The sequence below is a fragment of the Xanthomonas sp. MUS 060 genome (assembly GCF_000963215.1).
GTDB lineage: Bacteria > Pseudomonadota > Gammaproteobacteria > Xanthomonadales > Xanthomonadaceae > Xanthomonas_A.
The window spans coordinates 57672-102701 of record NZ_JZIM01000010.1 but is presented as its reverse complement, the minus strand read 5'-3'; the positions used below and the strand labels follow the sequence as shown (position 1 = coordinate 102701).

The window sequence follows — 45030 nt, the reverse complement described above, 5'->3', positions numbered from 1 at the left end:
GTAGCGCCGCGGATGCGAGAACAGATTGGCCGTGCCCCACAGCAGCTTGATGCCGGTGTCGGCCTGGCGCTGCTTGGCGATGCCGACCATGTGCTGGATGCGAGAACAGATTGGCCGTGCCCCACAGCAGCTTGATGCCGGTGTCGGCCTGGCGCTGCTTGGCGATGCCGACCATGTGCTGCAGGCAGATTCTTTTCGTACTGGCCGATGGCCTCCGCGTCCGGGGCCAGATCCACGTCGTGGAAGCAGTAATACGGCACACCGAGTTTGGTGAAAAACTCGAACGCCGCATCGGCCTTGGCCTCGGCCCGCGCCAGCGCGTCGCTGCCAGCGTCCCACGGATAGGCGCGCGTGCCCGGACCGAACGGATCGGCGCCGTTACCGCAGAAACTATGCCAATACGCCACCGCAAAACGCAGGTGCGCGGCCATGGACTTGCCGCCAATCTGCTTGTCGGCGTCGTACACCTTGAACGAACGCCAGCGGGTTGTCCGAGGCCTTGCCTTCGAACGGAATGCGGCCGATGCCCGGAAAATATTCCTTGGCGCCGAGGTAGACGGAGTGGCTCATGAGAAACGGATTCCTGTCGAGTGGGAGAACGATGGTCGGCACGGCGTCATCGGTGTGCGGACCGTTGCCATGTCGATTGGCGCAGGCGCGTACGTGGCAGGCGCACGCAATGCCGCCGTTGCGTCGCGCAGATGCAGCGGCGGCAGACATTGGGTATGGACCACGCGCAGCGTTCGCGCTGCGCGGTAGCGGCACGACCGCAGACGTGCCAGCGTGACCAACGATGTTAGCGCTATCATGGACGGAGTGGGCCAGCGGGTTGTCCGAGGCCTTGCCTTCGAACGGAATGCGGCCGATGCCCGGAAAATATTCCTTGGCGCCGAGGTAGACGGAGTGGCTCATGAGAAACGGATTCCTGTCGAGTGGGAGAACGATGGTCGGCACGGCGTCATCGGTGTGCGGACCGTTGCCATGTCGATTGGCGCAGGCGCGTACGTGGCAGGCGCACGCAATGCCGCCGTTGCGTCGCGCAGATGCAGCGGCGGCAGACATTGGGTATGGACCACGCGCAGCGTTCGCGCTGCGCGGTAGCGGCACGACCGCAGACGTGCCAGCGTGACCAACGATGTTAGCGCTATCATGGACGGAGTGGAAAAAGCGCCACTGCCGAAGAAAACCGACGCATGCATTGGATGCGGTTCGCAAGCCGGGACGCGCGAACTTTACCCAGCCTGCGAGCGAAACGCTTGCTGCGATGCGCCATCGCAAGACACAGCGTGCAATGTCCTGACGCGGCAGCGCATTCGGCACCAGCGCATCCACGCCGATGCGACGACTACAATGCACCGTCATGTCTTCTTCCCTGCCCTTGCCGCAGCGTCTTGCCGATCCCGCCTCGCCCACGCGTTCCCCATCCTCGGTGTTGGGGAAGCGCCTGTGCCGGCAGGTGGGTCAGGCCATTGCCGACTTCGGCATGATTGCCGCTGGCGACAAAGTGATGGTGTGCCTGTCCGGCGGCAAGGACAGCTACACGTTGCTGGAGATCTTGTTGCAATTGCAGCGCAAGGCGCCGGTGCCGTTCGAACTGGTGGCGGTGAACCTGGACCAGAAACAGCCCGGCTTTCCCGCCGACGTGCTGCCCGACTATCTGCGCAAGCGCGGCGTGGCTTGGCATGTGATCGAGCAGGATACCTATTCGGTGGTTACCCGGGTGGTGCCGGAGGGCAAAACCCTGTGCTCGCTCTGTTCGCGACTGCGTCGTGGCGCGCTATACCGCTACGCCGCCGAACACGGCATCAGCAAGATCGCCTTGGGCCACCACTGCGACGACATCGTCGCGACGTTTTTCATGAACCTGTTCTTCCACGCCAAACTCGCGGCGATGGCGCCGCTGCTGCGCAGCGACGACGGCCAGCACGTGGTGATCCGGCCGCTGGCTTACGTGCGCGAGCACGATATCGCCGCCTATGCGCAGGCACAAAATTTCCCGCTGATTCCCTGCACCTTGTGCGGCAGCCAGGAGACCCTGCAACGGCGCCAGGTCGGGCTGATGTTGCAACAGTGGGATCGCGAGCACCCGGGACGGGTGGAGCAAATCGCGCGGGCCATGGGTAACGTGCAGCCATCGCAACTGGCCGACCGCGCATTGTTCGATTTCGCCGCGCTCGGCGGCGGCGCGCCTGCAACCGCCTGGGCAGACGAGAGTCCAGCCTGAACGCGCTTCGCTGAACCGTTCGATGCGGTAAGCGGGCCGACGCGATGCGACAATGTCGCCTATCGCCGCGCGCAATGGCGCCGGATCGTTCCGTTTCCTTCTGCTGGATGCTCGATGTTCTTTCGCAATCTGACGCTGTTCCGCTTCCCTACGACGCTGGACTTTTCCGAGGTCGATACGCACCTGCCGGAGGCCCGGCTCAAATCGGTTGGCCCGCTGGAAATGAGTTCGCGTGGTTTCATCTCCCCGTTCGGTCGCGATGAGCAGGAAGCGCTGTCGCACCGCATCGCCGATTTTCTCTGGCTCACCGTGGGCGGGGAGGACAAGATCCTGCCCGGTTCGGTGGTCAACGACCTGCTCGCGCGCAAGGTCGCCGAAATCGAGGAAAAGGAAGGGCGCCGGCCTGGCGGTCGCGCACGCAAACGCTTGAAAGATGACCTGATCCACGAACTGCTGCCGCGCGCCTTCGTCAAATCCTCGCGCACCGACGCGATGCTGGATCTGCAGCACGGCTACGTCGCCGTGGACACCTCCAGCCGCAAGAGCGCAGAAACCGTGATGTCGGAGATCCGTGGCTTGCTCGGCAGCTTTCCGGCGCTGCCATTGAATGCCGAGGTGGCCCCGCGCGCGATCCTCACCGGCTGGATCGCCGGCGAGCCGTTGCCGGAAGGATTGAGTCTGGGCGAAGAGTGCGAGATGAAGGACCCCATCGAAGGCGGCGCGGTGGTCAAGTGCCAGCATCAGGAACTGCGCTGCGACGAGATCGACAAACACCTGGAAGCTGGCAAACAGGTCACCAAGCTGGCGCTGGTGCTGGACGACCACGTGTCCTTCGTTCTCGGCGACGATCTGGTGATCCGCAAGCTGAAGTTCCTCGACGGGGCGCTCGACCAGCTTGAGCATGCCGATCACGATGGCGTGCGCGCCGAACTGGATGCGCATTTCGCACTGATGAGCGGTGAAGTGCGACGGCTGTTCCTGCTGCTGGAAGAGGCGTTGAAGCTGAGCAAGGCCGAGACCTGAAATCAAGCGGCGTCACGATGCACCAGATCGTGCCGTTGTCACGATGTGTTGGTGATCGGAGAGTTATCCTGTCCGCATGCCTACTTTTCTCCGTCGCTTGCTCGCCCCGCCGCCTGCGGCGGTCGAACGCGACCTCGTCCGTCTGCGATTGGACGAGCGCGAGATCGAGGTACTGCGCGTGCGCGATCCGCGCGCTCGGCGGATCAAACTCAGCGTGGACGAACGCGGCGCGCGGTTGACCTTACCGCTGCGCGCCAGTCTGGTCGCCGGCGAACGTTTTCTGCTCGAACACCGACAGTGGCTGGATACGCAACTGGCGCGCTACCGTGACGAGGACAGCACGCCTGGTTTGCAACGCGGCGTTCCTGGTTGGCTGCCGTTGCGCGGCGAGCGCCTACCCTTGCGTTGGAGCGAGGGCCGTTACGCGCGCTTGCAAGTCGATGCCCAGGGCGCGCAATTGCAGATCCCGGCACGCGCCAGCGACGCGGTGATTGCACGCACGCTGCGCGAATTCTACGAAGCGCAGGCGCGCGTCGATTTGGGTCGCTGGCTGCCGATGTACTTGCCATCGCTACCGCGCGCGCCAGCGCGGATCCGGCTCAAGGTGATGTCCTCGCAGTGGGGCTCGCTGGCCCCGGACGGCGCCATGGCACTGGACTTGGCTCTGGTGCTGGGTCGCTCATCGGCGTTCGAGTACGTGCTGGTCCACGAGTTGTGCCATCTGCTGCAGGCCAATCACTCGCCGGCATTCTGGCGCGAAGTGGAGGCGCGGTTCCCGGACTGGAAAGCCGAGCGCAGTTACTTCCACACACATGGGCGCTGCCTGAAGGCGCAGTTGCGGCGCTTGCTGGGTTAGCGCCTGCGCTGCACAGGTCCAAGGTACATGCGTCGCTCGTCAGTGGCACGGTGGCGTCCTCGTATGGAGATGCCGACGCTTCGCCTCAGCGCTGCGCAGACAGCACTCCATCCAGCGCCCCGCAGGCCGCCTCTCCCCGCCTGCGGTAAAAACCCGGTGCGATCTCCCGCGTCAGCGAGCCGTGACGGTCCTGGGTGGGAGTGCTACGCCGGCATGTCGGACGCCGGGATCGCGCCGCGAACGACGTGACGGATCGCCTCTACGCCTGTTGACCGCAGGCGTGCGCGCGACTTAAAAGAAAAATAGTGCCGGATATAAATTTCACCTCCGATGCGCGGAGGCAGACATGCGCTGCGGATGACCCTTGCGGATAATCCTCTGCACGCACGGCGTTAATTCATAGAAACGCGTGCAGCAACGCGGCTATCGCCGCGGGTTGTTCCATGTGCAGATGATGGGTGCCGGGCAGCGTATGCACGCGGCCATCGCGTAGCTGTGCCGCCCGTTGCAGGCGCACTGCCTCGGGCAGCATGGCCTGTGCGGGATCGGCGAACACCACCAGCGTCGGGCAGTCGATGCCGGTCAGCAAGGCGAGTACTTGCGATTCGGTCTGGCGTATCGGGGTGGACTGGGTCAGCCGGCGATCGCTGCGCCAGACATAGCCGCCATCCACCTCGCGCACTCCGCGCTCCACCAGGAGCCGCGCTGCGGGTTCGCTGAGTTGGTTGGCCCGCATGCGCGCACGCACGGGGGCGGCCAGATCGGGAAACACCCGCAACGGCGTCGCATTGAGCTGGCGGCCCTTGGCCACACTGTCGCGCAAGCGCTGCACAGCGCCGGCTTCGCTTTCGGACAGACCGCCGAGCATCTCGATCGCCACCAGCTTCTCGATCCGCTGCGGCATCGCCGCAGCCAGCAGGCTCGCGATTGCCGCGCCCATCGAGTGGCCGATCAGCACGAAACGCTCCCAACCCAGCGCATCGGCAGCGTCCATGACGGGATGCAGGCTGCTGAACAACAGGTACTCGCTTCCCTCCGGCAACGCGGCGCTATAGCCGTGTCCGGGCAGGTCCAGCATGACCAGATCCAGTTGCGGCAGATGCGCGCTCAGTGGCACGAAGCTGGCGGCATTGTCCAACCAACCGTGCAAGGCCAGCACTTTCAGTCCCTGCGGATCGCCGCTGCGCAAGCCGGCGAGCATGCCCACTCGCGATGGACAGGTAAAGGCGCGCGGACTCATGCGGCGCGAATGGCGAGCTGCGCTAGGGCGTGGGCGTGGGCCGCCGTGTCGTTGAGACAGGGGATGTAACGCACCTGCATGCCGCGCTCGGCACAGGTTTCGACGAAACCCATCGCCACCTCCTCCAGGGTTTCAAGGCAGTCGGTGGCGAAGCCTGGGCAGAGCACGTCCACGCGTTGCATGCCTTGCTCTGCCAGTTCCCACAGGCGCGGTTCGGCATAGGGTCGCAGCCAGCGTTCGGCGCCGAAGCGCGACTGATAACCGAGTTGCCACTGGCTGGCGTCCAGGCCCAGGGCCGTGGCAATCGCCTGGGCGCTGGCCTGGCAGCGTTGCGGATACGGGTCGCCGTTGTTGGCCACCCGTTGCGGCAAGCCGTGGAAGGAAAAGAACAGCATCTCGCCACGGCCATGCTGCGCCCAGTGCGCACGCACGCTAGCGGCTACCGCCTCGACCCAGGCCGGATCGGTCGGGTAGTCCTCGATCAAGTGCACCGGCAACTGCGGATTGCGCGCCTTCCAGGCCTCCACCACGTCCTCGATCGAAGCGGTGGTGGTGGTCGAATATTGCGGATACAGCGGCAGCACCACGATCCGGCGCACGCCGCCATCGCGTAGCGCGTCCAGCGTCGGTGCCAGCGCAGGTGTGCCGTAGCGCATCGCCCAGGCCACCTTGTGGTCGGGCAATGCGCGTTGCATGCCTTCGGCCAGACGCCGCGTGTACACCGCCAGCGGCGATCCGTCCGGCAGCCAGACCTGCGCGTATTTTTCAGCCGATTTCGGCGAACGCCGTGGCAGGATGATCCAGTGCAGCAGCGGCCACCAGAACAGGCGCGGAATCGCCACCACGCGCTTGTCGCCGAGAAATTCGGCCAGATAACGGGCGACCGCAGGTGCCGTGGGCGCCTCGGGCGTACCTAGGTTCACCACCAGGATGGCGGTCTCGGGTGCGTTGGACATGGGCGCATTGTGGCAGAGACTCGGCGCCGCAGTCTGACGCGTTGTCCATGGCAGTGATGGGTGCGGCATCGGTGAGTCGCGGCATCGCTCATAGCCGATTCATCGGGCGATGAGTAAGTTCGGGAAGCCGCAGTATCTGAGCTGCGGATCGATCTTGGAGCCCACCCCCAATGCCCCGCCTGCCGCGCCTCGCCCTGTTGCTGAGTACCCTGCTGTTCGCCGGCCACGCCATGGCCGGTCCCGAAGAGGACGAGCGCGCCCGCAACGCCTTGCGCGTGCTGAGCGAGATTCAGAAGATCCCGGAGCAAGCCATTCCCGACAGGTTGCTCGACGAGGGCCGTGCCATCGTGGTCATTCCGGACACGCTCAAGGTCGGCATGGTGTTCGGTGGACGTCGCGGCCACGGCTTGATGTCGGTCAAGCGTCCCGATGGCACTTGGTCCAATCCGGTGTTCGTCAAGCTGACCGGCGGCAGCATCGGGCTACAGATTGGCGTGCAGTCCTCCGATGTGGTGCTGGTGTTCCGTAACGACCGCAGCCTGGACAACATCGTCAATGGCAAGTTCACCCTGGGCGCCGATGCCGGGGTCGCCGCCGGTCCGGTCGGGCGCAATGCCGCTGCGGCCACCGACGGCGAGCTCAAGGCCGAGATCTGGTCGTGGTCGCGCGCGCGCGGGCTGTTCGCCGGCGTCGCCCTGGACGGTGCCGACTTGCAGATCGACGATGCCGCCGATCTCAACGCCTACGGCAGCAACAGCACCCCACGGATGATCTTCGAAGGCCGTACCGCCAGCCGGCCGTCCAACGATATCGTGGCATTCCGCGACAAGCTGGAAGAATCCACCTACGCCGCACGGCAAACCCGTCGCAACAACAAAGATGGCGACGATAGCGACACAGCCCCGGCGTCCGCCGCCGCACCTGCGCCGACGCCGGCCAGACAGGCCGCAGCGGAATCGGCGGTCGGATCGCACACCACTGACAACACCAGCACGGCGCCGTTGCAAGCACCGTCGCAAGCACCGCAGAAGCAAGGCTTCCAGCCCGTGTCCGACGGCGAGGTCCGCACAGAGCCACTCAACGGCAGCCACTGATTTCGGCGTCGCCGCTCGCGGCTGGGGCACCTGCCTGACGCCTGTTCAGGGGCATGCGCAGCGTGTGCGCTAAATAACGCACCCACGTCCGGTGCGTTATCCTGCGGGTTCCTCAACGACTTTTTTGCGAGCGGATCATGGGCAGTTTTAGCATCTGGCACTGGCTGGTCGTGCTGGTGATCGTGCTGGTGATATTCGGCACCAAGCGGCTGACCGGTGGCGCCAAGGACTTGGGTAACGCGGTCAAGGAGTTCAAGAAAGGCATGCGCGAGGACGACGACAAACCCGCCGGCCAGCTCGCCGACGCCTCGCGCGGCAGTGAATCGTCGCGCCAGACCCAGGCCGAGCACGACCGCGACGCGCGCTGACAGGACGGCGTGGCGTGTTCGATATCGGATTCAGCGAACTGCTGGTAATCGCAGTGGTGGCGTTGGTGGTACTCGGCCCGGAGCGCTTGCCCAAGGCGGCGCGTTTTGCGGGGTTGTGGGTGCGTCGTGCCCGCGCGCAATGGGACTCGGTGAAGCAAGAGCTGGAGCGCGAACTGGAAGCGGAGGAACTCAAGCGCAGCCTGCGCGACGTGCAAGCTTCGCTGCGCCAGGCCGAGACCCAGCTGCGCGACAGTGGTCAGCAATTGCAACGCGAAACCGACGCCCTGCGCCACGAGATCGATCCGACCACACCGGCCGTCTCCACCGAGACCGTGGAAACGGCCTCGGCCTCGGGGCCGCCGCTTGCTGCCAGCCCCGCGCTGCCGTCAACGCCGACCGCCACAGCCGAGCCAATTGCCGAGGTGTTTGCATCGTCGGCAACGCAGGACCCCACCGCCGCGCACTCACCGACCGCAGACACCTCGCCGTCGGCTCCGGTCCAGCCTCCTTCCGCTGACCCGACAGCACCGCGATGAACCCCGAAGCCGAGAGCAGCCTGATCGAACATCTGATCGAACTGCGTGCGCGCCTGATGCGTGCGCTGATCGGTCTGGGCGTGGTGGTGGTGGCCTTGCTACCGTTCTCCAAGCGTATCTACACCTGGCTGGCCGCGCCGATGCTGGCGCAGTTGCCGGTCGGACAGAGCGTGATTGCCACGCATCCAGCCGGCGCGGTCATTGCACCGCTCAAATTGGCGTTCTTTTTGGGCGTCTTCATCGCCGTGCCCTGGCTGCTGTACCAAGCCTGGGCCTTCGTTGCCCCCGGCTTGTACCAGCGCGAGAAGCGCCTGGCGTTGCCACTGCTGGCATCGGCGGTGCTGCTGTTCTATCTCGGCTGCGCGTTCGCCTACTTTCTGGTGTTGCCGGCGGTGTTTCACTTCTTGACCACGTTCAAGCCGGACGTGATCCAACTCACTCCGGACGCCGGGTCTTATCTGGATTTCGTCCTGGCGATTTTCTTCGCCTTCGGCGCCAGCTTCGAGTTGCCGGTCGCGCTGGTGATCCTGGCTCTACTCGGTTGGGTAACACCGCAGCAACTGCGCGAGGGCCGTGGTTACGCGGTGGTGGGCATCTTCGTGTTGGCGGCCGTGTTGACCCCGCCAGACGTGGTCTCGCAATTGATGCTGGCCATTCCGATGTGTCTGCTTTACGAGTTGGGCATCATCGCCGCCAGCGCAGTGACCAAGAATCCGTCGGAAATGCAAATCCGCGACTAAGCAGTAGCTCACAAGCCGACTGCGTCGCCGCCGGACAGGCACGGGCAGTGTTCGGAATCCTCACACCTGTCCATTGCGGTTTCTGCGCGCTGTCCACGTCTGCCCGATGATCGCGACTTGCGAGGTTTTCTACAGCGTAGCTGAGAAATTTCAGCCAAGCGGTTCTGCCCAGGTGCCGCAACGGCCGGTCTCAAGCGACAAACACGTTGGACGGCGGCTGCGGCACTGTCGTTGCGGGATGATCGGGATGCCTGAACATCTGCTTCCACGCCGCGTACACCATGCCGGCCAGCGTCGGCATCACCAGAGCCATGAGTAACACCTGTGTGATCAGGGTCGCGACCATGGCGCCGACGATGGCCTGGAGCACCAGCATCACCAGTGCCAGCACGAAGTACAGCGCAAAGGTGGCGATGAAGGCCAGCAGGCAGAACACCAACATCGCCGGCACGTTGTGCAGGCAGGCGCGCAGGCTGTAGCGCATCGCGGTCAGGCCGTTGCGGCCATCGAACATCACCTGCGGCGCGAACAGGAACAGCGTCAGCATGACCATCACGAAACCGACCGCCACCAGCAGCAACCACAGCAGGATGCGCATCGCCGGCAGGGTTTGCACCAGTTGCTCCACCTGTGCGGGATCTGGTTGCGCATTCGACTGGCTGAGCTCGTTGAGCTTGTTCATCACCGTGGCCATCTGCTCCCATCCGCTCGGCCCCACCACCACCATGGCAAGGATGCCCAGCGCCAGGACGACGACCAATTGCGGCAACAACGCCACCAGCAAATGCGGCGCGCGCCCCGCGTGCAGGCCTTGTAGCAGGTGCGCCGGTTGCGGGCTGCGGCCCTGGTCCACCTCGCGCGCGGCCCATACCAGCCCACCGAACAGCAGCGGTCCGGCCAGGCCAAGCAGCAGTTGCGCCAGCATGCCGAGGGTCGGGTGGAGATTCCCCATGAACACGGCGATCATCATGGCCAATCCCCAGATTGCGCCCAGCCGACCCAGCGCCCATGGCGCCCGCCGCAGGAGCGACATCCCGCTCAATAGCCATTCCGCGCCGGCCGAAGCCGGCAGCTTGCGAATTTCGATCATTGCCAATCCGAAGTGGGGGACGCCGTACAGCGCGGCGAAGATGCAGATTATCGTGGTTTTGCCTGGTCGTCGTCGTCAAGACTGACCACGCGCGTGCTGAACGAAGCGTCGTAGCAGCTTGCGCGCCAACGGCGCGGCGCTGACCTCGCGGGCGATGGTACGGGCGCAGCGTCCCGCACGGCGTAGACAGTCGGCCCGCGCCTGCACGTAGCCACGCATATGGTGGGTGGCGAACTCCGGATGAAACTGTACGCCCCAGGTCGCCTCGCCCCAGCGTAGCGCCTGGCACTGGTCCTGCGCCGAATGCGCCAGCACGCTGGCGCCGGGCGGTGCGCGCAGTACAGTCTGCAGATGGGTGGCGTGCACAGGGAAATGTTCCGGCAGACCGTAGAACAACGGGTCGGCGGCGGCCTGGGGAGATAACGCGATCTGCACCGTGCCCGATTCGCGTCCGGCCGGGTTGTAAGCCACCTCCCCGCCCAGCGCGTGTGCCAGCAACTGGTGGCCGTAACAGATGCCCAGCAGCGGCATTCCCGCGTGGGCGGCTTCGCGCAGCCAGTCGGCGGAACGCTCGCTCCAGTCGGCACGATCGGTGACGAACGCGGCCGACCCGGTGATGATGGCTCCGACGAAATCGCGGCGATCCGGCAGCGCCGCCCCTGCGGCGACATTGGCGACCACGATATCGCGCTCGGCCAGACCGGCGGCGACGCGGATCCAGTGTGGAAAGCGACCGTAGCGCCGCATCGTGGGCACTGGCTCGCCAGTTTCGAGGATCAGGAACGGCACAGCGGACATACGCAGCAAGGCAACGACATGGATCGATTCTAAATGGCCGCGAGGCCATTTTTTCAAGTCCGGCCGGCGTCGACGGCATCAGCATATAACGTGGGTAAACCCAGCACTTCGCTTGGCCTCCCTGGACTGGTTACACTCGGCGTTCATGTGCAGTCAGGCATCGCAGGGATCTTCGGCATGCTGAAACTCTTGAAATCGCTGATGCTGGCTGGGTTTTTGATCGCCTCCGGCAGCTGCGTTGCGGTCACCCCGGTCAAGCCCACCACCCTCACCGTGCTCAGTTCCGGCGGCATCATGGGGGCGGTGCGCGCGATCGCGCCGCGCTACGAACAGGCAACCGGGGTGAAGCTGCGCATCGAGGCGGCGCCATCGATGGGCGATACGCCGCAAGCCATCCCCAAACGGCTCGCCCGCCATGAGCCGGCGGACGTGCTGTTGATGGTCGGTTCGGCGCTCGACATGCTGGTCGCCACGGGCCAGGCGCGCAAGGCCAGTCGGGTGGATTTGGGCAAATCCTATATCGCCATGGCGGTCAAAGAGGGTGCGGCCAAGCCGGATATCTCCAGCATGGACGCTTTCCGCAAGACCCTGCTGGACAGCACGTCGGTGGCGTATTCGGACAGTGCCAGTGGCGTTTACCTGGCGCATGAATTGTTCCCGCGCCAGTGGCGTTTACCTGGCGCATGAATTGTTCCCGCGGATGCGGCTCGGCGAGAGCTTCGTCGTCAAGGCGCGGATGATTCCCGCCGAGCCGGTGGGCGCTGTGGTCGCGCGCGGTCAGGCGCAACTCGGCTTCCAGCAACTGAGTGAACTCAAGCCGGTGCCGGGCATCACCATCGTCGGCTTGATTCCCCAGCAGGCGCAGAAGATGACGCTGTATTCCGGTGCCGTCGCCACATCCAGCACGCAACCGGAGGCAGCCCAGGCGCTGCTGGATTACATGGCGTCCAAGGCCGCTGCCAAGGCCATCGAGGACAGCGGTCTCACGCCCCTCGTCACCCAGGAATAGCGGCGATCAACACCATGGCGCTGTCGCCGGACCGGCCCAGGCGGTGCTCGGAATCCTCGAACTGCGGGCTCACTCGCGCGGTGGCAATACCGATAGCACTTCTTCCAGGGTGGTCAGGCCGGCGGCCACCTTTTCCAGGCCCGCGCGGCGCAGGGTGCGCACGCCTTCGGCCTGTGCGGTACGGCTGAAGCCGGCCAAGTCCATGTCGGCGCGGATCAGGCTGCGCAGACGCGGCCCGATCGGCAGCAGTTCGTACAGACCGACCCGGCCCAGGTAGCCGGTGCGGCGACATTCCAGGCAGCCGACCGGCGCATAGGTCTGCATCTGCTCGGGCAAGGCCTCGCCCGGCTCGCGCAGCGCGTCCCATTCGTGTGCTTCCAGCGTGTGCGGGCGCTTGCAGTGGTTGCACAGCGTGCGTACCAGACGCTGCGCCAGCACGCCGTTGAGGGTGGAAGCGACCAGATAATGCGGCACGCCCAGGTCGAGCAGGCGGGTGATCGCCGAGGGTGCATCGTTGGTATGCAGGGTGGAGAGCACCAAGTGTCCGGTCAGCGAGGCCTGCACCGCCATCTGCGCGGTTTCCAGGTCGCGGATCTCGCCGATCATGATGATGTCCGGGTCCTGCCGCAGCAGGGTGCGCACGCCACTGGCGAAGTCCAGGTCGATATTGGGCTGCACCTGCATCTGGTTGAACTCGGGCGCGATCATCTCGATCGGGTCTTCCACGCTGCACACGTTCACGTCCGCCGTGGCCAGGCGCTTGAGCGTGGAGTACAGCGTGGTGGTCTTGCCCGAACCGGTCGGGCCAGTGACCAGCACAATGCCGTGCGGACGCTCCACCAGCGCGTTCCAGCCGGCCGCTTCCTGAGGACTGAAACCGAGCTGGTCCACGCTCTTGAACGCCGCGTCCGGGTCGAAGATGCGCATCACGCACTTCTCGCCGAATGCGGTGGGCATGGTCGACAGGCGCATTTCGGTCTCGCGCCCACCGGGCGAGCGGGTCTTGATGCGCCCGTCCTGCGGGCGTCGGCGCTCGGCCAGGTCCATGCGCCCGAGTACCTTGATCCGGCTGACGATGGCGTTCATCACCGCCGGCGGCACTTCCAGCACCTTGTGCAGCACGCCGTCGATGCGAAAGCGCATGCGTCCGGCCTCGCGCCGCGGCTCCAAGTGGATGTCGCTGGCGCGCTGTTCGTAGGCGTACTGCAACAGCCAATCGACGATGTGCACGATGTGGTGATCGTCGGCGTTGACGTCGCCGCCACGGCCCAGTTCCACCAGTTGTTCGAAGCTGGGCAGGCTGCTGCTCTGTTCGCCACGGCCGTCCTTGGCTCCGCGCACCGAGCGGGTCACGCCGAAGAACTCCATCGTGTAGCGATGCAGATCCAGCGGATTGACCACCGCGATCTCGATACGGCGCCGCGCCAGGTGTTGCAGATCGCCGAGCCAGTCCAGTGCCAGCGGTTCGCTGGTCGCCACCAGTAAGCGTTCCGGTTCCAGCGCCAGCGGCAGAATGCGGTGGCGACGCGCGTAGGCATGCGAGACGACCGCAGTCACTGCGGCCACGTCCACGCGGGTCGGGTCGATGCGCAGATAGCGCAGGCCGCAGCGCTGGGCCAACCATTCGGTCAAGCGTTCCAGGCTCAGTTCGCTGCCCGGCGGCTGGATCGCGGGCAATTTGAGGTTGGACAGCAGCACCAGGGGATGCACATCGCTGACCGTGCGCGCGGTCTGCGCCGAGAACTGCATGCGGCCGCGTTCTTCCGGCGCGACCAAGCCGTCGGCGAGCAAGGCGGCGGCCACACGCTCGACGGTCAACCGACCCGGTGGCAACGACACCGGGCTGGATGCGGGCAAGCCGAGCGGCGGCGCGGCGGATCGCGAATCCATGGTCGTGCTCCGGTGCGCGGAAGTGTCCGCGAGTCGGTCGCTATACTAGCGCACCCCTCAACCGGCCCCCCGCTCGATGTCCGTTTCCCGGTCCGTTCCGATCACGTTCCAGGGTTTGATCCAGACCCTCAACCAGTTCTGGGCGCAGCACGGCTGCGTGCTGATCCAACCGTTGGACTTGGAAGTGGGTGCCGGCACGTTCCATCCGGCCACGTTCCTGCGCGCACTCGGTCCCGAGCCGTGGAACGCGGCCTATGTGCAGCCGAGCCGCCGTCCCACCGATGGCCGCTACGGGGAGAATCCGAACCGCTTGCAGCGCTACTACCAGTACCAGGTCGCGATGAAGCCCAACCCGGACAACATCCAGCAGTTGTACCTGGAGTCGTTGCGCGCGCTGGGCATCGATCCACTGGTACACGATCTGCGTTTTGTCGAGGACAACTGGGAATCGCCCACGCTCGGCGCCTGGGGCCTGGGCTGGGAAGTCTGGCTCAATGGCATGGAAGTCACCCAGTTCACCTACTTCCAACAGGCCGGTGGCCTGGAGTGCAAACCCGTGCTGGGCGAGATCACCTACGGTCTTGAACGGTTGTGCATGTACCTGCAGAACTGCGACAACGTGTACGACTTGATCTGGACCTACGGCCCCGACGGCACGCCAGTCACCTACGGCGACGTCTACCACCAGAACGAGGTGGAGCAGAGCGCGTACAACTTCGAGCACGCCGACGTTGCCGAATTGTTCCACCGTTTCGACGCCTGCGAGCGCGAAGCGCAGACGCTGGTTGAAGTGGGACTGCCATTGCCGGCTTACGAACAGGTCACCAAGGCCAGTCATGCGTTCAACCTGCTGGATGCGCGCCGGGCGATCTCGGTCACCGAGCGCCAGCGCTACATCCTGCGCGTGCGTGCGCTGGCGCAAGCGGTGGCCAAAGCCTACTACGCGCAACGCGAGAAGCTCGGTTTCCCCGGCGTAAAGCGCTAGTCCCGTGGGCGCGTGCCTGCCGGACGTTTCTTTGCGCTACCGCTTGTTTGGCGATGGCGGCTGGCGATCCATGGCGAAGACCGCGATGCGCGCGGTACGCCGAACGACACAATCGATTGGGCGCGGCGCACGGCCGACGCCTCGGAAGGACGTGATATGAGCATGCATCCCCTGCTGATCGAACTGGGTACCGAAGAACTGCCAGTCAAGGCATTGCCGGGCTTGGCCCAGGCCTTGTTCGATGGCGTGATCGCCGGGCTGGACAAGCGCGGCATCGCGGTGGAGCGCGGCGACGCCAAGCCGCTGTCCACCCCGCGCCGGCTGGCCGTGCTGCTGCCCGGCGTGGCCGCCGAACAGCCCGAGCAGCGCGCGGAAGTGCTCGGGCCTTATCTCAACATCGCCCTGGATGCCGACGGCCAGCCGACCAAGGCTCTGGAAGGTTTTGCCGCCAAGGCCGGGATCGCCTGGACCGCGTTGGAACGTACCCGCGACGCCAAGGGCGAGCGCTTTGTGCACCGCGCGGTGCATCCCGGCGCGCGCACCGCGACCCTGCTGCCGGACATCCTGCGCGAGGCAATCGCCGCGATGCCCATCCCCAAGCCGATGCGTTGGGGCGATCACGACTATGGTTTCGCACGGCCGGTGCAGTGGTTGGTGCTGTTGTTCGGCAACGCGGTGGTGCCCGCGCACTTGCTCGGCGTGCAGGCGGACCGGCACAGCCGTGGCCATCGCTTCCTGCACGATGCGCCGGTGACGCTGGCGCAGCCGGGCGACTACGTGGCCGCGTTGCAGGCGGCGCAGGTGCTGGTGGACCCGGACGTGCGCCGCGCGCGCATCGTCGCCGAGGTCGAGCAGGCCGCGCGTCAGGCTGGTGGCCGTGCGCGCATCGCCGAGGACAATCTGGCGCAGGTGGTGAATCTCGTGGAATGGCCGTCGGCGGTGCTGTGCCGTTTCGAGCCGGCGTTCCTGGCGGTGCCGCAGGAAGCGCTGATCGAAACCATGGAAAGCAACCAGAAGTTCTTCCCGGTGCTGGATGCCGACGGCAAGCTCACCGAACATTTCATCGGTATCGCCAACATCGTCTCGCGCGACGTCGCCGAAGTCGCCAAGGGCTACGAGCGGGTGATCCGCCCGCGCTTCGCCGACGCCAAGTTCTTCTTCGACGAAGACCTCAAGCAAGGTCTGCAGGCGATGGCGGCGGGTCTGGCCGGCGTGACCTATCAGGCCAAGCTCGGCAGCCTTGCCGACAAGGTGCGGCGCGTGGCCGCACTGGCCGAGGCGATTGCCGCGCAAGTGGGTGCCGATCCGGCGCAGGCGCGCCGCGCCGCCGAACTGAGCAAGAACGACCTGCAATCGCGCATGGTCAACGAATTCCCCGAACTGCAAGGCATTGCCGGTCGTTATTACGCCATCGCCGCTGGTGAGCCGCGTGAGATTGCGCTGGCCATCGACGAAGCCTACCAACCGCGTTTCGCTGGCGACGATATTGCCCTGTCGCCGTTGGGTAAGGTACTCGCCATCGCCGAACGCCTGGACACGCTGGCCGGTGGGTTTGCCGCGGGGTTGAAGCCCACCGGCAACAAGGATCCGTTCGCGCTGCGGCGCAATGCGCTGGGTTTGGCGCGGACGGTGATTGAGAGTGGGTTGGATCTCAACCTACCCAGGCTCCTCGATCAAGCGTTGGATGCGGTTGCGTTTGCAAAAACCCAACAAAAAGATAAGCAGGCTGAGCATGCCGCCGCAACGGCACGTGCTTCAGGCGTACAGGCCCAGGCGATCCCGAACGTCGGTGGCACCAAACTTGCCGAGCTTGAGGAGCTGTACGACTTCATCCTCGACCGTCTGCGCGGCTATTACGCCGACAAGGGCGTGCCGGCGACGCATTTCAACGCGGTCGCCGAACTGAAGGTCGCCTCGCTGTACGACCTCGACCGCCGCATCGACGCTATCGGCACTTTCGCCGCGCTGCCGGAAGCCGACGCCTTGGCCGCCGCGAACAAGCGCATTCGCAATATTCTGCGCAAGGCCGAGGACGCGATTCCCGTGCAGGTCGATGCAGCGCTGCTGCGCGAGCCGGCCGAGCGCGCGCTGGCTGAAGCAGTGGAAGTGGCAATCGCCGAGACCGACGGCGCTCTGCGTCAGCGCGATTACGTCAGCGTGTTGAATGTGCTGGCGCGGCTGCGGCCGCAAGTGGACGCGTTCTTCGATGGCGTGATGGTCAACGCCGACGACCCGGCGCTGCGCGGTAACCGCTTGGCGCTGCTCAAGCGCTTGAGCGAGCGCCTGGGCAGCGTCGCGGCAATCGAACATCTGTCCTCGGCCAACTGAGCCGGCATCGTCCCGTTTTCCGCCATCGGCAAACGCGGAGGCCAACGCGCATCGCCAGTCGCATGGCTAGCGTGATGTGGCACGCGCGGACCTTCTCTAGGCAGCGCCGACCGGATTGGTCAGCGCCTGCCTACTGGCACTGGATTGCCGATTATTTCGACTCCGCCTCGTTGTCGCCGTAGAACACCAGGCCCAGGCGAATGCGCTCGCGGCCTTGTTCGCGGCGATGGCGATTGGTGTCGCGCAAGGAATAGACGCAGCCGCAGTATTCCTGCTGGTAGAAGCGCTCGCGCTTGCTGATCTCGATCATCCGCGCGGAACCGCCGTGCTTGCGCCAGTTGTAGTCCCAGTAAGTCAGCCCATCGTAAGGCGCGGCGGCGCGGATGCCGCTGTCGGTGATCTGCTGCATGTTCTTCCAGCGCGAAATCCCCAGCGAACTGGTGATGACCGGGAAGCCATGTTCGTGCGCATACAACGCCGTGCGCTCGAAGCGCATGTCGAAACACATCGTGCAACGGATGCCACGCTCGGGCTCGTTCTCCATGCCTTTGGCGCGCGCGAACCAGTTATCGGTGTCGTAATCGGCGTCGATGAACGGCACGCCGTGTTGTTCGGCAAAGCGGATGTTCTCCTGCTTGCGCAGTTCGTATTCCTTGGCCGGATGGATATTGGGGTTGTAGAAGAACACCGTGTAATCGATACCCGATTCGACGAACGCTTCCATCAACTCGCCCGAGCACGGCGCGCAACACGAATGCAGCAGCAGGCGGTCGCCGCCACCAGGCAAGACAAGTTGTTCGCGTTTGGTACTCATAGGCGCTTCCTGATCGGCTTCACGACGCTGGAGACATCCAGGCCGCCATCGCCCTGGCGGCGGTTCATTTTGAAGGGCGAAGGGCCAGTTTACCAAACACGGCCGTCATCCCGATGATGGCTGCGGTTTCCGCCGTCAGACCAGCATCTTCACATCGGGCCGCGACTGCGGATGCGCAATGTCGGCTAGCCGATGACGCCCGTTGAATCCAGTCGTGCGATTGACCCAAAATTAACTCTGATCCCGTTGTTATTGGGACCAAGATACCCCGACCACACGGCGCGGTGACACCCTGATTGAGCGGGAAGCCAGTCCCTGACAACAAAGCCACCGCAAGAGTGGGGTCATCCTGGCCGGCGATCTATTTCCTTGTGCGACGCGACTCTCAGGAAAACTGCGACTGATCCAACGAGGTGAAAGGTAGCCTGGTACATCTTGCCACCTGAGGTCACATCAATTTTGTATATCTTCGGCTTGAAGCCGGAAAGATCATGCAGTCGCAATCGACTTGCTGTGGGATGCGTGCGAAGCGTCGAAATCCTCTCGCGGAAAGCAGCCTTCACCTCGTCAGGGAGACCGGCGAAGTCTCTCTGAAAGGATTCCTTTCCAAGTTGGACTCCTGTGATTTTTAGCATCACAGGTTTTCGAGAAATGTCCTTATTTCGTCTGCGCTAGAAAGCACAGGCCCGGCATCCTGGTTATCACGCAGCGTATTGTGATGGAGCAAGGCCATTCTGTAGTCCTCGACCGCGTCGTGAAGATCGCACAGCGCCTCGATGGCTGCGCGATACGCATCATGCACGCCGTCATCCGCTCTCAACTGCCGATCACGTTCCGCAGCCCTCAATCCGGCCTTGAGGTTCTTGGAATAGCCAATTAGCTCATCGCTGACGCGATTGATGTATGCCAAGATCTTTTCTTCGGGCACAACGCTGTCCACGCTGTCGAGCCACTTCAGCATGTCGCGGAACGTGTCTTTGACGAACTGAAAGACCTTGCGCTTATGCTCAAGCGCTGAGCAGGCCTGAGCGATATCGCGAAGGAGACCCAAGTCGCGAACCTGGGCAGCAGCCAACTGGCTGAAAGCGAGTTGCTCTGCTGCAGTGCTGCTGAAGACATGGCTGGCAGCGCACTTCATTGCTTGTTCCCTGATCTCCAATGGGTGGGGAGTCTACATCAACTTACATTGATAGTTGACAACGCGAGCGCGATGCGATTCATCGTCTACGAACAGTTGACCCAACTCTGGATCGCTTGATCTTGGGACACCAAAGACATCGGCCGAGTTCCCCATTTCTTGAAGCATCAATGGTTTGCGCTTGCGCTGGCGGCTGGCCCGGATGATTTGCGGGTGGTGCCCAACCAAGCTGGTTCCGGTCATATGTCATTGATCCTTATGCACAAGTTGGTGGTGCCGGGTAGGGATATCCTTACGTCACGACGCGGTGATCCTGGATTAAGCTGGGGAGCCGTCTACGCGATCCTATGCTGCCGGACACAGCGCCATGATGGCCGCTCAACCGGCGTGGCGCTTGAGCAGCGTCGATGGTAAAAAGATGTCAGAGTGATTTACAGCGAAATTAACTCTGACACCATTGTTCCTCCCTTGTTCGCCGCCAGACCAGCATCTTCACATTGGATAGCGACTCCGGATGCGCGATTTAGCTAGCCAATGACCCGGGTTGAATCCAGTCGTGCGATGGCCTCATCCACCACGTTGGCAAATGGCGCATCCACATTCACCGCGATCACGTCTGTCTCGTCAACCGGGGACTCCAGTGCGTCGATCTGGCTCTGCAACAGGGTCGGCGGCATGAAGTGGCCGCTGCGTGCGGCCAGACGTGCGGCGATCACGTCCATGGCGGCGTGCAGAAACACCAGGCGCATCGGCACCCCGCTGTCGCGTAGCTGTTGACGGTGCGCGCGGCGCAAGCCGGAGAAAGCCAGCACGATGCCGTCGCCGGCCGCGTTGGACTGGCGCAGCCGCGTCGTCAACGCCGCGACCCAAGGCGCACGCTGCGTGTCGCTGAGCGGAATCCCACGGGCCATCTGCGCCTTGGCTTCGGCGCTATGCACGTCGTCGGCATCCAAGAACGTCATCCGGTAGTGTGCGGCCAGTGCCTGCGCGACGCTGGTCTTGCCGCTGCCCGCCACGCCCATCACGACGATGGCGGCGGCCGGTGGTGGCGGAGGCGATGTCGGGTCCATCACGTGTCGTTATACCTGGGGATGTCTTTGCTATGCCGTATGCGTTGGCGTTGGCGGCGCGTGCAAGCTGGTGTAGCGTCGTGCCGCTGTCGCGTATGGCGGTAATTACCGCGTGCCGCCGCATCATCGCATGTCCGCCCATCCAGGATCGCCGATGTCCCTCTCATCGCAACGCACCGACGCTCCGCTGCGCTGGTCCGAGACACTCGGTTACGGCATCGGCGACATGGGGTTCAATCTGTACTGGGCCACCATGTCCGCATTCCTGCTGATCTTCTACACCGACACCATGGGCCTGCCGGCCGCCGCGGTAGGCACGATGCTGTTGGTGACCAAGCTGGCGGACGCGGTGTGCGATCCGTTGATGGGCGCGATCGCCGACCGCACCCGCACCCGCTGGGGCAAGTTCCGCCCCTATCTGCTGTTCGCGGCGTTGCCGATGGCCGGCAGTGCGGTACTGGCCTATACCACGCCAGCGCTGGATACCGGCGGTCGCCTGCTCTGGGCCTACGTCACCTTTGCGCTGATGATGTTGATGTACACCGTGCTCAGCATTCCGTATTCGGCGCTGTCGGGGGTGATGACCGCCGATAGCCAACAACGCACCACGTTGGTCAGCATTCGCTTCATCGCGGCGTTTGTCGGCACCTGCCTGGTCAACTATGCCACGCTGGATCTGGTGCGCTGGTTCGGCAAGGGCGACGACGCACGTGGTTGGCAGTGCACCATGCTGCTGTACGGCACAGTGGCCGCGGCGTTGTTCGCGATGGTGTTCGCGACCACGCGTGAGCGTGTGCAACCGTTGCCACAACCACGCGCGCCGGTGTTGCAGGATATCGCCGATCTGCTGCGCAATCGGCCATGGCGGGTGTTGTTCGCGTTGGCGTTGATCATCATGGTCACCATCGTCATGCGTGGCGGTGCCGGCGTGTATTACGTCAAATATTACGTTGGTCGCCCGGATCTGGCCGGCTGGTTTCTCGGCAGCTATTCGCTGGCGTTGGCACTGGGCGCGGCGGCCACGCCACTGTTGACCCGCTGGTGCGACAAGCGACGTTTGATGATCTGGTTGATGACCAGCGTCGGTGTGCTCAGTTGTGCGATGTTCTTCGTCCCACGCCAAGCGATCTGGGTGCTGTTCGCGCTCAATCTGCTGGTGGGCCTGGCGGCTTGGACCGAAATCGCCGCTGGCGTTTTCCATGTACGCCGATAGCGCCGACTACACCGAGTGGAAGACCGGGCGTCGCGCCACCGCGATGACGTTCTCGGCGGCGATCTTTTCGCAAAAGCTCGGTGCTGCGTTGGCCTCGGCCTGCATCGCCTGGATGCTGGCGGCGATGGGCTATGTCGCCAACCAGGCGCAGAGCGATGCCTCACAACTCGGCATCGTGTTGTTGTTGACGGTGATTCCTGGCGCGATCGCGTTGCTGGCTGCGTGGACGATGCGCTTTTATCCATTGGACGATGCGATGCTACGCCGCATTCAACACGATTTGGCCGCGCGCACGCGTGCGGCGAGGGAAGCTGACCGATGAATCGCGCGCATGATCCGCAGCAGGACACGAGCTCGCTGCTCGCCCCCAGCGCCGACGGCGAGCGCTATGCGCTGTACAGTCCGACGGCACTGCCCAATGCCGGCGGCTTCCTGTGGAACCGGCGGATGATGATCCATGTGACCTGTCGCGGTTACGCCACCGCGCAGTTCATGCAGCCGGAGCCGACCAAATACGCGCATGCACCGACCCTGGAGGCGAAAACCTTCATGCAGCCGGAGCAGCCGTACTACGCGCATCATCCTGGACGTTTCTTCTACCTCAAGGACGAGGACAGTGGCGCGTTGTATTCGGTGCCCTACGAGCCGGTCAGGGCGATGCCGCAGGCGTTCTGTTTTTCTGCGGGTCAAGCCGACCTGGTCTGGTACGTGCGCTATGCTGACATCGAGGTGGAACTGCGGCTGCAGTTGCCGGTGGACGATCCGGTGGAGCTGTGGCAATGCCAGGTGCGCAATCTGGATGGGCGTGCGCGCCGGCTCGCGCTGTATGCGTACTTTCCGGTCGGCTACATGTCGTGGATGTACCAGAGCGGCGAATATCGCGCCGATTTGGGCGGCATCGTCTGCCGCAGTGTCACCGGGTACCAGAAAGTGGAGGATTATTTCCGCCATCGCGGCTTCAAAGACTGCACCTTTCTGCTGCACGAGCAGACGCCCGATGCCTGGGAGGCGCGGCAGTCGGCGTTCGAGGGCGAAGGTGGTCTGCATGCGCCGAGTGCGGTGATGCAGCCGCGTCTAGGCGGCAGCGAGGCGCACTACGAACTGCCAACCGCAGCCTTGCAGTACGGCATGACCTTGGCGCCGCAGCAGACGCAGACGCTGCGCTTTCTATTCGGCCCGGCCAAGGATGAGGTGGAGATCGCGGGCTTGCGTGCGCGTTATCTGTCGGCGCAGGGCTTTGCCACGGCGGCGGCGGATTACCGTGCTTATCTAGCCGAGGCGGCCGGATGTCTGCACATCGCCACGCCCGATCCGCACCTGGACAACCTGGTCAACCATTGGCTGCCGCGACAAGTGTTCTATCACGGCGACGTCAACCGCCTCGCCACCGATCCGCAGACCCGCAATTATCTGCAGGACCACATGGGCATGAGCTATCTGCGCCCGCACACGGCGCGCGCGGCGCTGCTGCATGCGCTGTCGCAGCAGGAACGCAGCGGGGCGATGCCCGATGGCATTTTGTTGGTCGAGGGTGCGGAACTGAAGTACATCAACCAGGTGCCGCATACCGACCACTGCGTGTGGTTGCCGGTGTTCCTGGAGGCCTATCTGGACGAGACCGGCGATAGCGCGCTGCTAAACGTGGACGTGACCACCGCCGATGGCATCAGCCTCAGCGTCGCCGAGCGCATCGACGCGGCCATGCGCTGGCTGCTCGGTGCGCGCGATGCACGCGGACTGAGCTACATCGCGCAGGGCGATTGGTGCGATCCGATGAACATGGTCGGCTATCGTGGCCGTGGCGTGTCCGGTTGGTTGTCGGTGGCTACCGCGCATGCGCTGCAACTGTGGGCGCGGATCTGCGCGCAACATGGCCGCGCCGAGCTGGCGGCGCAATGGCGCGCAGGTGCGGAGGAACTCAATGCGGCGATGAACCGAGAATTGTGGGACGGTGACTGGTATGCGCGTGGCATCACCGACGATGGTGTGCGCTTCGGCATCAAGGACGACCAAGAAGGCCGCATCTATCTCAATCCGCAGAGCTGGGCGCTGCTCGCCGGCACCGCCGATGCGACACAGCGGCAACGTCTGTTGCAGGCGATCGACACGCAGTTGGACACGCCCTATGGGCCGGTCATGCTGGCCCCGCCGTATACGGCGATGCGCGAGGACGTGGGCCGGCTGACCCAGAAATATCCTGGTTCGGCCGAGAACGGCGCGGTCTACAACCATGCCGCCGCGTTCTACCTGCATGCGTTGTATGCGATTGGCGACGCCGACCGTGCCTGGCGCGTGCTGCGTGCGATGATTCCGGGCCCGGCGCTGGCCGATTACCTGCAGCGCGGGCAGTTGCCGGTGTTCGTCCCCAACTACTATCGCGGCGCCTGGCACAGCTTGCCGCGCACCGCCGGCCGTTCCAGCCAACTGTTCAATACCGGCACGGCGGCATGGGTGTACCGCTGCCTGATCGAAGGCCTGTTCGGGCTGAAGGGTGACGGCGATGCGCTGTGCGTGCGCCCGCAGTTGCCGTCGCATTGGCCGCAGGCGCAGGTGCAGCGGCGCTTTCGCGGTGCACTGTTCGCGGTGCGGATGCAGCGCGCCGCCGACTGCGCCGCGCCGCAGGTGCGCGTGGATGGGCGCTTGCTGGAGGAGCCACGGATCGTCGGGATCGAGGCTGGTCGCCACTATGTGGTCGAGGTGCGGTTGCCGTCTGGGTGAGGTCGTGCGAGAGAGATTGATCGCGCGGGACCGAAACGGCGCGCGGCTTACATCACCGCGGTGTTGGCGGTCGCGACTAGGTCGTCCCATTGCAGCCGTGTGCTGGCGGCATCGTCGCTTTCCTGTAGCGCGCGGCGCGCGGCGCAGCGCATCGCGCGGCTGATCCAGGTGTGCAGATCGCGACCGGAATGGCCCTCGCTGCGCTCGGCGACCCAGGCCGCCGCTGCGTCCGCATCGAACGCGAGCGGCTTGCCGCGCAACAGGCGCGCGACGATGGCGGTGCGCGCGGCGCGATCGGGCAGCGCGATGGGGATGTGCCGGTCCAGCCGCGACAGCAGCGCCGGATCGATCGCATCGGCATGGTTGCTCGCGGCCAGCAGGAACACCTCTCCGGTGTGACTGGCGACGCCGTCCAGTTCCTGCAGCAATTGGCCGACGATTTCCCGGGTCAGTGCATCCTCGCTCTCGGCGCCGCGCGCGGGAGCGAGGATGTCGAGTTCGTCGACGAAGACGATGCACGGCGCTTGCGTCCGCGCACGGGCGAATGCCGCCTGCACGCGTTGGCCGGACTGGCCCAGGTAGCCGGCCTTGAGGTCGGCGCTGGTCAGGGCGATGAAGGCCAGGCCCGATTGATTGGCGAGGATCCGCGCGACCTGGGTCTTGCCGGTCCCCGGCGGGCCGGACATCAAAATGCCGCGCGGCACCGGCACGCCGAGTGCGGCGAGCTGTTCGGCGTTGCGCAGTTCCTTGCCCAGGGCGACGAATTCCTCGAGCGCGGCCGGTGGCAGCACGATATCGTCCCAGTCCAGGGCCGCGACCTGGGTGGAACCCTTGCCGCGCAGCGCCCGCAACTGCGCCAGCAGCGTCGCGTTGTCCAATACGCCATCGACGCATTCGGCCGCCACTCGCGCGACCAGGGTCTGCAGATCGCGACCGGACAGGCCGGTGCTGTCGGCGATGACGTGGGGGTCCAGGGTCAGCGCAAAGCCGGCGCGTTGCAGTTCGTTGCCGAGAATGCGCGTGCGTGCCGCCGCGTCGGGCAGGCCGATGGCGATGCTGGCGGTGAAGCGCGACATCACCGCCTCGTCGAGCAGCCCTGGACGGTTGCTGGCGCCGATCACCAAGACCTGCCCTGGCGCGGCATGGAAGCCATCCCATTCGGCGAGAAAGGTCTGCACCAGTTCGGCGCCGAAGCTATCGCTGTCGGTGCCGCCACGTCGTGCGAACACGCTTTCGCACTCGTCGATGAACAGGATCGCCGGTGCATGGTCGCGACAGCGCTGCCAGATCGCCTGCACCTTGGGCCCGGTGTTGCCGACATGCGCGGCTTTCAGATCGGCCACGCCCAGCGCTTGGACATGGCAGCCGGCATGCTGCGCCAGCTTGCGCGCGATCAAGGTCTTGCCGGTGCCCGGTGGCCCGTGCAGCAGGATGCCCTTCGGCGCAGGAGCACGACCGGAGACGAACAGGTCCACCAGTTTCAGGATCTCGTCCAGGCAGGCGTCGGGCAGGGCGACATCGGTCCAGTGGCGCTGTACCGCGTCCATGCTCTGCAGCCGTTGTTGCACCGCGCGGTGCTGGCTGCGCGCCGCGTCCCATGTTTGCACGCATGCGTGCAGTGCGCTGATCGGCGCGGCTTCGGCCACCGCGTCGCTGGCCAGGGCCACCGCCAAGGCATGCAGCGAGGCCGACGCGGCAGTTTGCAGCTCGATGTCCAAGGCAATGAACGCGGCGGCATGGCTGGCGTCGGGCAGCACGATCAGCGCATGCAGGCACGGTTCCATCGCGGCGTCGTGCAAGGCCAGCAGGCGCGCGCCGGACACGTCGCCGTGCGCGGCGGGAATCTGCCAGTGTCCGTGCAGGTTGGATTGCGGCCATGGCGCGCGGGTCACCGGATAAGTCGCCTTTGGCGCGCGCTGCGCTACCTCGCCGACCTGCGCCAGCGCCAGTGGCATGCGTGCCAATCGCCGTAGCAGCAGGCGTTCGTCGTAGCTGTCATGCCAGGCCAGCAGTTGCGCGCCCCCCACCACCAACATGGTGTACAGCAGCAATGAGGGCAGTGCGCATTCCAACAGCAACAGGATGTGGCCGTGCGCGACGAGCTGACGCCATCCTTCCAGCGCCGCGTGGCTCGCGCCGAACCAGCGTGCGCTCATCCACGGCAGTATCAGCACCAGCACACCGAGCAGGGCCAGGCGCCAGCGCAGATCCGGCAGAAACGGGCGCAGCAGCAAGGCCGGGACCCATGCGCGTTGGCGTGCGCGCTGCATTGCCGCAGTTCTGGCGCGCGCGGCATGCGTGGCGAAACGCCGCTGGATCGCGGCCACCGCCAACTCCACCGCCGGCAACTGCTGCTGTACTTCCGCCTCGGCCTGTGCTTGACGCGCTTGCGCCTGCTGTAACTGCGTTTGCAGGCGCAGCGTCTGCTGTTGCAAATGCGCGGTGTGCGATTGGGCCGGTGGGCGTAACATCAGCGGTTGTGGAAGTGGGCGTTCACCGCGCGCATCTTAGCCCGAGCCACGGTTGTGCCGCCGCTGCCACGCTGTCCGCTCGATGGCCGGGGCGCAACGGCGATCCGAAGCCTGCTTGCGCGGGAGTAGCGGCATGGTGTCAGTGCCATCGCATCTGTGCCGACCGTGCGCGGATTGGGCCATAGCGGCTAGACTGCGCGCATCATCGCGGGGACTGGCCTTTGGTTTCGAGTTGGATCCTGTTGCTGGTGTCGGCAGGCTACGCGGCGTTGCTGTTCGCGGTGGCGTGGTGGGGCGACCGCCGGCCGCTGTACCCGAAACGGCCTTGGCTACGCCCGGTGGTCTATAGCTTGGCGCTGGCGGTGTACTGCTCGTCGTGGACGTTCTACGGCGCGGTCGGCAGTGCGGTGCGCCATGGCATCGGTTATCTGCCGATCTATCTGGGGCCGTTGCTTTTGCTGCTGTTCGGTTGGCGCATCATCGAGCGGTTGGCGTTGATCGCGCGTAGCCAGAATACGGTGTCCATCGCCGACTTCATCTCCTCGCGCTACGGCCGTTCGCGGCGCTTGGCCGCGCTGGTGGCGGTGATCGCCTTGGTTGGGGTGTTGCCGTACCTGGCCTTGCAGTACAAGGCGGTGGCGATGAGCCTGCAGGTGCTCAGCGGCCAGTCCAGCGCTGGTGCGCCGTTTTATGAGGACCCGGAACTCTACGTGGCGTTGCTGATGGCCTTGTTCGCCACCTTGTTCGGTACGCGCCAGGTGGATGCCACCGAACATCGCCACGGCATGATGCTGGCGATTGCGCTGGAATCGATCGTCAAGCTGCTGGCGATCATTGCGGTAGGCGTATTCGCCTACGTGTGGTTATCCGCGCATGAGGCTGGTCAGGTGTTGCATTCTGCGCGCACGCTGTTCCAGAACACGCCGCCGGTTGGCTTTATCTCGCAGACCGTGCTCAGTTTCCTGGCATTGGTTTGCCTGCCCCGGCAGTTCCATGTGGCGGTGCTGGAATGCAGCGACGTCGGCGACATTCGCAAGGCGCGCTGGTTGTTCGGTCTGTACCTCGTGCTGATCTCGGCGATGGTGGTGCCGATCGCGGCGGCTGGCGTGGCTTTGTTCGATGGTGGCGACGTGGCCGGGGACAGCATCGTGTTGGCGCTGCCGCTGACCTACAACCACACCGCGCTGGCGCTGGTTGCCTATGTGGGCGGGTTTTCGGCCGCCACTGGCATGGTGATCGTGTCCAGCATCGCACTGGCGACGATGATCAGTAACGATCTGGTGATGCCGCTGCTGTTGCGTCGTCGCGGGCACCAGGCTGCCGGCGCCGATGTCGCCTCGCAGGTGTTGTGGATCCGCCGCATCGCGATCTTGTTGTTGGCGCTGATCGCCTACGGCTACTACCGCACCAGTCGCAACGACAGCACCCTGGCTTCATATGGATTGATGGCGTTTGTCGCAGTGGCGCAATTCGCACCCGGGGTGATCGGCGGGCTGTACTGGCGCGGGGCCAGCCGCAAGGGCGTGGAGGCTGGCATGGTGCTGGGTTTCGCCACGTGGGTTTATACCCTGCTGCTACCTGCGTTGACCCAGTCCGGCTGGCTGGGCTCGGCCTGGCTGCACGATGGCCTGTTCGGCATCGCGTGGTTACGGCCGCAACACCTGTTCGGTTTGCGCAGTTGGGACCCGCTGGCGCACGGCATGTTCTGGTCGTTGCTGGTCAACGTCGGCACACTGATGCTGGTGTCGGCACGCTGGCGCCCGGGTCTGGACGAACAACTGCGTGCCGCGCCGTTCCTGGAGCCGTATGCGCAACGTCCGGTGGTGGCCGGCGACTGGCTTGGGCAGGTGCATTTGGTGGATCTGCAGGCGCTGGCCGAACGCATGGTCGGCCAACGCCACGCGCGTCGCGCCTTCGCCGAGCAGGCGCAACTGCTTGGGCGCGAACCACCGCCCAACGCGGTGGCCGACCGTGCCTGGGTGCAGTTCACCGAACGTCCTGCTTGCCGCTTCGATCGGCGCGGCCTCCGCGCGCCTGGTGCTGACCAGCCTGCTGCGCGGCTCGGGCATGGATCTGGGCGAAGTGGTGGCGGTTCTCGATCAGGCGGGTCAGGAACTGCGCTTCAACCGCGAGATTTTGTCCACGACGCTGGAGAACATCAGCGCAGGAGTCAGCGTGGTCGATGCCTCGATGTGTTTGGTCGTGTGGAATCGGCGCTACCAACACCTGTTCGGATATCCCGACGGCATGCTCTACGTGGGCCGTCCGGTGGCGGATCTGATTCGCTACAACGCCGAGCGCGGCCAACGGGTGGGTGACCAGGTCGAGGAACAGATCAAGCGTCGCATCGCGCACATGCGTGCCGGCACCGAGCATGTGTTCGAGCGCATCCACCACGATGGCACGGTGATCGAGATACGTGGCCAGCCGTTGCCGGGTGGTGGCTATATCACCACCTACAACGACATCACCGACTACAAGCGCGCCGAACAGGCCCTGCTGGAAGCCAATGCAACCTTGGAGCAGCGCGTGGCTGCACGCTCGCGCGAAGCGGAATTGGCGCAGCAGTCCAAAACCCGCTTCCTGGCTGCCATCAGCCATGACGTATTGCAGCCGCTCAATGCTGCGCGGTTGTTCGCCTCGGCCATGCGCGAGGCGGCCCAGCAGAGCGAGGAACAGCGCCATCTGGCCGAGCGCGTGGACGCCTCGTTGCGCGCCGCCGAAGAACTGCTGGATGGTTTGCTCGACGTATCGCGGCTGGATGCTGGCGGCTTGCACCCGACCATCGAGGAGGTCGATGCTGGCGCGCTGTTGCGCGAATTAGCCGCACAGTACGTTCCGGTGGCCGCCGGCCGCAGCCTGCGCTTGCGTGTATACGCGCGCTCGATCTGGGTGCGTAGCGACCGTCGTCTACTGCGCCGCGTGCTGCAGAATTTCCTCGCCAACGCATTGCGCTATACCCGTCAGGGCCGCATCGTCCTGGGGATGCGTGGGCGTGGTACTGCGCTGGAGCTGCAAGTCTGGGACACCGGTCCTGGCATTCCACAGCACCATCTGCGGCAGATCTTCGAGGAATTTCAGCGCTATCAGCAGCCGTTCGACTGGGGTGAGCAAGGCCTGGGCCTGGGCCTGTCGATTTGCCAGCGCATCTCGCGTCTGCTTGACCACGAGCTGGATGCGCGTAGCCACGTCGGCAGTGGCAGCATGTTTTCCATCACCGTGCCGCGCGTGGCGCCGCCGACGCAGCAGCGCCAGCAGCGCGCGGTGGTTGCAGTGGATTCATTGGCCGGGCTGCGCGTGCTGTGCGTGGACAACGACCCGGAGATCCTCGATGGCATGCGTGCACTGCTGGGCCGTTGGCAAGTGGAGGTGATCTGCGCCAACACGGTGGACGATGCACTGGCGCAGGCCGGACATGCGCCGCACGTGATGCTGGTCGATTACCACCTCCATGACCGCCTCGACGGACTGGACACGCTGGATGCGCTGCGTGCGGTGATGTCGGGCCCAGTGGGGGGCGCGCTGCTCACCGCCGATGGCCGCGACGAACTCAAGCTGCAAGCGCGCGCGCGTGGCTATCGCCTGTTGACCAAGCCGGTCAAGCCAGCTTCGCTGCGTGCATTCCTCAGTGCCTATCACGGTGCGATCTAGTACCCGCCGCGCTATTGGTCACGACGCTGTACGTAATGTGCGGCGATCGGTGGCGTGGCCGGTGTGGCGCATAGCGTCCTACTGCGGCTAAGGTGCCTGGCTGCGCTACTTTCCCGACCCGTACCCGCATGACCTCCCTGGACGACACCGCGATTCCCCCGCTGACCGATCTGCTGCAAGCGCTGGAGGCCGGCCACGCGCAAGAGTTGGAACATGGCGCACGCCGCTATCTGCAACATCGGCCGGACGATCCGGTGGTCAGCAGCCTGCTGGCGATGAGCCTGCAGATGCAGGGCCAGCCAGCGCAAGCGGCCGCGCTGTATCGCGCACTGACCACGCGCCAACCGCAGGACGTGGCGCATTGGAACAATCTGGGCAGTGCTTTGCGCGAGTGCGGCGAGCACGCGCAGGCGCTTCAGGCCTATGCGCGCGCCTGCGCACTGGCGCCGCAGGACCCCATGCCGCACCACAACTTGGGCCTTTTGGCGATGGACAGTGGCGACTACGCGACTGCCCGCGAGCATCTGCTCGATGCGCATGCGTTAGCGCCGCAACTACCACCGCTGTGCGTGCACGCGGCGATGGCCTGCCACGAATGCGGCGACTTTCAACGCGTACAGGCGCTGATCGCCAATTGGCGGCAATGGCCGCCGCTGGAGCCGGACACCACAATGGAACTGGCCTGGCTGTTGTCGCACGAGGGTGACACCGATAGTGCTTGCGCGCTATTGCAGGCGTGTACCGACGGCCCGATGCCGGAATCGGTACGCGCCTGGTCGCGGCTGGTGCTGGTGCTCGAACGCGCCAACCGATTGCAGCAGGCGCGCGAGGCCGCCGCGCAACTGCCCGCATCGGATCTGATTGCCGATGCCGATGTGCGCGAGGATGCCAGCAACGCATTGGCCGTACTGGCGATGCGCGACGGACGCTGGGACGATGCCTATGCGCTGCTGCGCGGCCTGCTCGCCCAGGGCAGTGCCATCGACATACGCAAGCAGAGCAATCTGTTCTTTGCCTTGGCGCGGGTCTGCGACCGCCTGGGTCGGCCCCGGGAGGCGCTTGCGGCATGCGCGCAGGGGCATGCCGGCCAGGTCGAGAGTCTGGCTGCGCTGGTGCCGGAACTGGCTGCTGCCGATGCGTCGCCGCTGCCGGTCGCGCAAGACCGTTGGGACCCGGCGCGCTATGCGGCGGCCAGGCCGGTGATCGGGCCGGGTGTGGCGACCTCGCCGATCTTCGTGGTGGGTTTCCCGCGTTCGGGTACGACCTTGCTGGAGCAGATGCTCGATGCACATCCGCAGTTGTGCGCGATGGACGAGCGGCCATTCCTGCAAGGGCTGGCCGAGCGGCTGCTGCATCGCGGCGTGGCCTGGCCGGATGGCCTGGGCGAGCTCGACGATGCCGATTGCGCTGCATTACGTGCCGAGTATTGGCAATCGGTGGGGGAGGTGGTGCGGCTGGCGCCGGGTCAGCGCCTGGTGGACAAGAACCCGCTCAATTTGTTGCGGCTGCCGTTGATCCATCGGTTGTTTCCCGAGGCGCCGGTCATTCTGGCGCTGCGTCATCCCTGCGATGTGCTGTTGAGTTGCTACATGCAGGCGTTCCGTTCGCCGGCCTTCGCGCTGCTGTGTTCCAGCATGCAGCGCCTGGCGCGGGGCTATGCCGAGGCGATGGCATTCTGGTTGTATCACGCCGCGCTGCTACGGCCACGCGCGCTGGAGTTGCGCTACGAGGATCTGGTGGCCGATCCGCAGGCACAAGTGGCGCGGCTTGGACAATTCCTGCAACTCGAACAGCCCGAGCGTCTGCTGGAGTTCCAGCGCAATGCCCGTGCCAAGGGCTTCATCAGCACGCCGAGCTACGCGCAAGTGGTCGAGGGGATCAATGGCAAGGGCCTGGATCGCTGGCGTGCCTACCGCGATGCGTTCGAGCCGGTGTTGCCGACCTTGCTGCCGCTTCTGCAGCGTTGGAATTACCCCGTCGGATAATGATGCCGGCGGCCGGATGCATGCTAGCGGGATGAATTTGTCAAATCTTGGCGCACTCTGTCACACTGAGACAACACCGTTCTTATAAAAATCTAACAAGTGCCCGGTGGCTCCCTGAGCGGTCCGCAGTATGTCCCCGGCCTGAAACATCCATTCCCCCGTCGCGCCTTGCGGTGCGATCCAACGGTTCACGCCATGCGTTGCTGCGTCGGTGTGCCGTTGCTCATCACATGAGGTCTCCCAGATGTCCTTAGCAAAGAACAGACTTGCGCATGCCGTTTGCCTGACGCTGACCGCACTGCCCGTCACCCTCTACGCGCAGAGCGCCGCGCCCGCCGCCGGCAACCCCTCCAACGGGGCGCCGGTGGAACTGGACCGCCTCACCGTCACCGGCTCGCTGGTGCGTCGCGTGGATGTGGAAACCGCCAGCCCGGTCGCCGTGGTCGATCGCCAGCAGATCCAGCAGAGCGGCAAGCAGACCCTGGGCGACCTGTTGCAGGCGCTGCCGGGCATCGCCGGTGCCGCGACCAATCCGCAGGTCAATAACGGCGGCGGCGATGGTGTCTCCACCGTATCGCTGCGCGGCCTCGGCGAAGAGCGCACGCTGCTGTTGGTCGACGGTCATCGGGTCCTCAACAACGACGTCAACTCGATTCCGACCAACATGATCGACCACGTCGAAGTGCTCAAGGTCGGCGCCTCGGCGATGTACGGCTCCGACGCTATTGGCGGTGTGGTGAACTTCATCCTGCGCAAGAACTTCGAAGGCGGCGAAGTCGCCGTCAACTACGGCCAGACCAGCCGCGGCGACGGTGCGCGCGATGGTGCCAGCTTCACCTTCGGCAAGACCTGGGACCGCGGCAACGTGGTGGCCGGCGTGGACTACAACAAGCAGAGGGCTGTCTCCTCGGCCAATCGCGCGTTCTCCAAGTACGCGATGTACCTGTCCAGCGGCAGCGTCATCAAGGGGGGCTCCAGCCGGACGCCGAGCGGCTATTACAAGCTGCCGGCGGCCACACTGGCCGCCAACGGCTGCGATTCCAACGGTGCGCTCACCGGCAACGGCAACGGCGGTTACAAGTGCTACAGCGGGTCTTCCGATTCCTATAACTACCAGGCGCAGAACCTGCTGCTGACCCCGCAGCAGCGCGTGGGCGGCTTCGTGCTCGGCAGCTTCAACGTGACCGACAACGTGCAGGCCTACGTCAACGCCTACCACAACCACACCATGTCGCATTATGCGATCGCGCCGCTGCCGTTCGATGCGCAGAACGATGGCATCACCATCGGCGCGGACAACCCCTACAACCCGTTCGGTGTGGAGTTCGGTCCCAACGGTTACGAGTTCCGTTCGCGTTTCACCAAGCTCGGCCAGCGTCAGGGCTTCTTCGACACCGCCACCGATCAGGACGTGCTGGGTTTGAAGGGTAGCATCGGCGATACCAGTTGGGTCTGGAATGTCGACTTCGACTACGGCCACTATCGCCAGCGCAATTGGGACCGCGGTTACGTGGATTACGCCAGTTTGCAGACCGCGATCGATGCCGGTCAGGTCAACATGTTCGATCAGAGCAATGCCAACACGGTGGCGTGGCTGCAGAGCCACCAATCGATCCCGCGCCTGGACACCACCACGATCATGCGGCAGTGGGAAGCCAGCGCCAACGGCAACCTGTGGGAGTTGCCCGCGGGCAGCGCGCAGTTGGCCGCCGGTGCGTTGTATCGCAAGCAAAGTCTGGACTACACCGTGTCCAGCAATGCGTTGATCAATAGCGACAACACCTGCGCGATTTCCTCCGAGGCCTGCTCCTCGCCATTGAGCGGCAGCTTCGACGTCAAGGAAGCCTATGCGCAGGTGTTCGTGCCGGTGCTGGCGCAATCCTCGCCGGTCGGCGCGCTCAACCTCACCCTGAGCGACCGTTTCTCCGATTACAGCAGCGTGCGTTCGAGCAACAACAGTGCCTCGTTCCAGGTCGAGTGGCGGCCGATCCACGACCTGATGCTGCGTGGCACGGCGGCGCAGGTGTTCCGTGCGCCGACGATTGGCGACATCTACACCGGGCCGACCGCCAATGCGCCGAATTTCATCGACCCGTGCATCGGCTATAGCGGCAGCGGCCACGCCAATGCCTGCGCCGGCGTGCCGGTCGGCTGGACCGGCTCGGGCCTGTCGCAGACCAACAGCATCGTCTCCGGTTCGCGCTACGTGGGTTACCAGCTCAAGCCGGAGAAGGGCACCTCGTTCGACTACGGCCTGGTCTACAGCCCCGACTACGTGCCGGGCTTGTCGGTCAATCTCGACCTGTGGAAGGTCAAACTCAACGACCTGATCCAGCCGATCTCCGCGCAGACGGTGGCCGATCTCTGCTACAACGACGATAACAGCCCGTACTGCAGCTACATCCACCGCTATGCCGCCAACACGGTCAGCGCCGGTAACATCAATTACATCCAGACGCCGGTGGTCAACATCGGCAAGCTCAACACCCAGGGTGTCGATTTCGGTGCCAACTACGTGTTGCCGGAGACCGCGTTCGGCAAGTTCAACCTGGCGTTGGATACGACCTACCTGCACCGCTACGACATCGACACCGGCGATTCCATTGTGCACATGGCCGGCCGTTACAACTCGTCTTATGGCAACTACGCACACTGGCGCGGACGTGCCCTGGTCGGTTGGAAGTTGGGCAACTGGGATGCGAGCTGGACCACGCGCTGGGTTGGCAAGGTGCAGCTCGGCAGCGGCGATCCATCGCAGAACATGTCCGCCGATGCCGCGATCACTGGCGTGGTGCTGAACTACGGCAACCAGTTCTATCACGCGCTGCAGGTGGGTTACGACATGACCGATGCGCATCTGCGCTTCGATCTGGGCGTGGATAACCTGACCAACAAGCAGCCGCCGGTGATGTATCAGAACAACGTGTTGAATGCGAACACCGACGTGAGCACCTACGACACGCTTGGTCGTTACTACTGGATGCGTGCCACCTACCGTTTCTGAGTGGAATCTGCACCGCTTGCGTGTGCAAGCGGTGCACGATCATGCGACACGGCGTGCCTACCCAGGCACGCCGTTTTGCTTTAGGGGCTAGGTGTGGGTAAGGGTGAACCAGACCCCGCTGTGCCACTGCGCTTGCGTTTACGACGCAACGCTTGCTCTGGATTTTTGCGCACAAATGATCGCGCAATTCGAACATGCCTCGGCGCAGCACCGCCGCAATGGTACTGACCAGCGTGCTGGGCTGGACGACAGCGTCTGGGCCGAATGCAATATCCGCGCCTCGCGGATGCCGCTTTCCAACGCTATTTCATTGAGCAGGTGCATACCGCACTTGAGTGCGCTACAACGTCGAGCGCGGCCGGTCCAACGAGGTGCCGTGGCGTCCACGCCTTGCCGAGCGGCGGATCAAGCGCTACCGCGCCGATGCCGGCGAGCGCTTTCAGCCGCATTTCAATGCCTGCGATGCGCAGACCGGCCGTTATCTGGTGTTTCTGTGGCACCTCAACGAGGTGGCCGAGGGTGGACAGATCCGCTTCCTCGATCTGGAACTGGAAATCGCGCCGCGTACCTGCCGATTTTCCCGCCGGACTGGATGTTGCTGCATGCCGGGATGCCGCCGCGCAGCGGCGACAAGGACATCCTGTCCACCTACCTCCAATTCACCGCCAAGCCAGCGTGAGCGCCTCGCCTCGCTGCCATGGCGCTCAGCTTGCGCCGTGCAGATGTTCGTAGAGGATGGTGCAGCCGATCGCGATCAGCAGCACGCCCCCGATGATCTCGGCACGCTTGCCGGCCAGCGTGCCGAGGACGCGGCCGAGCATGATGCCCAGGGTCACCATGGTCAGTGTGCACAGGCCGATGACGGCGGCGACCTCGATGATGTTGACATTGAGGAAGGCCAGGCCGACGCCGACCGCCATCGCGTCGATGCTGGTGGCAAAGCCGGTGACGGCAAGATTCCAAAAGCCGTGGCGCTTGGGCGTGGGATCGACGGCGGATTGTGTCTGCTTCCTGAGCCCGGCGACGATCATGTGCAGGCCAAGCGCGCAGAGCAGGCCGAAGGCGATCCAGTGATCGAAGGCGGTCACGTACTTGGACGCGGCCTGACCAAGTAGCCAGCCCAGCGCCGGGGTGAGTGCTTCGATACAGCCGAAGATCAGACCCGCGCGTAGCGCATCGCGCCAGCACGGGCGCTGCATGGCCGCGCCCTTACCGACGGCGGCGGCGAAGGCATCGGTGGACATGGCGATGCCGAGTAACAGAATCGAAAGAAACGACATGGGGGACCTTACCGGGACTGGCGACAGCGACGAGTGCGCGCGCCCGGCCATCGCCTTGCGCACTCGCCGCTGGTCTCGCCAACCGAGATGGCTGCCCGCACCACGGCGCAACGGCCGAGTATGTTGATACGGGCGCTGTCCGCGCAGGTCGGACAGCAGGCTACTCCCCAAGGGGACGCGCAGTCTAACAGCGGTTAACAGCGTCCAGACATGGGGGACCTTACCGGGACTGGCGACAGCGACGAGTGCGCGCGCCCGGCCATCGCCTTGCGCACTCGCCGCTGGTCTCGCCAACCGAGATGGCTGCCCGCACCACGGCGCAACGGCCGAGTATGTTGATACGGGCGCTGTCCGCGCAGGTCGGACAGCAGGCTACTCCCCAAGGGGACGCGCAGTCTAACAGCGGTTAACAGCGTCCAACACACCTCGAATGCACGCGAACCTGGCGCTGATTTTCATAGCCATCGCTATACGAAGGCATCATCGCAGGCGGCGCGATGGTGGGCAGCGATGTGATGTCTCTCCATGTCTGCGCACTCAAGCGCATTGCCACAGGCAACGGTATGAGCCGGATACTTCGTCGATCTGTTTGCGGCTGTCGGTAGCAGGCCGGACTCGGTTGGATACCCTCGATCGTACGGTTCGCTGTCATGTGTGCGGCTGTGCATGCGCTCGTTTGCGAGCGCGATTGGCTTTGAATCAAAGCTCATTCCAGCGGAGTGGATCGTGACGGTGACTGCATCGTGGACTTGCCGTTATGGGGAGCATCTGTGGGGTGGCAGGATTCGCGTTGGTTAGATTTAGCGTCGCGAACAAAACGACGGCATCGCCGCCTGAAGGGCGCAGGCAGTGCTCGGTATCCTCATGTAACTTCCTGCGCACTGTTCGCACCCATCCGATAGCGACTGGCGAGGTTTTGTTCGCCACTCTTAGTGGGTTCCAGATCGTGGCGATCTTCGCTATCCATCGTTCGGTGTGATTGCGTCGGTGCGCGCGTAGCGGGATGCGGTTTTCCCTGCGGGCGCGGCGAGGTCACTGTCTCGTTGTGCCTCCGGCCAGACGGCTGCCGTCGCTGCAGACAGCTCTCGTCTGCTCGGTCAATCTTCTTCCGGTGGCAGCACGATGGCGTCGCTGTCGATCGCCAACTTGCCGGCCAGTAGCACCGCCTGGGTACGGTTGGTGACGCCGAGCTTGCGCAGGATCGCGGTGACGTGCGCCTTGATCGTGGCCTCGGAGACACTCAGGTCGTAAGCGATCTGCTTGTTGAGACGGCCAGCGCCGAGCATCTGTAGTACCCGTATTTGTTGCGGGGTCAGTTCGCGCAGACGCTGTCCGACCTCGCGTTCGGCGCGGTCGGTGGGCGGTGCGTCGTGTGCCTCTGGCGGTGCCCAGCGTTCGCCGTCGAGGACGGTGCGCAAGGCCAGGCCGATGGTGTCCGAATCGGCCGATTTGGGTATGAAGCCGAAGGCGCCATGGTCCAGCGCGCGCCGCATCACGGTCGGCTCTTCGCGCGCGGACACCACCACCACGGGCAATTGCGGATGCAGTGCGCGGATCTGCACCAGTGCGCTGAAACCCTGCGCGCCGGGCATGTTGAGATCCATCAGCAGCAGGTCGGCGTCGGCATGGCGGTCGGCCAGCGCATACAACGCTTCGACGCTATCGGCCTCGTACAGTTGCACGCCCGGCATCACCCGCGTTATCGCGCCGCGCAGTGCCTCGCGAAACAGCGGGTGGTCGTCGGCGATCAGCAGGGTCGGCATGAGCGGGGAGAATCGGCAAGAGAGCGCAGTGGCGACGCATCAACCCCGGAAGCGGGGGCGCCGTGCGACGCACCCCGTTTCTCGCGTCCTAGCGTCGCGTGTGGCTCAGCGTGTCAGGCGTTCGTTGACCAGCGAGTCCACCACCGAGGGGTCGGCCAGGGTGGAGGTGTCGCCGAGCTGATCGGGCGCGTTCTCGGCGATCTTGCGCAGGATGCGCCGCATGATCTTGCCCGAACGCGTCTTCGGCAGGCCCGGCGCCCATTGCAGGTGGTCGGGCGTGGCGATCGGGCCGATTTCCTGGCGCACCCAGGCCACCAGTTCTTTGTGCAGTGCCTCGCTGGGATGCTCGTCTGCAACCAGGGTCACATAGGCGTAGATCCCTTGGCCCTTGATGTCGTGCGGAAAACCGACCACCGCCGCCTCGGCCACTTTGGGGTGGGCGACCAGCGCGCTTTCCACCTCGGCGGTGCCGATGCGGTGGCCGGAGACGTTGATGACATCGTCCACGCGGCCGGTGATCCAGTAGTAGCCGTCGGCATCGCGGCGGCAGCCATCGCCGGTGAAGTAGGTGCCTGGATAAGTGCGAAAGTACGTGTCGATGAAGCGCTGGTGGTCGCCATAGACGGTGCGCATCTGTCCCGGCCAGGAGTCGCGCAGCACCAGGTTGCCCTCGGTGGCGCCTTCCAGGATTTGGCCGTCGGCGCTCACCAGTGCTGGCTGCACGCCGAAGAACGGCAGTGTCGCCGAGCCGGGCTTGAGGTCGGTGGCACCGGCCAGTGGGGTAATCAGGATGCCGCCGGTCTCGGTCTGCCACCAGGTATCCACGATCGGGCAGCGACCGTCGCCGATCACGTCGTAGTACCAGCGCCAAGCCTCGGGGTTGATCGGCTCGCCGACGCTGCCGAGCAGACGCAGGCTCTTGCGCGAGGTCTTTTTCACCGGCGCATCGCCTTCGCGCATCAACGCGCGGATCGCGGTCGGGGCGGTGTAGAAGAGCGTGACCTGATGCTTGTCGATGACCTCCCAAAAGCGCGACACGCTCGGGTAATTGGGCACACCCTCGAACATCAGCGCGGTGGCGCCGTTGGCCAGGGGGCCGTAGACGATGTAGCTGTGGCCGGTGACCCAGCCGACGTCGGCGGTACACCAGTAGATATCGTCCTCGCGCAGGTCGAACACGGTCTCGTGGGTGTAGGCCGCGTACAGCAGGTAGCCTGCGGTGGTGTGCAGCACGCCCTTCGGTTTGCCGGTGGAGCCGGAGGTGTAGAGGATGAACAGCGGGTCTTCCGCGTTCATGCGCTCGGGTTCGCAGGTGGCCGGCTGGTTGTCGACCACGTCGTGGAACCAGCGGTCGCGCGGGGCCTGCATGTTCACCGCGCCGCCAGTGTGGCGTACCACCAGGACGGTTTCCACGCTGGTGGTGCCGGGTAGCCTCAGCGCTGCATCGACGTTGGCCTTGAGCGGGATTTTCTTGCCACCGCGCAGGCCCTCGTCGGCGGTGATGATCAGCTTGCTGCTGCAGTCGATGACCCGGTCGGCGATGGAGTTGGGGGCGAAACCGCCGAACACGACCGAATGGATCGCACCGATGCGTGCACAGGCCAGCATCGCCACCGCCGCGTCGGGGATCATCGGCAGGTAGATGGTGACGCGGTCGCCCTTCTGCACGCCGAGGTTGCGCAGCGCGTTGCCGAGCCGGCAGACGCGTTCGTACAGTTCGCGGTAGCTGACCCGGTAGGATGGGACGTCCGGGCTGTCGGGCTCGAACAACAAGGCGGTTTTGTCGCCACGGCTGGCCAGTTGCCGGTCCAGGCAATTGACACTGGCGTTGAGCTCGCCGTCGTCGAACCAACGGATGCGGAAGTCATCCAGGGCGAAGTTCACGTCCTTGATCCGGGTGGGAGTCTTGAACCAGTCCAGTCGCTCGGCTACCTTGCCCCAGAACGCCTCTGGCTGTTCCAGCGATTGCCGGTACAGGGTTTGGTATCGAGTCTTGTCGACCCGTGCGCGGGTGGCGACGTGCGGATCGACGGGATAAAGATCGGCCATGGTTCCCTCTGCGATTGAACGTGTGCGCCGCATATCGGGCGGCTTAATGAATTACGTCATTCTGACGTATTCCGCGTCAACCGCGTTAGTCGGCGCAATGGACTCTACCGGCCAACAGGGCCCCCGGCTGTCTACCGCTGGAAAATCAATAGTATCGACGGCATCACTCTAATCGCCCTGTTCGGCACCAGGCGTTTGCCGCGTATTCACGGTAATCTCTAGTAACCGGCCATTGGAGGAGTGTCGGTGCCGAACGGAGGGGCGGCCAGCGCGAAATCGAGTGCGGTTGTAGAGTCGACGAACATTACTTGCGGTTTACCCAACCCACGTACAGCGTCTGATCCGTCTGTCGTGGTCACTTCCCGGGAGGCACCACATGAGCATCTCCAACGAGGCGTTGATTGCGAAGATCGACGCCGATCCGAAATACCACGCGCTCAAGCGCCAGCGCAATGCGTTGGGCTGGACGTTGACCATCCTGATGTTGCTGGTCTACTTCGGTTTCATCGGCTTGATTGCGTTCGACAAGGCGTTCCTGGCACAGCCGATCGGCAGCGGTGTCACCACCATCGGCATTCCGATCGCCATTGGGGTCATGGTGTTCACGATCATCATCAACGCCATCTACGTGCGCCGTGCCAACAGCCACTACGACCGGCTGACCGCGCAGATCCTCGAGGACGCCCGCTCATGAACAGAGTTATGCGAATGCCTGTGATGGTGCTGGCCACGCTGTTGCCAGTAGGCGTGGCGTTGGCGGCTGGTGGCGATGTTGGCCAGACCGACAAACAGCCGACCAATTGGGTGGCGATTGCGATGTTCGCATTCTTCGTCGCCTGCACCTTGTGGATCACCAAGTGGGCGTCCAAGAAGACTCGCTCCGCCGCGGATTTCTATACCGCTGGCGGTGGTATCAGCGGCTTCCAGAACGGTCTGGCGATTGCCGGCGACTTCATGTCGGCGGCCTCGTTTCTGGGCATCACTGCGGCGGTGATGGCCAATGGCTACGACGGCTTGATCTACGCGATCGGTTTCTTGGTGGGCTGGCCGATCCTGACCTTCCTGATGGCCGAGCGCCTGCGCAACCTCGGCAAGTACACCTTCGCCGATGTGGCCGGGTACCGTTTCGCACCGACTGCGATCCGTGGCTTCGCCGCCGCCGGCACCCTGGTGGTGGTGCTGTTCTATCTGATCGCGCAGATGGTCGGTGCCGGTGCGTTGATCAAATTGCTGTTCGGCCTGGACTACTGGGTGGCGGTCAGCCTGGTCGGCGTGCTGATGATGATCTACGTGCTGTTCGGCGGCATGACTGCCACCACGTGGGTGCAGATCATCAAGGCGGTGTTGCTGCTGAGCGGCGTGACTTTCATGGCTGTGGCGATCATGTGGCACTTCCATTTCAGCTTCGAAGCGTTGTTCGCCGAGGGCGTGCGGGTGAAGACGGCGGTGGCGGCCAATGGTGGCGCTTCGCCGGAGGAGGCGGCCAGCGCCGGCCTGGCGATCATGGGCCCTGGCGGTTTCGTCAAGGATCCGATCTCGGCGATCTCCTTCGGCATGGCGCTGATGTTCGGCACCGCCGGCTTGCCGCACATCCTGATGCGCTTTTTCACCGTGCCCGACGCCAAACAGGCGCGCAAGTCGGTGCTGTGGGCCACCACCTGGATCGGCTATTTCTACATTCTGATCTTCATCATCGGCTTCGGCGCGATCGCCTTGGTATTGACCAACCCGCAGTTCGCCGATGTCGCCACCGGCACCATCCACGGCGGCAAGGGCGCGGCCAACATGGCGGCGGTGCTGGTCGGCAATGCGGTGGGCGGTAACGTCTTCATGGGCTTCATCTCCGCAGTGGCCTTCGCCACCATTCTGGCGGTGGTCGCTGGCCTGACGCTGTCCGGCGCTTCGGCGGTGTCGCACGACCTGTACGCCACGGTGCTGAAGAAGGGTCAGCCCGCGCCTGGCTCGGAGTTGAAGGTGTCGCGCATCACCACCATCGCGTTGGGCGTGATCGCGGTGTTGCTGGGCATCGTGTTCGAGAAGCAGAACGTTGCCTTCATGGTCTCGCTGGCGTTCGCCATCGCCGCCTCGGCCAACTTCCCGGTGCTGTTGCTGTCGCTGCTGTGGAAGGACTGCACCACCCGTGGCGCGGTGATCGGTGGCTTCCTGGGCCTGATCTCCTCGCTGGTGCTGACCGTCCTGTCGCCGTCGGTATGGGTGGACACGCTGGGCAATGCCACCGGCTCGGCGCCGTTCCCGTATACCTCGCCAGCGTTGTTCTCGGTGACGATCGGTTTCGTTGGCATCTGGCTGTTCTCGTTGTTGGACGGCAGCGCGCAGGCGACCAAGGAGCGCGCGGCATTCAAGGCGCAGCAGGTCCGCGCCGAAACAGGTCTGGGCGCTTCGCGCGGATCGGCGCACTGACCTGCGCCAAAGCACGTCTTCGCCAAAGTGGTTGCACACGACGCCGGCCTTTGCGCCGGCGTCGTCGTGTGTGCGGTGCTGTCCGCATGGAAGCACGATGGCAGCGGCTCCATGCCATCTCTGCGATAGCGCATCGTATAGTGCGCTCATGTCCACACCCGTTGCCGATGCCGCCGACACGCCGCTGGCGGCCTTGCCAGCCACCCTGCAACGGCTGCGCGCGGCCTGGCAGGCTGCCAAGCCGGAGCGGAGCCAGCGTCGCGATGATCTGCTCAGGCTGCGCGCCGCGCTGAAACGGCGTTTGCCGGAAATGGCCGATGCCATCGCTGCCGATTTCGGCCACCGCTCGCGCCACGAGTCGCTACTTGCCGACGGTATGACCGTGCTCGGTGAAATCGACCATCTGCTGCGTCACCTCAACCGCTGGATGCGCCCGCAACGGATTGGTGCCGGCTGGCGGCTGTGGCCGGCGCGCGCGGAAGTGCGGCTGGTGCCGGTCGGTGTGGTTGGCGTGATCGCGCCGTGGAACTATCCGGTCAATCTGGCGCTGATCCCGTTGGCTACCGCCATCGCCGCCGGCAACCATGTTTATCTGAAGCCATCCGAACACACCCCGCGCACCGCGCAATTTCTGCAATCGTTGCTGGCCGAGGTGTTCCCGCCGCAGCGGGTGGCGGTGGCGCTGGGCGGCGCCGAGATAGGCGCCGCGTTCGCCGCGTTGCCGTTGGACCATTTGGTGTTTACCGGCTCCACTGCGGTCGGGCGCAAGGTGATGGCGGCGGCCGCGCCCCATCTGACGCCGCTGACCCTGGAGTTGGGCGGTAAATCGCCGGCCATCGTCTGCCCGGACTATCCGCTGGAACAGGCCGCCGCGCGCCTGGCCACTGGCAAATGGTTCAACGCCGGACAAACCTGCATCGCCCCGGATTACGTGCTGATCAATGCCGATCGCATCGCGGCGCTGGTACAGGCGCTACGCGCGCAGGTGCTGGCGCGCTACGGCGATTTCGCTAATGCCGAGGATTACACGCGCATCGTCAACGAAGGTCAGTACCGACGCCTGCGCGGTTACCTGGACGATGCGCGCGCGCGTGGATTGGAGGTGATCGAACTGGCCAGCATCGATCCCACACGTGCTGAGCGCGAACGCTTGATCGTGCCCACCGTGGTGCTTCAGCCCTGCGATGATGCACTGGTGATGCAGGAGGAGATCTTCGGCCCGATCCTGCCGTTGCGCGGCTATCACACGCTGGACGCCGCCATCGCTGAGATCAACGGCCGCGACCGGCCACTGGCGCTGTATCCCTTCAGTCATGACCGCGACCAGATCGAAAACATCTTGCATGCCACGCTCGCTGGCGGTGTCACCGTCAACGACAGCCTGCTGCACTTCGCGGCCAACGCGCTACCGTTTGGCGGTATCGGCCCGAGCGGCATGGGTGCATACCATGGCCGTGCCGGCTTCGATGCTTTCAGCAAAGCTTTGCCGATTCTGTGGCAGTCGCGTTGGGCTGGTACCGATCTGTTGAAACCACCCTACGCGCGCATCGCGCGCATGCTCACGTTTCTTTTACGCTGAGGTGGCGAGGGCGGCGCGTCAGCGCCTGTTCCGCAGTTGCTGAGTGCGGCTGTCGCGGGGAGAGCGGCCTCACGCTACGCGGAGGCGTCCCTGCGTCGTCGTGCGCAGCATATTGGCGTCACGACATCTCGCCTGCTCGTGTCCCACCTCATATTCCATGTCGGCGATGTCATTGTCACTGGCGTCGCATCGAAATATGGATGTAATTAACAGTGTATTGGTTGGGTCTTCTTGCGGAAATAAATAATTCATAGCGATTTATTAGGTTTTCGCCAGACGCCACCGCCGATCACGGTGGCTCAGGCTCCTGCGTGCGCGAGACGTGCGTGCGGAGCGCGGCAAACGAGCTGCCGTCTGCGTCGACCTGACAGCGGCTCGTGCACGTGTCTCTACCTTTCCCTCAGAACCGGACACAACCCTAATGAAGATCCCATTCGTTCCCTCGCCCCTGGCGCGTTCCTGCCGTGTGCTCGGCGCCCTGGTGGTCATGGCGGCCCTGCCGCAGATGGCGTTGGCCAACTGCACCGACACTGTCGGCACCAAGATGAGCAACATCCTGTTCGCCGACAGCGGCGGCGACACCATCGTGCTGGCCCACCGCGGTCTTTGGGGCAATTACGGCGGTTTACGCGACATGCCGGAAAACTCGCGCGGTGCACTTCAGCTCGCCGACAATCAGTGCATGGATGGCGTGGAGCTGGATGTCAAACTGACCAGCGACGGCGTGCCGGTGGTGC

At 64.6% G+C, this 45030-nt stretch carries 32 protein-coding genes and 3 pseudogenes (1 of these 35 cut by a window edge); 22 read left to right on the top strand and 13 right to left on the bottom strand.

Going from position 1 to position 45030, the window contains the following annotated elements:
- Positions 1–94: 94 nt before the first annotated feature.
- Positions 95–570 (bottom strand): annotated as a pseudogene (locus XANALMUS060_RS11095) (xylose isomerase); the annotation flags it as partial.
- Positions 571–1360: 790 nt separating this feature from the next.
- Between XANALMUS060_RS11095 and ttcA the strand changes: the two are divergent.
- The 3 genes from ttcA (at position 1361) to XANALMUS060_RS11080 (ending at position 4103) form a co-directional block, all read left to right on the top strand.
- The gene (gene ttcA, locus XANALMUS060_RS11090; protein WP_045738449.1) at positions 1361–2224 is read left to right on the top strand and encodes a tRNA 2-thiocytidine(32) synthetase TtcA; all 864 of its coding nucleotides are present in this window, start codon (positions 1361–1363) and stop codon (positions 2222–2224) included.
- A gap of 114 nt (positions 2225–2338) precedes the next feature.
- The gene (locus tag XANALMUS060_RS11085; protein ID WP_045738448.1) at positions 2339–3247 is read left to right on the top strand and encodes a recombination-associated protein RdgC; all 909 of its coding nucleotides are present in this window, start codon (positions 2339–2341) and stop codon (positions 3245–3247) included.
- Between the two features lie 76 nt (positions 3248–3323).
- Positions 3324–4103, top strand: a complete 780-nt coding sequence (locus tag XANALMUS060_RS11080) for a SprT family zinc-dependent metalloprotease (protein ID WP_045738447.1) — start codon at positions 3324–3326, stop codon at positions 4101–4103.
- 397 nt (positions 4104–4500) lie between these two features.
- Here XANALMUS060_RS11080 and XANALMUS060_RS11075 read toward each other — a convergent pair whose 3' ends face one another.
- Both XANALMUS060_RS11075 and hemH read right to left on the bottom strand, forming a co-directional pair.
- The gene (locus tag XANALMUS060_RS11075; RefSeq protein ID WP_045738446.1) at positions 4501–5343 is read right to left on the bottom strand and encodes an alpha/beta hydrolase; all 843 of its coding nucleotides are present in this window, start codon (positions 5341–5343) and stop codon (positions 4501–4503) included.
- Complete coding sequence (gene hemH, locus XANALMUS060_RS11070; RefSeq protein ID WP_045738445.1) at positions 5340–6299, bottom strand: ferrochelatase; 960 nt, start codon at positions 6297–6299, stop codon at positions 5340–5342. The genes XANALMUS060_RS11075 and hemH overlap by 4 nt, the downstream gene beginning before the upstream one ends.
- A gap of 170 nt (positions 6300–6469) precedes the next feature.
- Between hemH and XANALMUS060_RS11065 the strand changes: the two genes are divergently transcribed.
- The 4 genes from XANALMUS060_RS11065 to tatC all read left to right on the top strand — a co-directional run bounded on the left by XANALMUS060_RS11065 (position 6470) and on the right by tatC (position 9037).
- Positions 6470–7393: a YSC84-related protein gene (locus XANALMUS060_RS11065; RefSeq protein ID WP_045738444.1), complete on the top strand. Its 924-nt coding sequence runs from the start codon at positions 6470–6472 to the stop codon at positions 7391–7393.
- A gap of 137 nt (positions 7394–7530) precedes the next feature.
- Entirely contained in the window at positions 7531–7761 is a 231-nt protein-coding gene (tatA, locus tag XANALMUS060_RS11060) for a Sec-independent protein translocase subunit TatA (RefSeq protein WP_045738443.1), read from the top strand.
- Positions 7762–7775: 14 nt separating this feature from the next.
- A complete protein-coding gene (tatB, locus tag XANALMUS060_RS11055; protein WP_045738442.1) occupies positions 7776–8297 on the top strand; it encodes a Sec-independent protein translocase protein TatB in 522 nt (173 codons plus the stop codon).
- Positions 8294–9037, top strand: a complete 744-nt coding sequence (gene tatC / locus XANALMUS060_RS11050; protein ID WP_045738441.1) for a twin-arginine translocase subunit TatC — start codon at positions 8294–8296, stop codon at positions 9035–9037. The genes tatB and tatC overlap by 4 nt, the downstream gene beginning before the upstream one ends.
- 190 nt (positions 9038–9227) lie before the next feature.
- Here the strand turns inward: tatC and XANALMUS060_RS11045 are convergent, their stop codons facing one another.
- A complete protein-coding gene (locus tag XANALMUS060_RS11045; protein ID WP_235430453.1) occupies positions 9228–10070 on the bottom strand; it encodes a BPSS1780 family membrane protein in 843 nt (280 codons plus the stop codon).
- Here XANALMUS060_RS11045 and XANALMUS060_RS22005 point away from each other — a divergent pair.
- Positions 9988–10212, top strand: coding sequence for a hypothetical protein (locus tag XANALMUS060_RS22005; RefSeq protein WP_235429922.1), 225 nt, complete (start codon positions 9988–9990; stop codon positions 10210–10212). The two genes, XANALMUS060_RS11045 and XANALMUS060_RS22005, sit on opposite strands and share 83 nt — an antisense overlap.
- On the opposite strand, the gene XANALMUS060_RS11040 is transcribed toward XANALMUS060_RS22005, so the two are convergent.
- Positions 10203–10925 carry a glutamine amidotransferase gene (locus tag XANALMUS060_RS11040; RefSeq protein WP_045738439.1) on the bottom strand — a complete coding sequence of 241 codons (723 nt, stop codon included), beginning with the start codon at positions 10923–10925 and terminating at the stop codon, positions 10203–10205. The two genes, XANALMUS060_RS22005 and XANALMUS060_RS11040, sit on opposite strands and share 10 nt — an antisense overlap.
- 177 nt (positions 10926–11102) lie before the next feature.
- Between XANALMUS060_RS11040 and XANALMUS060_RS22670 the strand changes: the two genes are divergently transcribed.
- Both XANALMUS060_RS22670 and XANALMUS060_RS22665 read left to right on the top strand, forming a co-directional pair.
- The gene (locus XANALMUS060_RS22670; RefSeq protein ID WP_255352369.1) at positions 11103–11612 is read left to right on the top strand and encodes a substrate-binding domain-containing protein; all 510 of its coding nucleotides are present in this window, start codon (positions 11103–11105) and stop codon (positions 11610–11612) included.
- Entirely contained in the window at positions 11572–11934 is a 363-nt protein-coding gene (locus XANALMUS060_RS22665) for a substrate-binding domain-containing protein (RefSeq protein WP_255352368.1), read from the top strand. The genes XANALMUS060_RS22670 and XANALMUS060_RS22665 overlap by 41 nt, the downstream gene beginning before the upstream one ends.
- A gap of 69 nt (positions 11935–12003) precedes the next feature.
- Here the strand turns inward: XANALMUS060_RS22665 and XANALMUS060_RS11030 are convergent, their stop codons facing one another.
- On the bottom strand, positions 12004–13824 hold the full coding sequence (locus tag XANALMUS060_RS11030) for a GspE/PulE family protein (protein WP_045726557.1): 1821 nt from the start codon (positions 13822–13824) through the stop codon (positions 12004–12006).
- A gap of 76 nt (positions 13825–13900) precedes the next feature.
- On the opposite strand from XANALMUS060_RS11030, the gene glyQ reads away from it, so the two are divergent.
- Positions 13901–14809: a glycine--tRNA ligase subunit alpha gene (glyQ, locus tag XANALMUS060_RS11025; RefSeq protein WP_045726558.1), complete on the top strand. Its 909-nt coding sequence runs from the start codon at positions 13901–13903 to the stop codon at positions 14807–14809.
- A gap of 156 nt (positions 14810–14965) precedes the next feature.
- Positions 14966–17137: a glycine--tRNA ligase subunit beta gene (gene glyS / locus XANALMUS060_RS11020; RefSeq protein WP_045738461.1), complete on the top strand. Its 2172-nt coding sequence runs from the start codon at positions 14966–14968 to the stop codon at positions 17135–17137.
- A gap of 151 nt (positions 17138–17288) precedes the next feature.
- Here glyS and XANALMUS060_RS11015 read toward each other — a convergent pair whose 3' ends face one another.
- The 3 genes from XANALMUS060_RS11015 to XANALMUS060_RS11000 form a co-directional block, all read right to left on the bottom strand.
- Positions 17289–17951, bottom strand: coding sequence for an epoxyqueuosine reductase QueH (locus XANALMUS060_RS11015; protein WP_045738438.1), 663 nt, complete (start codon positions 17949–17951; stop codon positions 17289–17291).
- 634 nt (positions 17952–18585) lie between these two features.
- Positions 18586–19089 carry a hypothetical protein gene (locus XANALMUS060_RS11005; protein ID WP_045738436.1) on the bottom strand — a complete coding sequence of 168 codons (504 nt, stop codon included), beginning with the start codon at positions 19087–19089 and terminating at the stop codon, positions 18586–18588.
- A 527-nt stretch (positions 19090–19616) separates the two neighbouring features.
- Positions 19617–20159 carry a gluconokinase, GntK/IdnK-type gene (locus XANALMUS060_RS11000; protein WP_045738435.1) on the bottom strand — a complete coding sequence of 181 codons (543 nt, stop codon included), beginning with the start codon at positions 20157–20159 and terminating at the stop codon, positions 19617–19619.
- A 130-nt stretch (positions 20160–20289) separates the two neighbouring features.
- On the opposite strand from XANALMUS060_RS11000, the pseudogene XANALMUS060_RS10995 reads away from it, so the two are divergent.
- Positions 20290–21694: pseudogene (locus tag XANALMUS060_RS10995) on the top strand (MFS transporter).
- Entirely contained in the window at positions 21691–24090 is a 2400-nt protein-coding gene (locus XANALMUS060_RS10990; protein WP_045738434.1) for an NdvB protein, read from the top strand. Before XANALMUS060_RS10995 ends, XANALMUS060_RS10990 begins: the two are co-directional and overlap by 4 nt.
- 47 nt (positions 24091–24137) lie before the next feature.
- On the opposite strand, the gene XANALMUS060_RS10985 is transcribed toward XANALMUS060_RS10990, so the two are convergent.
- Entirely contained in the window at positions 24138–26561 is a 2424-nt protein-coding gene (locus tag XANALMUS060_RS10985; RefSeq protein WP_045738433.1) for an AAA family ATPase, read from the bottom strand.
- A gap of 221 nt (positions 26562–26782) precedes the next feature.
- Here XANALMUS060_RS10985 and XANALMUS060_RS10980 point away from each other — a divergent pair.
- The 4 genes and pseudogenes from XANALMUS060_RS10980 (at position 26783) to XANALMUS060_RS22000 (ending at position 35880) form a co-directional block, all read left to right on the top strand.
- Positions 26783–30212 (top strand): annotated as a pseudogene (locus tag XANALMUS060_RS10980) (PAS domain-containing hybrid sensor histidine kinase/response regulator).
- A 128-nt stretch (positions 30213–30340) separates the two neighbouring features.
- Positions 30341–32197, top strand: coding sequence for a tetratricopeptide repeat-containing sulfotransferase family protein (locus tag XANALMUS060_RS10975; protein WP_045738432.1), 1857 nt, complete (start codon positions 30341–30343; stop codon positions 32195–32197).
- A gap of 244 nt (positions 32198–32441) precedes the next feature.
- Positions 32442–35201 (top strand): TonB-dependent receptor, encoded by a 2760-nt coding sequence (locus XANALMUS060_RS10970; RefSeq protein WP_045738431.1) that lies wholly within the window; start codon positions 32442–32444, stop codon positions 35199–35201.
- Positions 35202–35694: 493 nt separating this feature from the next.
- Positions 35695–35880 carry a hypothetical protein gene (locus XANALMUS060_RS22000; RefSeq protein ID WP_235430451.1) on the top strand — a complete coding sequence of 62 codons (186 nt, stop codon included), beginning with the start codon at positions 35695–35697 and terminating at the stop codon, positions 35878–35880.
- Positions 35881–35905: 25 nt separating this feature from the next.
- Here XANALMUS060_RS22000 and mntP read toward each other — a convergent pair whose 3' ends face one another.
- The 3 genes from mntP to acs all read right to left on the bottom strand — a co-directional run bounded on the left by mntP (position 35906) and on the right by acs (position 40293).
- Complete coding sequence (gene mntP, locus XANALMUS060_RS10960; protein WP_045738430.1) at positions 35906–36481, bottom strand: manganese efflux pump MntP; 576 nt, start codon at positions 36479–36481, stop codon at positions 35906–35908.
- A 1097-nt stretch (positions 36482–37578) separates the two neighbouring features.
- Positions 37579–38244, bottom strand: a complete 666-nt coding sequence (locus tag XANALMUS060_RS10955; RefSeq protein WP_045738429.1) for a response regulator transcription factor — start codon at positions 38242–38244, stop codon at positions 37579–37581.
- A gap of 105 nt (positions 38245–38349) precedes the next feature.
- Positions 38350–40293 carry an acetate--CoA ligase gene (gene acs / locus XANALMUS060_RS10950; RefSeq protein WP_045738428.1) on the bottom strand — a complete coding sequence of 648 codons (1944 nt, stop codon included), beginning with the start codon at positions 40291–40293 and terminating at the stop codon, positions 38350–38352.
- Positions 40294–40669: 376 nt separating this feature from the next.
- Here acs and XANALMUS060_RS10945 point away from each other — a divergent pair, with 376 nt between their 5' ends.
- The 4 genes from XANALMUS060_RS10945 to XANALMUS060_RS10930 all read left to right on the top strand — a co-directional run.
- Entirely contained in the window at positions 40670–40987 is a 318-nt protein-coding gene (locus tag XANALMUS060_RS10945; RefSeq protein ID WP_045726571.1) for a DUF485 domain-containing protein, read from the top strand.
- Entirely contained in the window at positions 40984–42714 is a 1731-nt protein-coding gene (locus XANALMUS060_RS10940) for a cation acetate symporter (RefSeq protein ID WP_045738427.1), read from the top strand. Before XANALMUS060_RS10945 ends, XANALMUS060_RS10940 begins: the two co-directional genes overlap by 4 nt.
- Before the next feature lie 97 nt (positions 42715–42811).
- On the top strand, positions 42812–44293 hold the full coding sequence (locus XANALMUS060_RS10935) for a coniferyl aldehyde dehydrogenase (RefSeq protein WP_082065074.1): 1482 nt from the start codon (positions 42812–42814) through the stop codon (positions 44291–44293).
- A 421-nt stretch (positions 44294–44714) separates the two neighbouring features.
- Positions 44715–45030: the 5' portion of a glycerophosphodiester phosphodiesterase family protein gene (locus XANALMUS060_RS10930; protein WP_045738425.1), read on the top strand. Its footprint extends 791 nt past the window's final position; only the first 316 of its 1107 coding nucleotides appear in the window; the start codon lies at positions 44715–44717; its stop codon lies beyond the right edge, outside the window.

What these genes read in the sequence shown, in the direction of transcription:
- acs (WP_045738428.1), bottom strand. Translation starts at nt 40,293, where the DNA reads ATGGCCGATCTTTATCCCGTCGATCCGCACGTCGCCACCCGCGCACGG.
- XANALMUS060_RS11000 (WP_045738435.1), bottom strand. Translation starts at nt 20,159, where the DNA reads ATGGACCCGACATCGCCTCCGCCACCACCGGCCGCCGCCATCGTCGTG.
- XANALMUS060_RS22665 (WP_255352368.1), top strand. Translation starts at nt 11,572, where the DNA reads ATGAATTGTTCCCGCGCCAGTGGCGTTTACCTGGCGCATGAATTGTTC.
- XANALMUS060_RS10935 (WP_082065074.1), top strand. Translation starts at nt 42,812, where the DNA reads ATGGCAGCGGCTCCATGCCATCTCTGCGATAGCGCATCGTATAGTGCG.
- XANALMUS060_RS10940 (WP_045738427.1), top strand. Translation starts at nt 40,984, where the DNA reads ATGAACAGAGTTATGCGAATGCCTGTGATGGTGCTGGCCACGCTGTTG.
- XANALMUS060_RS22670 (WP_255352369.1), top strand. Translation starts at nt 11,103, where the DNA reads ATGCTGAAACTCTTGAAATCGCTGATGCTGGCTGGGTTTTTGATCGCC.
- XANALMUS060_RS11065 (WP_045738444.1), top strand. Translation starts at nt 6,470, where the DNA reads ATGCCCCGCCTGCCGCGCCTCGCCCTGTTGCTGAGTACCCTGCTGTTC.
- XANALMUS060_RS10975 (WP_045738432.1), top strand. Translation starts at nt 30,341, where the DNA reads ATGACCTCCCTGGACGACACCGCGATTCCCCCGCTGACCGATCTGCTG.
- tatC (WP_045738441.1), top strand. Translation starts at nt 8,294, where the DNA reads ATGAACCCCGAAGCCGAGAGCAGCCTGATCGAACATCTGATCGAACTG.
- XANALMUS060_RS10955 (WP_045738429.1), bottom strand. Translation starts at nt 38,244, where the DNA reads ATGCCGACCCTGCTGATCGCCGACGACCACCCGCTGTTTCGCGAGGCA.
- XANALMUS060_RS22005 (WP_235429922.1), top strand. Translation starts at nt 9,988, where the DNA reads ATGAACACGGCGATCATCATGGCCAATCCCCAGATTGCGCCCAGCCGA.
- XANALMUS060_RS10945 (WP_045726571.1), top strand. Translation starts at nt 40,670, where the DNA reads ATGAGCATCTCCAACGAGGCGTTGATTGCGAAGATCGACGCCGATCCG.
- XANALMUS060_RS11045 (WP_235430453.1), bottom strand. Translation starts at nt 10,070, where the DNA reads ATGTCGCTCCTGCGGCGGGCGCCATGGGCGCTGGGTCGGCTGGGCGCA.
- XANALMUS060_RS11085 (WP_045738448.1), top strand. Translation starts at nt 2,339, where the DNA reads ATGTTCTTTCGCAATCTGACGCTGTTCCGCTTCCCTACGACGCTGGAC.
- ttcA (WP_045738449.1), top strand. Translation starts at nt 1,361, where the DNA reads ATGTCTTCTTCCCTGCCCTTGCCGCAGCGTCTTGCCGATCCCGCCTCG.
- hemH (WP_045738445.1), bottom strand. Translation starts at nt 6,299, where the DNA reads ATGTCCAACGCACCCGAGACCGCCATCCTGGTGGTGAACCTAGGTACG.
- XANALMUS060_RS10985 (WP_045738433.1), bottom strand. Translation starts at nt 26,561, where the DNA reads ATGTTACGCCCACCGGCCCAATCGCACACCGCGCATTTGCAACAGCAG.
- XANALMUS060_RS11080 (WP_045738447.1), top strand. Translation starts at nt 3,324, where the DNA reads ATGCCTACTTTTCTCCGTCGCTTGCTCGCCCCGCCGCCTGCGGCGGTC.
- XANALMUS060_RS11040 (WP_045738439.1), bottom strand. Translation starts at nt 10,925, where the DNA reads ATGTCCGCTGTGCCGTTCCTGATCCTCGAAACTGGCGAGCCAGTGCCC.
- XANALMUS060_RS10990 (WP_045738434.1), top strand. Translation starts at nt 21,691, where the DNA reads ATGAATCGCGCGCATGATCCGCAGCAGGACACGAGCTCGCTGCTCGCC.
- glyS (WP_045738461.1), top strand. Translation starts at nt 14,966, where the DNA reads ATGAGCATGCATCCCCTGCTGATCGAACTGGGTACCGAAGAACTGCCA.
- glyQ (WP_045726558.1), top strand. Translation starts at nt 13,901, where the DNA reads ATGTCCGTTTCCCGGTCCGTTCCGATCACGTTCCAGGGTTTGATCCAG.
- mntP (WP_045738430.1), bottom strand. Translation starts at nt 36,481, where the DNA reads ATGTCGTTTCTTTCGATTCTGTTACTCGGCATCGCCATGTCCACCGAT.
- XANALMUS060_RS10970 (WP_045738431.1), top strand. Translation starts at nt 32,442, where the DNA reads ATGTCCTTAGCAAAGAACAGACTTGCGCATGCCGTTTGCCTGACGCTG.
- XANALMUS060_RS11015 (WP_045738438.1), bottom strand. Translation starts at nt 17,951, where the DNA reads ATGAGTACCAAACGCGAACAACTTGTCTTGCCTGGTGGCGGCGACCGC.
- XANALMUS060_RS11075 (WP_045738446.1), bottom strand. Translation starts at nt 5,343, where the DNA reads ATGAGTCCGCGCGCCTTTACCTGTCCATCGCGAGTGGGCATGCTCGCC.
- tatA (WP_045738443.1), top strand. Translation starts at nt 7,531, where the DNA reads ATGGGCAGTTTTAGCATCTGGCACTGGCTGGTCGTGCTGGTGATCGTG.
- XANALMUS060_RS11005 (WP_045738436.1), bottom strand. Translation starts at nt 19,089, where the DNA reads ATGAAGTGCGCTGCCAGCCATGTCTTCAGCAGCACTGCAGCAGAGCAA.
- XANALMUS060_RS11030 (WP_045726557.1), bottom strand. Translation starts at nt 13,824, where the DNA reads ATGGATTCGCGATCCGCCGCGCCGCCGCTCGGCTTGCCCGCATCCAGC.